At 74.6% G+C, this 57,671-nt stretch carries 43 protein-coding genes (1 of these 43 running past the window's edge); 17 read left to right on the top strand and 26 right to left on the bottom strand.

The annotated features are described in order from the left end of the window. From ilvN to BL253_RS10035, 5 genes are all read left to right on the top strand, one after another. Nucleotides 1–120 carry the final stretch of an acetolactate synthase small subunit gene (ilvN, locus tag BL253_RS10055; RefSeq protein WP_076815754.1) on the top strand. The gene continues 405 nt to the left of window position 1, outside the view, so the window shows 120 of its 525 coding nt (coding positions 406–525); its start codon lies beyond the left edge, outside the window; its stop codon occupies nt 118–120. Between the two features lie 138 nt (nt 121–258). Further along, entirely contained in the window at nt 259–1,251 is a 993-nt protein-coding gene (gene ilvC / locus BL253_RS10050) for a ketol-acid reductoisomerase (protein ID WP_076815752.1), read from the top strand. 486 nt (nt 1,252–1,737) lie between these two features. Further along, the gene (serA, locus tag BL253_RS10045; RefSeq protein ID WP_076815750.1) at nt 1,738–3,330 is read left to right on the top strand and encodes a phosphoglycerate dehydrogenase; all 1,593 of its coding nucleotides are present in this window, start codon (nt 1,738–1,740) and stop codon (nt 3,328–3,330) included. Nucleotides 3,331–3,627: 297 nt separating this feature from the next. Further along, a complete protein-coding gene (locus BL253_RS10040; protein WP_241834679.1) occupies nt 3,628–4,458 on the top strand; it encodes a septum formation family protein in 831 nt (276 codons plus the stop codon). Nucleotides 4,459–4,894: 436 nt separating this feature from the next. Continuing rightward, nucleotides 4,895–6,772, top strand: a complete 1,878-nt coding sequence (locus BL253_RS10035) for a penicillin-binding transpeptidase domain-containing protein (protein WP_076815748.1) — start codon at nt 4,895–4,897, stop codon at nt 6,770–6,772. A gap of 144 nt (nt 6,773–6,916) precedes the next feature. Here the strand turns inward: BL253_RS10035 and BL253_RS10030 are convergent, their stop codons facing one another. The 5 genes from BL253_RS10030 to gatC form a co-directional block, all read right to left on the bottom strand. Beyond that, entirely contained in the window at nt 6,917–7,774 is an 858-nt protein-coding gene (locus BL253_RS10030) for a metallophosphoesterase family protein (RefSeq protein WP_076815746.1), read from the bottom strand. 345 nt (nt 7,775–8,119) lie between these two features. Next, nucleotides 8,120–9,637, bottom strand: coding sequence for an Asp-tRNA(Asn)/Glu-tRNA(Gln) amidotransferase subunit GatB (gatB, locus tag BL253_RS10025; protein WP_076815744.1), 1,518 nt, complete (start codon nt 9,635–9,637; stop codon nt 8,120–8,122). Next, complete coding sequence (locus BL253_RS10020; RefSeq protein ID WP_076815742.1) at nt 9,634–9,966, bottom strand: hypothetical protein; 333 nt, start codon at nt 9,964–9,966, stop codon at nt 9,634–9,636. The genes gatB and BL253_RS10020 overlap by 4 nt, the downstream gene beginning before the upstream one ends. 28 nt (nt 9,967–9,994) lie before the next feature. After that, nucleotides 9,995–11,494: an Asp-tRNA(Asn)/Glu-tRNA(Gln) amidotransferase subunit GatA gene (gene gatA, locus BL253_RS10015; protein WP_076815740.1), complete on the bottom strand. Its 1,500-nt coding sequence runs from the start codon at nt 11,492–11,494 to the stop codon at nt 9,995–9,997. Nucleotides 11,495–11,818: 324 nt separating this feature from the next. Further along, on the bottom strand, nt 11,819–12,115 hold the full coding sequence (gatC, locus tag BL253_RS10010) for an Asp-tRNA(Asn)/Glu-tRNA(Gln) amidotransferase subunit GatC (RefSeq protein WP_076815738.1): 297 nt from the start codon (nt 12,113–12,115) through the stop codon (nt 11,819–11,821). A gap of 531 nt (nt 12,116–12,646) precedes the next feature. On the opposite strand from gatC, the gene BL253_RS10005 reads away from it, so the two are divergent. The 3 genes from BL253_RS10005 (at nt 12,647) to BL253_RS09995 (ending at nt 15,980) form a co-directional block, all read left to right on the top strand. After that, nucleotides 12,647–13,345 (top strand): ACT domain-containing protein, encoded by a 699-nt coding sequence (locus BL253_RS10005; protein ID WP_076815736.1) that lies wholly within the window; start codon nt 12,647–12,649, stop codon nt 13,343–13,345. Between the two features lie 122 nt (nt 13,346–13,467). Next, nucleotides 13,468–15,039: a flavin-containing monooxygenase gene (locus BL253_RS10000; RefSeq protein WP_241834678.1), complete on the top strand. Its 1,572-nt coding sequence runs from the start codon at nt 13,468–13,470 to the stop codon at nt 15,037–15,039. An 83-nt stretch (nt 15,040–15,122) separates the two neighbouring features. Then, nucleotides 15,123–15,980 carry an SDR family NAD(P)-dependent oxidoreductase gene (locus BL253_RS09995; protein ID WP_076815734.1) on the top strand — a complete coding sequence of 286 codons (858 nt, stop codon included), beginning with the start codon at nt 15,123–15,125 and terminating at the stop codon, nt 15,978–15,980. A gap of 163 nt (nt 15,981–16,143) precedes the next feature. On the opposite strand, the gene BL253_RS09990 is transcribed toward BL253_RS09995, so the two are convergent. From BL253_RS09990 to mftF, 7 genes are all read right to left on the bottom strand, one after another. After that, on the bottom strand, nt 16,144–16,572 hold the full coding sequence (locus BL253_RS09990) for a PIN-like domain-containing protein (RefSeq protein ID WP_076815733.1): 429 nt from the start codon (nt 16,570–16,572) through the stop codon (nt 16,144–16,146). 2 nt (nt 16,573–16,574) lie between these two features. Continuing rightward, the gene (locus tag BL253_RS09985; RefSeq protein WP_241834677.1) at nt 16,575–17,279 is read right to left on the bottom strand and encodes a DUF433 domain-containing protein; all 705 of its coding nucleotides are present in this window, start codon (nt 17,277–17,279) and stop codon (nt 16,575–16,577) included. A 277-nt stretch (nt 17,280–17,556) separates the two neighbouring features. Then, nucleotides 17,557–19,866, bottom strand: coding sequence for an NAD-dependent DNA ligase LigA (gene ligA, locus BL253_RS09980; RefSeq protein ID WP_076815731.1), 2,310 nt, complete (start codon nt 19,864–19,866; stop codon nt 17,557–17,559). Next, nucleotides 19,863–21,134, bottom strand: coding sequence for a uroporphyrinogen decarboxylase/cobalamine-independent methonine synthase family protein (locus tag BL253_RS09975; RefSeq protein ID WP_076815729.1), 1,272 nt, complete (start codon nt 21,132–21,134; stop codon nt 19,863–19,865). Before BL253_RS09975 ends, ligA begins: the two co-directional genes overlap by 4 nt. 10 nt (nt 21,135–21,144) lie before the next feature. After that, nucleotides 21,145–22,221 (bottom strand): tRNA 2-thiouridine(34) synthase MnmA, encoded by a 1,077-nt coding sequence (mnmA, locus tag BL253_RS09970; protein WP_076815727.1) that lies wholly within the window; start codon nt 22,219–22,221, stop codon nt 21,145–21,147. 209 nt (nt 22,222–22,430) lie between these two features. Next, nucleotides 22,431–23,645: a cysteine desulfurase family protein gene (locus BL253_RS09965; RefSeq protein WP_076815725.1), complete on the bottom strand. Its 1,215-nt coding sequence runs from the start codon at nt 23,643–23,645 to the stop codon at nt 22,431–22,433. 11 nt (nt 23,646–23,656) lie between these two features. Further along, complete coding sequence (mftF, locus tag BL253_RS09960) at nt 23,657–25,267, bottom strand: mycofactocin biosynthesis glycosyltransferase MftF (RefSeq protein ID WP_198946235.1); 1,611 nt, start codon at nt 25,265–25,267, stop codon at nt 23,657–23,659. 232 nt (nt 25,268–25,499) lie between these two features. Here mftF and mftA point away from each other — a divergent pair, with 232 nt between their 5' ends. The 4 genes from mftA (at nt 25,500) to cobF (ending at nt 28,049) form a co-directional block, all read left to right on the top strand. Beyond that, the gene (mftA, locus tag BL253_RS09955; protein ID WP_076815723.1) at nt 25,500–25,628 is read left to right on the top strand and encodes a mycofactocin precursor MftA; all 129 of its coding nucleotides are present in this window, start codon (nt 25,500–25,502) and stop codon (nt 25,626–25,628) included. An 11-nt stretch (nt 25,629–25,639) separates the two neighbouring features. Then, nucleotides 25,640–25,990 (top strand): mycofactocin biosynthesis chaperone MftB, encoded by a 351-nt coding sequence (mftB, locus tag BL253_RS09950; RefSeq protein WP_198946232.1) that lies wholly within the window; start codon nt 25,640–25,642, stop codon nt 25,988–25,990. A gap of 65 nt (nt 25,991–26,055) precedes the next feature. Continuing rightward, nucleotides 26,056–27,264, top strand: coding sequence for a mycofactocin radical SAM maturase (mftC, locus tag BL253_RS09945; RefSeq protein ID WP_081438206.1), 1,209 nt, complete (start codon nt 26,056–26,058; stop codon nt 27,262–27,264). A gap of 17 nt (nt 27,265–27,281) precedes the next feature. Further along, a complete protein-coding gene (gene cobF / locus BL253_RS09940) occupies nt 27,282–28,049 on the top strand; it encodes a precorrin-6A synthase (deacetylating) (protein ID WP_241834676.1) in 768 nt (255 codons plus the stop codon). Here cobF and cobJ read toward each other — a convergent pair. The 9 genes from cobJ to BL253_RS09895 all read right to left on the bottom strand — a co-directional run bounded on the left by cobJ (nt 27,991) and on the right by BL253_RS09895 (nt 42,743). Further along, entirely contained in the window at nt 27,991–29,658 is a 1,668-nt protein-coding gene (cobJ, locus tag BL253_RS09935; protein ID WP_081438188.1) for a precorrin-3B C(17)-methyltransferase, read from the bottom strand. The two genes, cobF and cobJ, sit on opposite strands and share 59 nt — an antisense overlap. Next, nucleotides 29,655–30,302, bottom strand: a complete 648-nt coding sequence (locus BL253_RS09930) for a precorrin-8X methylmutase (protein WP_076815719.1) — start codon at nt 30,300–30,302, stop codon at nt 29,655–29,657. Before BL253_RS09930 ends, cobJ begins: the two co-directional genes overlap by 4 nt. After that, entirely contained in the window at nt 30,302–31,771 is a 1,470-nt protein-coding gene (locus tag BL253_RS09925; RefSeq protein WP_076815717.1) for a nitrite reductase, read from the bottom strand. Before BL253_RS09925 ends, BL253_RS09930 begins: the two co-directional genes overlap by 1 nt. Then, nucleotides 31,768–35,622 (bottom strand): cobaltochelatase subunit CobN, encoded by a 3,855-nt coding sequence (locus BL253_RS09920; protein ID WP_076815715.1) that lies wholly within the window; start codon nt 35,620–35,622, stop codon nt 31,768–31,770. Before BL253_RS09920 ends, BL253_RS09925 begins: the two co-directional genes overlap by 4 nt. Continuing rightward, nucleotides 35,619–37,181 (bottom strand): cobyric acid synthase, encoded by a 1,563-nt coding sequence (locus BL253_RS09915; RefSeq protein WP_076815713.1) that lies wholly within the window; start codon nt 37,179–37,181, stop codon nt 35,619–35,621. Before BL253_RS09915 ends, BL253_RS09920 begins: the two co-directional genes overlap by 4 nt. Then, the gene (locus BL253_RS09910) at nt 37,178–38,272 is read right to left on the bottom strand and encodes a cobalamin biosynthesis protein (protein ID WP_241834675.1); all 1,095 of its coding nucleotides are present in this window, start codon (nt 38,270–38,272) and stop codon (nt 37,178–37,180) included. Before BL253_RS09910 ends, BL253_RS09915 begins: the two co-directional genes overlap by 4 nt. Further along, nucleotides 38,259–39,794: a cobyrinic acid a,c-diamide synthase CobB gene (locus tag BL253_RS09905; RefSeq protein ID WP_076815711.1), complete on the bottom strand. Its 1,536-nt coding sequence runs from the start codon at nt 39,792–39,794 to the stop codon at nt 38,259–38,261. The genes BL253_RS09910 and BL253_RS09905 overlap by 14 nt, the downstream gene beginning before the upstream one ends. Before the next feature lie 76 nt (nt 39,795–39,870). Then, nucleotides 39,871–40,485, bottom strand: a complete 615-nt coding sequence (gene cobO / locus BL253_RS09900; RefSeq protein WP_076815709.1) for a cob(I)yrinic acid a,c-diamide adenosyltransferase — start codon at nt 40,483–40,485, stop codon at nt 39,871–39,873. Beyond that, entirely contained in the window at nt 40,485–42,743 is a 2,259-nt protein-coding gene (locus tag BL253_RS09895; RefSeq protein WP_076815707.1) for a VWA domain-containing protein, read from the bottom strand. Before BL253_RS09895 ends, cobO begins: the two co-directional genes overlap by 1 nt. A gap of 294 nt (nt 42,744–43,037) precedes the next feature. Here BL253_RS09895 and cbiE point away from each other — a divergent pair, with 294 nt between their 5' ends. Genes cbiE through BL253_RS09880 form a run of 3 tightly spaced genes read left to right on the top strand, consistent with a single transcriptional unit; the run spans nt 43,038 to nt 46,077 of the window. Continuing rightward, on the top strand, nt 43,038–44,498 hold the full coding sequence (cbiE, locus tag BL253_RS09890) for a precorrin-6y C5,15-methyltransferase (decarboxylating) subunit CbiE (RefSeq protein WP_081438186.1): 1,461 nt from the start codon (nt 43,038–43,040) through the stop codon (nt 44,496–44,498). Next, nucleotides 44,495–45,247, top strand: coding sequence for a precorrin-4 C(11)-methyltransferase (cobM, locus tag BL253_RS09885; RefSeq protein WP_076815705.1), 753 nt, complete (start codon nt 44,495–44,497; stop codon nt 45,245–45,247). Before cbiE ends, cobM begins: the two co-directional genes overlap by 4 nt. After that, nucleotides 45,235–46,077 carry a cobalt-precorrin-6A reductase gene (locus BL253_RS09880; RefSeq protein ID WP_076815704.1) on the top strand — a complete coding sequence of 281 codons (843 nt, stop codon included), beginning with the start codon at nt 45,235–45,237 and terminating at the stop codon, nt 46,075–46,077. Before cobM ends, BL253_RS09880 begins: the two co-directional genes overlap by 13 nt. 151 nt (nt 46,078–46,228) lie before the next feature. Here BL253_RS09880 and BL253_RS09875 read toward each other — a convergent pair whose 3' ends face one another. Both BL253_RS09875 and BL253_RS09870 read right to left on the bottom strand, forming a co-directional pair. Continuing rightward, nucleotides 46,229–48,661, bottom strand: a complete 2,433-nt coding sequence (locus tag BL253_RS09875; protein ID WP_081438185.1) for an ABC transporter permease — start codon at nt 48,659–48,661, stop codon at nt 46,229–46,231. Beyond that, entirely contained in the window at nt 48,658–49,557 is a 900-nt protein-coding gene (locus BL253_RS09870) for an ABC transporter ATP-binding protein (RefSeq protein WP_081438184.1), read from the bottom strand. The genes BL253_RS09875 and BL253_RS09870 overlap by 4 nt, the downstream gene beginning before the upstream one ends. 339 nt (nt 49,558–49,896) lie before the next feature. On the opposite strand from BL253_RS09870, the gene BL253_RS09865 reads away from it, so the two are divergent. Next, nucleotides 49,897–51,720, top strand: coding sequence for a sensor histidine kinase (locus BL253_RS09865; protein ID WP_274535197.1), 1,824 nt, complete (start codon nt 49,897–49,899; stop codon nt 51,718–51,720). Nucleotides 51,721–51,905: 185 nt separating this feature from the next. After that, nucleotides 51,906–52,598, top strand: coding sequence for a response regulator (locus BL253_RS09860; RefSeq protein ID WP_076815962.1), 693 nt, complete (start codon nt 51,906–51,908; stop codon nt 52,596–52,598). A gap of 12 nt (nt 52,599–52,610) precedes the next feature. Here the strand turns inward: BL253_RS09860 and BL253_RS09855 are convergent, their stop codons facing one another. From BL253_RS09855 to BL253_RS09845, 3 genes are all read right to left on the bottom strand, one after another. Beyond that, a complete protein-coding gene (locus tag BL253_RS09855) occupies nt 52,611–53,117 on the bottom strand; it encodes a MarR family winged helix-turn-helix transcriptional regulator (protein WP_076815700.1) in 507 nt (168 codons plus the stop codon). 288 nt (nt 53,118–53,405) lie between these two features. After that, the gene (gene icmF / locus BL253_RS09850) at nt 53,406–56,690 is read right to left on the bottom strand and encodes a fused isobutyryl-CoA mutase/GTPase IcmF (protein WP_076815698.1); all 3,285 of its coding nucleotides are present in this window, start codon (nt 56,688–56,690) and stop codon (nt 53,406–53,408) included. 172 nt (nt 56,691–56,862) lie between these two features. Further along, the gene (locus BL253_RS09845; RefSeq protein ID WP_076815696.1) at nt 56,863–57,189 is read right to left on the bottom strand and encodes a tRNA-binding protein; all 327 of its coding nucleotides are present in this window, start codon (nt 57,187–57,189) and stop codon (nt 56,863–56,865) included. Nucleotides 57,190–57,671: the final 482 nt, after the last annotated feature.

The following is a 57,671-nucleotide window of genomic DNA, read 5'->3' as shown; positions in this document are numbered from 1 at the left end:
GTCCGGGTCCTGGAGCCCTTCGGGATCAAGGAGCTGGTCCAGTCCGGGATGGTCGCGCTCGGTCGAGGCTCCCGCTCGATCACCGACCGCAGCCTGCGCGCCCTGGAGAGAACCGCCTAGGCGACGCCTCCCTACCCACCAGGGCCGGGTCTGCGATCATGCCGGTCGCAGACGTCCAGCGCTGGAAGCACCGAACCCGTGCGCGTATACGGCAGTCGCACTGGTATCACGAACACGCAACGAGGAGATTCGCCCACGATGGTCGAGATCTACTACGACGAAGACGCCAACCTGGAGGACCTCGCCGACCGTAAGGTCGCGATCATCGGGTACGGCAGCCAGGGCCACGCGCACGCGCTGAACCTGCGGGACTCGGGCATCGACGTCCGCGTCGGCCTGCCGGAGACCAGCAAGAGCCGCGCGAAGGCCGAGGAGGAGGGCCTGCGGGTCGTCACCCCGTTCGAGGCCGCCGCCGAGGCGGACATCATCATGATCCTCGCGCCCGACACGGCGCACCGCAAGATCTACGCCGAGTCGATCCTGCCCAACCTCAAGGCGGGCGACGCGCTGGCCTTCGGCCACGGCTTCAACATCCGCTACAACCTGATCACCCCGCCCGAGGGCGTGGACGTCTTCATGATCGCCCCCAAGGGCCCCGGTCACCTGGTCCGCCGGGTGTTCCAGGAGGGCAAGGGCGTGCCCTGCCTCGTCGCGGTCGAGACCGACGCGACCGGCAAGGCCCTGGCGACCGCGCTCGCCTACGCCAAGGGCATCGGCGGCACCCGCGCCGGCACGCTGCGCACCACCTTCACCGAGGAGACCGAGACCGACCTCTTCGGCGAGCAGGCGGTGCTCTGCGGCGGCGCGTCCGCGCTGGTCCAGGCCGGGTTCGAGACCCTCGTCGAGGCCGGCTACCAGCCGGAGATCGCGTACTTCGAGTGCCTGCACGAGCTCAAGCTCATCGTCGACCTCATGTACGAGGGCGGCATCTCGCAGATGCGCTACTCGATCTCCGACACCGCCGAGTACGGCGATGTCACCCGCGGGCCGCGGGTGGTCACCCCCGCGGTCAAGGGCGAGATGCGCAAGATCCTCGACGAGATCCAGGACGGCACCTTCGCGCGCGAGTGGGTCGCCGAGGACGACGCGGGCCGCCAGAACTTCACCAAGCTCGTCGAGGAGGGCAAGACCCACCAGATCGAGAAGGTCGGCTCCAAGCTCCGCTCGATGATGTCCTGGATCACCAAGTGAGGTCTGGCGGGCGGAATCGGCGCTCCGCGCCTCCCCGCCGCCAGCCCATCGGGCGCTGAGCGCCCTCCCAGCTGGTCCCGGATATATGTTATGTACTTGGCCTGATCCACCTGGTGATGGCCCGACGAGGTGGCGGTTGGCGCCTGCGCCAATGCGCCGTCACCAGTCTCTGGCTGGGTCGCGCGAACCGGCACCGGACCGTCGTCGGGTACCGCCAGGATGATCGGCCACGTAGCGCCGCCCATGGGTCGTTTGGTGACAGCTGGTTGGCTGCCACCAAACGGCCCATGTCCGTTAGGGCGGGTGTGGCGCGGATCACCCGATAGGCTCTAGGCCGCCGGGGGCGCATGCCGAGGTCGCCGGGACGGCGGCCGCTGGCGTGTGCTCGCGATGGCCGCCGTGCGCTCTGTCACCGCGGGCCTCCAGCGACGCGGAAGAACATGATCGCGCCGCCTTCGGCTCGGTGCTCTCGATGAGGAGATCCCAGTGCCCGTCGTACTCGTGGCCGAGGAGCTTTCGCCGGCCGGTCTGGAAGTGCTGTCCGGGGACTTCGAGGTCCGCCATGTGGACGGCGCCGACCGGTCCGTGCTGCTGCCCGCGCTCGCCGACGTGGACGCGGTGATCATCCGGTCGGCCACGAGGATCGACGCCGAGGCGCTGGCCGCCGCGCCCAGGCTCAAGGTCGTCGCCCGCGCCGGCATCGGCCTCGACAACGTCGACATCCCGGCCGCGACGACCCGGGGCGTCATGGTCGTCAACGCGCCGCTGTCGAACATCGTCAGCGCCGCCGAGCACGCCATCGCGCTGCTGCTCGCCGTCGCCCGCCGGGTACCGGCAGCCGACAAGTCGCTGCAGAACGGCGAGTGGAAGCGTTCGAAGTACACCGGCGTGGAGCTGACCGAGAAGATCGCCGGCATCGTCGGCCTGGGCCGGATCGGCCAGCTGGTCGCGCAGCGGCTCGCGGCGTTCGGCATGCAGCTGGTCGCCTACGACCCCTACCTCGCGCCGGCCAGGGCCGCGCAGATGGGTGCTCGCCTCGTCGACCTCGACGAGCTGTTGCGGATCAGCGACGTGATCACGATTCACCTGCCAAAGACCCCGGAGACCCTCGGGCTCATCGGCGCGGACGAGCTGGCGAGGACCAAGCGGGGCGTGATCGTCATCAACGCGGCCCGGGGCGGGCTGGTCGACGAGCGGGCGCTCGCCGAGGCGGTGCGGTCGAAACAGGTCGGTGGCGTCGGCGTCGACGTCTTCCTCAAGGAGCCCACCACCTCCTCGCCGCTGTTCGGGCTGGAGAACGTCGTCGTCACCCCGCATCTCGGCGCCTCGACGAACGAGGCGCAGGAGAAGGCGGGCCTCGCGGTCGCGCGCTCGGTGAGCCTTGCCCTGCGGGGCGAGTTCGTGCCGGACGCGGTCAACGTCCAGGCCGGTGGCGTGGTGGCCGAGGGCGTCCGGCCCGGTCTGCCGCTGGCGGAGAAGCTCGGGCAGGTGTTCACCGGCATCGCCGGGGGCCTGCCGGAGAACCTGACCGTCGAGGTCCGCGGCGAGATCACGGAGCTCGATGTCTCCGTGCTGCAGCTGGCCGCTCTCAAGGGCGTGTTCGCCGACGTCGTCGAGGAGCAGGTCACGTACGTGAACGCCCCGCTGCTCGCCAAGGAGCGCCATCTCGAGGTCGGGCTCGAGACGCACCGCGAGAGCCCCGATTACCGCAACCTGGTGACGCTGCGGGGCGCGCTGTCGGACGGCACGGTGGTCTCGGTCTCGGGGACGCTCGTGGGCACCCGGCAGGTCGAGAAGATCACCGCGATCGACGCGTTCGAGGTGGATCTGCGGCCCGAGGCGCACCTGGCGTTCTTCCAGTACGAGGACCGGCCGGGCATCGTCGGGGCCGTCGGCGAGCTGCTGGGAGACGCGGGTATCAACATCGCGAACGCCCAGGTCAGCCGCCTGGAGGCGGGCGGGCAGGCGCTGATGTCACTGTCCCTGGACGACGCCGTCCCGGCCGACATCCTGCAGGAGATCGCCAGGATCATCGGCGCTCCGTACGCTCGGGCCGTCAGCGTCACCGTCGGCCACTAGGCAGGCACCACCTCCCGCCTCCTTCCCGGCGCCTTCCCGCCGCTCCCGCCGCTTCCCCGAACATACGGAGGCTGACAGGCACCGACGGCTGGTCGCATGTCGCGGGACGCGCGGAAGCGGCCTGCGACGGAACTGCACCGAACGTCGTCACCGCGCTACGAGGCGTCGACTTTCGTGCCCGATGAGCCCAAATCACGCATGCCGGCGACCGGCGACCATGGGGCATTCGTTGTGGTCTGTACGGTCGTTGAGAGAAAGACCATCGAGATGGGCCGGCGCGGGTTTACCGTTGCTCYCATGGCGTTGCCGGAGCGGGAGCCCGCGGAGCACCGGGATCCCTTCGAGAACCTGCATCTGGATGATGGTTTCGTCCGGGCTGCCCGGTTCATCGAGCCGTCCGCGGCCGAGCGCGGCCGGGCGGCTGACCGGCGGGATCCCGGGCGCTGTCAGGTCGTGCCGGCGAGCCGCCGTCTGCCGGCGGGCATGCACCGGATGGTCTGGGCGCCACGGCCGGGGTTCCGCCGCCGCCGGGCCACGCGCGTCGTCGCCTTCCTCGCCGTGCTCGCCGGCGTGATCAGCATCGTCGTCGCGCTGCGGCACAGCAACAGCCGGGCGGGCACCACCGCGGCCTCGGCCTCGCCCCCGGGCACCGCTCGCGCGAACCCCACCGCGTCGGCGCCGCTCGCGCCGCACACCGCCGGCGGGGTGCTCGCCCCACCGGCCCTGTTGGCGTCGTTGCGGGTCGGCGACTGCGTGAACTGGGACCCGGCCAGCACGGCGGGTGCCGAGAGCGCCAAGGTCGTTCCCTGCGGCCAGACACACCGCGTCGAAGTCATCAAGCTGGTCAACCTGAGGGGCCTACCCGGCGTATGGCCGGGTCTGGACGACCTGGACGGCCTGGTGCAGTCCAGCTGCGGCGACGCGTTCAACGACTACGTGAGTCACGTGTCGCCGGGKCGTTCCCCTGTCTCCGGTCGCGCGCAGCCTKGCGCCTCCCCTGTCTCCGGCGCGCTGGCGCCCAGTTCCGACGCCTGGGACAAGGGCGAGAAGACGCTGGCCTGTACCGCGCAGCTCCCCGGGCTGACGTCGCTGATCGACCAGCTCGGTGCCGTCGCCACACCGGCCTGACACCCACACCCACGGCCACGGGCCGACGACGCCAGCCAGCCGTCTCGGCTGGCTGGGCTGACTAGCCGGCTATCTGGCTATCTGGCTGACATCACCCTAAGTAGCCATCTCTCGTGTCCGCTCGGATACCTCGCGACAATGCGCGACGGGAGATCCACACCGTCGATCCGACCGCGGCGCGTCGCCCCTCGTCATCGCGACGGTGCTGAGCAAGCCCCTACCAGCGACTCACCACGAGCGGCCGGAGAGCCGCAGCGAGCAGCCGGTACGGCATCCCTCACCATCAGCCCGGCACGACAGGCGCAGGATGGCTACGCAGCGTAAGGTACGGCCGTCGGAACCCCAGTGACAGCACCTGGGGAATTGTCGCAGACACGGACGGTCGCATAGATCGGGGGGTGGCGCCGTGCCACTGACTCCAGGCGGTTTCACGGCCATGCCAGGCCGGCGTCGCCGCGGGTCGCGGCGCGGGGTCGCCCTCGCGGCGGCCCTCGTCGTTCTGCTCGGCGCCGGAGCCGGCGGCGGCTACCTCTGGAAGGTCCAACGGGACGACGCGGCCGCGGACCGGGCCGTTCGGGACGCCGCCCTGGCCTACCTCGCCGCGTGGCGCTCGATCGACAAGTCCGCCCCCCCGCCCGTGACGCCCAACGTCGGAGGCGGCGGCGTGCCGGGCCGCGACACGCCGGCTCCGCCGAGCCCGCCCGGCCAGCCCGCCACCTCGTCGGTGGCGCCCGCCTCGCTGGTCCTGCCCGCCGCGGCCGCCCCGGGGGCGAACCCACCCGAGGAGGACGCCACCCGCGGCGGCCAGGGCCCTGGCGCCGGCCAGGCGGCGATCACCGCCGTGACCGTCCCGGGCGACGTCGACGTCCCGACGCTCATCGCGGCGATGGCCGACATGCGCGACCGGCTGCGGCTGACCGACGCGGCGTTCACCCTCGGGGACGCTCACCGCGCCGGCACCACCGCGACCGTCCCCTACACGGCTGCCCTGCGCCTCGCCGGCGAGGCCGCTCCCTGGCCGTACTCCGGCAAGCTGTCGCTGGCGAAGACCGCCGCCGGGTGGAAGGTCCAGGCGCTGCTCGGCTCCGTGCACCCGCAGCTCGCGCCGGGCCTGCACTTCGACCGGACCGGGTCGACGGCCCGCCGCGGCGAGCTCCTCGACCGCGCCGGCCAGCCGCTGGCGACAGATCCGGAGCTCGCCGGCAACCTACTCGGCCAGGTGTCCCCGCCGACCGGCCTGCAGCGCGCCTACGACGACCGGCTCGCGGCGAGCGGCGGCCAGGTCGTGCTGCGTGACGCGCGGGGCGCCGTCGCGGCGACGCCCTACAGCTGGACGATGGCCAACGGCGACAAGATCCGCACCACCGTCGACCTCGGGGTGCAGCGGGCGGCGGAACAGGCGCTGGCCACGTCGCGTTGGCCGGCCGGCGCGCTGGTCGCGATCGACGTCCGCACCGGCGGCATCCTGGCCGCGGCCAACCATCCCCTCAACGGCTACGGGCGGGCGCTGCGCGGCACCTACCCGCCCGGCTCCACCTTCAAGATCGTGACGGCGACCGCGGCGCTGATGAACGGCCGCGACCGGAACACCATGCTGGACTGCTCCGAGACGGCCTCGGCGGGAGGGCGCAACTTCTCCAACGCCGAGAACGAGAAGCTCGGGCCAGAGACGCTGCGCGACGCGTTCGCGCGCAGCTGCAACACCGCCTTCATCAACCTGGCTGGCTCGCTGCCACCGGAAGCGCTCGCCCAGGCGGCCCGGCTGTACGGCTTCGACGGAACCCCGCCGCTGCCGATCGCGAGCGTCGGCGGCATCTTCCCCACGCCGAAGGACGCCGCGGAGACGGCGTCCGCGTCGATCGGCCAGGGCCGGGTGGCGGCCTCCCCGATGCAGATGGCCAGCGTCGCCGCGGCCGTGGCCAGCGGCACCTGGCGCGCGCCGTTCGTCGTCGGTGGCCCCACCCGGACGAACCAGCTTCCGCCGAAGATCCTGCCGGATCTGCGCGCGTTCATGCGGGGAGTGGTCACCGACGGGACCGCGGCGGGCGTGCCGTTCCCCGGCGAGGTCTTCGGCAAGACCGGCACCGCCGAGTACACCGACGGCAACCCGCCGCCGACCCACGCCTGGTTCGTCGGCTACCGCGGCCCGGTCGCCTTCGCGGTCCTCATCGAGAACGGCGGCTTCGGCGCCGAGTCCGCCGCCCCCGTCGCCGCCGCCTTCCTGAGTGCCCTCGACGGCAACCTCCCCGCCCCGGCCACCACCTCGAGCACGAGCCCGGCGCCCGCGGACGCCGCCGCGGCGCCGCGGGGCTGACCGGGACGCGCGCTACCCAGCCAGGCCCTCCAGCCGTCGCCATGCCGTCGCCGGGCCGTCGCCGGGCCGTCGCCGGGCCGTCGCCGGGCCGTCGCCGGGCCGTCGCCGTTCGGAGGCTCGCCGGCGTGAGACCGGCCGGTCCCGTCAGCGGGCGGGGCCGGCCGGGAGGATCTGGCGGAGCGGGGGGCGCTGGTAGTGGGCGGGGCGCCGGGCCCACTCGCGCGGGTAGCCGAGCGAGACCTCCTCGAAGGGGACGCCGTCGTAGACCGTGCTGCGGGGAATGTGCAGATGGCCGTAGACGACGGCGGCGGCGCGGAAGCGCACGTGCCAGTCGGCGGTCAGCTCGGTTCCGCACCACTGGGCGAACTCCGGGTAGCGCAGTACCCTGGTTGGCTCCCGGACCAGCGGGAAGTGGTTGACCAGCACCGTCGGCGGCCCGTCCGCCGGGAGTTCGGCGAGCCGCTTCTCGGTCTGYGCGACGCGGGCCCGGCACCAGTCGTCGAGGGTCGGGAACGGGTCCGGATGCAGCAGGAACTCGTCGGAGCAGACGACACCGGTGGAATGGGCGTAGGCGAGCGCCTCGGCCTTCGTCGACGTGCCCTCGGGGCGGAACGTGTAGTCGTAGAGCAGAAACATCGGCGCGATGACCGCCGGCCCGCCGGGGCCGTCCCAGACCGGGTACGGGTCCTCGGGGGTGAGCACACCCAGCTCTCGGCAGATGTCGACGAGGTGCCAGTAGCGGGCGACGCCGCGCAGCTGGACCGGGTCACGCTTGGGCGTCCACAGCTCGTGGTTGCCCGGCACCCAGACCACCTGGGCGAACCTGCTCGCGAGCAGCGCCAGCGCCCAGCGGATCTCGTCCACGAAGTCGGCGACGTCACCGACGACGAGCAGCCAGTCCTCGTCTCCGGCGGGTCGCATCGCCTCGACGATGGCCCGATTGTCCGGGTATCGGATGTGTAGATCGCTCGTGGCGTAGAGCGTCCGGGTCGAGGCGGCCATTTGAGTTCATGCTCCCATATGTGGCACGCTCCGACGCCCCACGATGATCGAGATCACCTCTGTCGGAGCGGCTGGGCGGCGCCCCGCGCTGGCGACAGCCCGCGGTCACGGACCGCGCTCAGTCGCACACGGCTGTACGCGCCGCCGAAACCCCAACGACACCACTCCCAGGGTGCCCGCCCCACCATCGCCGGCGCCCCGCTCCGCCCCCCTCCCCCAGAAGCCAAACCGTGGCACCTCACCAACCCTATGAACTCACCCATCCGACACACTCGCGCCTAGGCTCGGGGAAGTGTGTCGGATGGGTGAGTCCATGGACTTGCCCATCCGACACGATCCAGCCGATCAGGCGCCGCCCAGGCGTTCCAGGAGGAGGGATCGGACCGTCGCGGCGTCGGCCTTGCCCTTCATCGCCTTCATGATGGCGCCGACCAGCGGGCCGACGGCGTTGAGCTTGCCGGCGCGGACCTTGTCGGCGATGTCGGGGGCGGCGGCGATCGCCGTGTCGACGGCGGCGGACAGCGCCGAGTCGTCGGTGACGACCGCGAGACCACGGGCGGCGACGACCTGGTCCGGGTCGCCCTCGCCGGCGAGCACCCCGTCGATCACCTTGCGGGCCAGGGCGTCGGTGAGGCTGCCCTCGGTGATCAGCTCGATGATCCGGGCCACCTGCACCGGCTGGATCGCGAGCTCCGCGGGGGTGACGTTGGAGTCGGCGGCGCGTCGGGCCAGCTCGTTGAGCCACCACTTGCGGGCGGCCGGGGCCGACGCGCCGGCGGCGATCGTCTGCTCGACGAGGTCGAGCGCGCCGGCGTTGCGCAGGTCCACCAGGTCACGGTCGGAGAAGCCGTGCTCGGCGATCAGCCGGGCGCGCCGCTGCGACGGCAGCTCCGGCAGAGACGCGCGGACCGCCTCGACGTACTCCCGGGACAGGGCCAGCGGGGTGAGGTCGGGCTCGGGGAAGTACCGGTAGTCGGTCGCCTCCTCCTTCGAGCGGCCGGACGACGTGCGGCCGGCGGCCTCATCGAAGTGGCGGGTCTCCTGGATGATCCGCTCGCCGGCGTCGAGCCGCCCGGCCTGCCGGACGATCTCGGAGCGGATGGCGCGCTCGACGGAACGCAGAGAGTTGAGGTTCTTCGTCTCACTGCGGGTCCCGAACGGCTTCTCCGCCTCCCCCGGGCCGACCCGGAGGCGCAGCGACACGTTCGCGTCGCAGCGCAGCGAGCCCTGCTCCATCCGGACGTCGGAGACGGCGAGCGCGCGGCACAGCTCGCGCAGCTCCTCGACGTAGGCGCGCGCCACCTCGGGCGTGCGGATGTCCGGCTCCGTGACGATCTCGACGAGCGGGATGCCGGCCCGGTTGTAGTCGACCAGCGAGTGGGTCGCCCCGTGGATGCGCCCGGTCGCGCCGCCGACGTGCAGCGACTTGCCGGTGTCCTCCTCCAGGTGAACCCGGGTGATGCCGACCCGGTGCACCTCGCCGTCGACCTCCACCGCCAGCCACCCGTCCRTGCACAGCGGCTCGTCGTACTGGCTGATCTGGAAGTTCTTCGGCATGTCCGGGTAGAAGTAGTTCTTCCTGGCGAACCGGCACCAGGTGGCGATCTGGCAGTTCAGCGCCAGCCCGATCATCACGGCGAACCGGATCGCCGCCTCGTTGACGACCGGCAGCGCGCCGGGTAGGCCGAGGCAGACCGGGCAGACCTGGCTGTTCGGCGGCGCGCCGAACCCGGTCGCGCAGCCGCAGAACATCTTCGACGCGGTGCCGAGCTCGACGTGCGTCTCCAGGCCGATCACCGGCTCGTAGCGGGCGAACGCGTCCTCGTAGGACGGGGCGGCAATGACGGCGGCCGGGGTGCTCACCTGGACTCCTCGACGTCTGATGTGTCGGTCTTGACGGCCGTGTCGGGGTCGGCAGCGGCGGCGGTGGGCTGGCCCGGCTCGACGTCCTCGCCCTCGCCTGGACCCGGGCCCGGCATGAAGCCGGAACCGGCGCCCGACCCCGGGCGCCGCGAACGGGTGTCACGGAAATGGACGCGGGTGAGGAAGATCGCGGCGAGCAGCCCGACCGTTCCCCACACCAGCAGGATCGGGCTCTTCGCGAGCCCACCGAGAACGAGCACGATGACGGTGAGGACCCACACCGCGATCAGCAGCGTCCGGTCCTGCCGCGTGCTGCGCAGCTTGACCATGGCGGTTGTCCTTCCGGGTGGTACGGCCCTAGAGGGCGGGGGCGGCGTCCAGGAGGGGGTGGCCGCGGCGGGCGTCGAGGGCGGCTTCCAGCGTGCCACCGACCTGGTAGAGGCGGTCGTCGGCGAAGGCCGGGGCCATGATCTGGAAACCGACCGGCAGCCCCTCGGACAGGCCGGCCGGCACGCTCATCGCCGGGACGCCCGCGAGGTTCGCCGGAATCGTGCAGAGGTCGTTGAGGTACATCGCGATCGGGTCGTCGGCCTTGGCGCCGATCGGGAACGCGACCGTCGGCGTGGTCGGCGACACCAGGACGTCCACCCGCTCGAAGGCCGCGGCGAAGTCACGGCTGATCAGCGTGCGCACCTTCTGCGCCTGGCCGTAGTAGGCGTCGTAGTACCCGCTCGACAGGGCGTAGGTGCCGAGGATGACCCGGCGCTTGACCTCGGGACCGAAGCCGGCCTCGCGGGTACGGCTCATGACCTCCTCGGCGCCGGCCTCGCCGTCGTCCCCGGCCCGCAGGCCGAAGCGCATCGCGTCGAACCGGGCCAGGTTGGACGAGCACTCGCTGGGCGCGATCAGGTAGTAGGCCGGCAACGCGTAGTCGAAGTGCGGGCAGCTCACCTCGACGATCTCGGCGCCCAGCTGGGCGAGCAGCGCGACCGCCTCGTCGAAGCGGGCCTGCACCCCCGGCTCGTAGCCCTCGCCGGACAGCTCGCGCACGACGCCGATCCGCATGCCGAGTACCTCGCGGCGGGCCGCGGCCTCGACGACCGGCGGGATCGGCACGTCGACGCTGGTCGAGTCCATCGGGTCGTGCCCGGCGATCGCGGCGTGCAGCAGGGCCGCGTCGGTGACGGTGCGGGCGAGCGGGCCGGCCTGGTCGAGCGAGCTGGAGAACGCCACCAGGCCGTAACGGCTCACCCCGCCGTAGGTCGGCTTCACCCCGACGAGACCGGTCACGGCGGCCGGCTGGCGGATCGAGCCGCCCGTGTCGGTGCCGATCGCGAGTGGCGCCTCGAACGCGGCGACGGCGGCCGACGAGCCGCCGGAGCTGCCGCCCGGGATGCGGGCGAGGTCCCACGGGTTGCGGGTCGGGCCGTAGGCGGAGTTCTCGGTGGACGAGCCCATCGCGAACTCGTCCATGTTCGCCTTGCCGAGGATCACGACGTCGGCGGCGCGCAGCCGTGCCGTCACGGTCGCGTCGTACGGCGGGTACCAGCCCTGGAGGATCCTGCTGCCGCACGTCGTCGGCATTCCCTTGGCGGTGAGCACGTCCTTGAGCGCGAGCGGGACGCCCGCGAGCGGGCCGAGCCGCTCGCCGGCGGCACGGCGGGCGTCGATCCCGGCCGCGGTGGTGAGCGCGCCCTCGGCGTCGACGTGCAGGAAGGCGTGGACGGCGTCGTCGACCTTGGCGACCCGGTCGAGCGCCGCCTGGGTGGCCTCGACGGCGGACAGCTCGCCGGCCGCGATCGCGGCCGCGGTCTCGGCGGCGGTGAACCGGACGACGTCGGCGGGGGCGTCGGTCATGGGTGCTGTCGGTCCTTCACATGTCTACGAGCCCAACGGCCCGCGAAAATGATCTTTCTTCGCGGGCCCGGAGGCTGCTGTCCTGAAGTCTGGTGGCATCGGCTGTGCTGGCATCAGGCTGTGCGGCCCGCCGCGGGGCGCGCCTCGCGGTTCATGGCCGCCTCCGCCCGACGGCCGGCGCCATGGGCGGCTGGCCGGCGCGATACTCGGCGGTCGGCGACGACGCCTGGTGGTCGGCGATGGGAAGTGGCCCTCTCGGGGACCCGTTCCCGTTCACCGCGAGCGGCCATGGTCGGCGTGGCGCCCGAGGCCGGGGCGGAAGGCTCACTCGTCCGGGTCGAGGATGCGGGGTACCCGGAAACGGTCGTCCTCGGCGGCGGGAGCGGCGGCCAGCGCCTCGTCGACCGAAAGCGACGGGCGGGTCACGTCGGCCCGGAAGACGTTGGTCAGCGGCACGGCGTGGCTGGTCGGTGGGATGTCGGCCGCGGCGACCTCGGTCACCCGGGCGACCGCGGCCAGGATCTGGTCCAGCTGAGGGGCCAGCGCGTCGAGCTCGGCGTCGGACAGCGACATCCGCGACAGGCGGGCGAGGTGCGCGACCTCGTCCCGGGTGATGGCCATGGCGGTAGGCCCCCTCATCGGCGGCGGGCGCGAGCCCACCGATTATCAGCTGCGGCGGGCGCGGTGCCCACCGATTTCCTCACCGTCCGCGGTCGCCGGACCTGGCCCCGGTTGGCCCGCGCGGCGGCGGCGAGCCCGGTCTGGCGGCCGACGCGGCGCGGCGCGCCGGGCCTGGTCTGCCCTGGGTAACCGGTCGAGCCCGGCCACGACCAGCCACGACCGGCGATCCGGACCATCCCGGCCTCGATGGCCGCGACGGGCTCGATCGGCGACGACCAGCGACGCCACGGCGTGTCCGCGTGTCGGTGTGATGTCATCGTACGGGTCGGCGGGCGGCCCCCGGCGCAGCCCGTCCGCTGGCGTGGGACCGACCGGGTGTCGGACGTCCTCCCCGGCCAGGGTGACCACCGCGACACCGCGACCCGCCCTCCGCTACGCGCTGATACCGGGCCGGCCGAGCCACGGCACGGGACACGGAGGAAAACCCCCTGATGTCACCGGAGTGTCACGCCGGTCGGGAATGCTCACGTCATGTCGTACCTTCTTCGCCTGCTGCTGCCCGACCGACCCGGTGCGCTGGGGGCCGTCGCGACAGCGCTCGGGCGGGTCGGGATCGACATCGCCAGCCTCGCGGTCGTCGAGCGGTCTCCGGACGGCGCGGTGGACGACCTGCTGGTGCTGCTGCCGCCGGGCGGCCTCGCGGACAGCGTGCTGACGGCCGCCCAGTCGGTGCCGGGCGTCCGGGTGGAGTCGCTGCGCCCCTACCTCGCCGGCGGAGGCGGGGTCAGCGACGACCTGGACCTCGTGGACGCGCTCACCGACCGTCCCCAGGACGCCCCCGCCGTACTGGCCGAGCTGGCCGCGGGCGTCTTCCACGCCGACTGGGCGATGTTGCTCGAGCTGGTGGCTCCGGGCGACATGCGTATCAGGGAGGCCTCCGTCGGCGCCCCCAAGCTCGGCGTCGACGACTACGCCAGCCCGCCGCGCGCGACCCGGCCGGTGCCCTGGCTGCCGCTCGCCGAGGCGCGTGAGATCGATCCGGCCGAGGGCGGCCTCCCGGACCGCTGGGCCGACCGCGGCATGGAGCTGGCCGCCGCCCCGGTCGGCTGCCCCGAACTGGTCATCCTCATCGGCCGCCCCGGCGGCCCGAAGTTCCGTTCCTCCGAGATAGCCCGCCTGGCCCACCTCGCCGGCATCACCGCGTCCCTGTCCCGCCGCTCCACGCACTAGCGGATCATTTCGTCTCGGTCGCCCTCGGCCCGCTGATCTCCGGTGCGGCCGCGCGCTGGCCTCAGGGGCGCGGGCGATGCACCGTAGCGAATGTCGCAGTCGTGCCCTGAGGGGGAGCCACCATGCCGAACCCAGCCGAGACGGAGAACTTGGACGTCGTGATCATCGGGGCCGGCGTGTCAGGCATCGGAGCCGGTCACTATCTGCGGACCATGCACCCCGCCAAGCGCTTCGCGATCCTGGAGGCCCGCGCTTCCCTGGGGGGAACGTGGGACCTCTTTCGTTATCCCGGCATCCGCTCCGACTCGGACCTGCACACCTTCGGCTACGAGTTCAAGCCGTGGCTGGACGAGGAGTCGATCGCCGACGCGCCGCGCATCCTCGACTACCTGCGCGAGGCGGCGGACGAGAACGGCCTCGGGCCCCGCATCCGGTATCACCACCGCGTCGTGCGGGCCGCGTGGTCCTCACAGGCGGCTCGCTGGACCGTGCGGGCCGAGCGCCGCACCGCCCCGGACGGGCCGGCCGAGCTCGTGTCGTTCCGCGCCCGCTGGATCTTCGCCGCCACCGGGTACTACCGGTACGACGAGGGCCACACCCCGGTCTTCGAGTGCCGGGAGCGGTTCGCGGGTGAGATCGTCCACCCGCAGGCCTGGCCCGAGGACCTCGACTACGCGGACCGGCGCGTCGTGGTGATCGGGAGCGGTGCCACGGCGGTCACACTGGTGCCGGCGCTGCTCCAGGGCGACGGCGCGGCCGCGCACGTGACCATGCTCCAGCGCACGCCCACGTACATCCTGCCCGTGCCCCGCGTGGACAGGACCGCGATCCGTCTCCGCAAGATCTTCGGAGAGAGGCGTGGCCACGCGCTCACCCGGCGCAAGAACATCGCCCGGCAGCACCTGCTCTGGACCTTGTCCCAGAAGTACCCGGCCATCGCGCGGCGCCTGATCCGTTATCTCAACCGCAGGGCGCTGCCACCGGGCTTCGACCTCGACACGCATCTCAACCCGCCGTACAACCCCTGGGACCAGCGGCTGTGCGTGGCGCCCAACCGCGACCTCTTCCGGGCGCTCGCGGCCGGGAAGGCCACGATGGTGACGGACCAGATCGTGTCGTTCACCGAGACKGGCATTCTCCTGCGGTCGGGCGAGGAACTGCCCGCGGACATCATCGTGACCGCGACAGGTCTCAACATCCAGGTCCTCGKCGGCGCCCAGCTCGAGGTCGACGGAAAACCGATCTCGTTCCGCGAGACGGTCGTATACCGAGGGCTGATGCTCAGCGGCGTCCCCAACCTCGCGCTCGCCGTCGGCTACACGAACTCGTCGTGGACCCTGAAGATCGGCCTGCTGTGCGAGTACTTCTGCCGGCTGCTCACCCACATGGACGAGCACGGCTTCGACACCGCCCGCGCCGTCGCGGACCCCGAGATGACCACCCGCCCACTGCTGGACTTCGGCGCGGGATACGTGCTACGCGCGCTCGACAGCTTGCCGCGCCAGGGACCGCGCGCTCCGTGGGTGATGTCCAGCAGCTACCACGACGACAGGAAGCTGATCCGCCGCGGGCCGCTCGCCGACGAGCAGCTCCAGTTCACGCGCGCCGCCGCGGACACCACGGCCGACAGCCCCGCGCGGAGCACAGGGGCTGGCGGCCCCGCGAAGGGCGGACCGGCCGCCAGCTCCGCGTAGGGCAGCCAGGCTGTCAGCGCCAGCGCCAGCGCCAGCGTTGAAGAGAACGACACCGCCACCAACCTCCGCCAGGGAGCCGGCACATGCCCCCCGTGTCCACCACATCCACGCTCCGCGGCAAGGTCGCCGTCGTCACCGGCGCCGGCTCRGGAATCGGCCGGTCCCTCGCGCTCGCCATCGCGCGGCGGGGCGGCCGGCTCTCGGTGTGCGACGTCAACGAGGACGGGCTCGCGGAAACCGTGGAGGCGGCACGCGCGCTGCGGGCCGACGTCCACTCACACCCTGTCGACGTCGCCGACCGCGGGGCGGTCGCCGGGTACGCCAAGGAGGTCCACGCCCATTTCGGGGTCGTCCACCAGCTGTACAACAACGCCGGAATCGCCGGTGGCGCCGGTTTTCTCGACACCGAACACGAGCTGTTCGAAAGGGTRCTCGCCGTCAACCTCTCCGGGGTCGTCTCCTGYACCAGGGAGTTCCTGCCGCGCCTCATCGAGTCGGGCGACGGCCACCTCGTCAACATCTCCAGCCTGAACGGGATTGTGGCTCAGCAGTTCCTTGGTGCCTACTGCACGTCCAAGTTCGCGGTCCGCGGCTTCACCGAGTCGGTCCGCGCCGAGATGCTGAGCCTTGGGCATCCCGTACGGGTCACCGTGGTGCACCCCGGCGGCGTCGCCACCAACATCGCGCGCTCGGCGGCCGCGCCGGCGTCGTTCACCGCCGAACAACTCGAGCTCTTCCACGGGCGTCAGCGCCTCTACGAGCGGAAGCTGCTCAGGATGCCGCCGGACATGGCCGCGGAGGTCATCATCCACGGCGTCGAGCGCGGCCGGAAACGCATCCTGGTCGGTTCCGACGCGCGCGCCCTGGACCGCCTCGTCCGGCTCCTGCCCTCCGTCTACCCCAGTCTGCTCGTCCGCGCCGAACGCCTCCTCGCCCGCTGAGCCGCACGTCCGCGTAGCGCCTAGCTCGTTTCTACGCCAGCCACGGCACGGATTCTGGACGCGAGTTCTGGAGATGAGTCAGGCGTAGCGCGTCACCAGTGACGCGCTACGCCTGACTCATCGTTGGACCCGCCGATGCGGGCGGCGGGCCACTCGCGCCCTGTCAGGCCCGATCGGATGGCGAGGTGGGGAGCTTGAGTTCCCGGAGGCCAGCGGTGGTAAGAGAGTAGACCCACGGACCGGGCCGGCCGTCGAGCAGCTCGATTCCTTCCCAATGTTGAACAACCATGCGCAGCATTTCCCAACGAGTCATGCCGCCGGMTTTGGTGAGGAATATACCTTTTACGCCGTGAGCCAGGAAGAGGCGTTTCTCCGCCGGCCGGTGACGGATCCGGACGTCCCGGGTAAGCAGCGCCAGTCCCGTGCCACCCACATACGGCAGCCACATGGTGTCCAGCGCGCCCTTTTCGACCGGGCAGCGCAGGTGACCAGGGCGCAGGACGTCGGCCCGTACGGCGGCGAGCGCCCTACCCAGCGGAAGGGTGTTCTCGTCGACGAAGAAGCGCGGTCGCAGGGCGCCAGCGTCGTCCATGGTCAGGCCGCGGCCTCCTGGTCCCGAAGGCGGCTCTCATAGCGGACCGCCGCTTCGACGTCGCCACCAGCAAGCTCGTAGGCCTCGGCGATCTCGGCGATCGACTCGCCAGCGGACCACAGCTCGTACAGATTGGCCGTCCGGGTGTTCCGAACGACGGGGGAGCCAAAGCCACGCAGCGGATCGAGTACGACCTGCGGAGCAGACGGGTCCGGGCGAAGRCGCACGGCCTCATCGTCGTCGTCGGCACCAAGACCGGGTGCGAACTCGACCTTCTCGAAGAAGTCCTGTGCCTTCTGCGCGAGCACCAGCTGRCCGTCCCGCACCCGGCGAACCATGGCCAGGCCGCTGTCGAGACCGATCTCCTCCTGGACCTCGAGCACGACGTCGCGCTGGAACACATACGGCCGGGCGTGCGCGAGTGGGTAGGGCACGCCGAGTCGCTCCCGGAGGCGCTRCACGACCACGCGCATCTTCTGGAGAGAAACTCCGCGAACGCGGTACTCCCTCAGATAGCCGGCCTCGACGAACTCCCCCCAGGTAAGCAACTCGTTGCCCGTTCGCTCGTACCGGATCACCGGTTCGTAGTGGGTCTGCCCGCGGGTATAGCCATCGACCCACGCGCGCAGCCGYGGGGGCTTCACCGACAGCAGACGCGCCGCCTCCCCCAGCGAGTAGATCTCCCGATCCAGCACAGTGACAGCCACGCCAACATCATGGCCTCCCCTGACCGGCAATCGACGCCGACCAGCCCTTCCCAATTCGGSCATCTGTTCACGCTCCACGACTGGTTCGGCCACCCGAGGACCCTGCCCACTCAGGCACTGTCTGGTCAGACAGTATCAGTGCAAGATGGGGCAGGGCAGGGCGCTCTCATCGGATCGACGCATCAGTGGCGGCGAATCTCTACCACCGCCGTCAAGACCAGAGCCTGACGGTCTCCCGGCAATGTGATCGCATCAAAGCCGTGGCGGAGGAAGCTCGTTAGGAACTGGCTTCTGCTGGTTGTTCCGTGGTCACGGAGGCTTCAGCGGTTTCGGGGGCCTCCTCCGCCTTGGATGCCTCCCCGGTCTCGGGGGCTTCGGCGGTAGTTGAGGGGTCGCCGATGGTGGCCAGGGCCTGGGCGGCTTCGGGGCCGTTGTCGAGGAGGGCGGCGAAGCCGGTGGCGTCGAGGATGGGGACCTTCAGCGAGAGGGCCTTGTCGTACTTGGAGCCGGCGTTCTCGCCGGCGACGACGAAGCTGGTCTTCTTGCTGACCGAGCCGCTCACCTTGCCGCCGAGGTTCTGGATCGCCTCGGTCGCGGAGTCGCGCGTCCAGCCGTCCATGCTCCCGGTGATGACGACCGTGACGCCGGCGAGCGGGCGCGGGCCCTCGTCGGCACCCTCGTCGGCGAGGGTCACACCGCCGGCGCGCAGCCGCTCCAGCAGGTCGACATGGCGCGGGTCGGCGAACCAGTCGACGACCGCGGCGGCGATCGTCGGGCCGACCCCGTCGACGACGGACAGCTCCTCCAGCGTGGCCGCCCGGATCGCGTCGATCGAGCGCAGCTCGCGGGCGAGCGCCTGGGCGGCGGCGGGGCCGACGTGGCGGATCGACAGGCCGACCAGCAGCCGCCACAGCGGCCGGTGACGGGCCGCCTCGACGCCCCGCAGGATCTGCTCGACCTTCTTGCCCGGCACCGCCCGGCGCAGCGCCGCCTTGCCGTCAGGCCCCTTGACCGGCTTGTTGTTCTCGTCGCGGACGGTCTCGAACCGCTCGAACAGCGGAATGCCGACGAACGAGCGCTCGTCGAGGTGGAAGACGCCGGCGATGTCGTCGATCCGGCCGGCGTCCAGCAGCGCCACCGCGCTCTCGTCGCCGAGGCCGTCGATGTCGAGCGCGCCGCGGGAGGCGATGTGGATGACCGCCTCCCGGCGCTGGGCAGGGCAGGCGACCGTGTTCGGGCAGCGGGTGTCGGCCTCGCCCTCGGGGCGGACCAGCTCGGTGCCGCACTCGGGGCAGTGCGTCGGGAAGACGAACTCGCGCTCGGTGCCGTCCCGCAGGTCGACGACCGGGCCGAGGACCTCGGGGATGACGTCGCCCGCCTTGCGCAGAACGATCATGTCGCCGATGAGGACGCCCTTGGCCTTCACCTGGTCGGCGTTGTGCAGGGTGGCGAGGCCGACGGTGGAGCCGGCGACCACGACGGGCTCCAGGACGGCGAACGGCGTGACCCGGCCGGTGCGGCCGACGTTGACCTCGATCGACTTCAGCCGGGTCGTCACCTCCTCCGGCGGGTACTTGTAGGCGATCGCCCAGCGCGGCGCCTTCGACGTGGCCCCGAGCCGGCCCTGGAGCGTGAAGGCGTCGACCTTGACGACGACGCCGTCGATCTCGTGCTCGACGTCGTGGCGGTGCTCGCCCCACTCGCGGATGTAACCGAGCACCTCGTCGATCGAGCCGAGGACGCGGTAGCGCGGCGAGACGGGCAGGCCCAGCTGGGCGAACGCCTCGTAGGCCGCCGACTGCGAGGGCACGTCGAAGCCGCGGTGGGCGCCGATGCCGTGCACGTACATCGCGAGCCCACGCGTCGCGGTCACCCGCGGGTCCTTCTGCCGCAGCGAGCCGGCGGCGGTGTTGCGCGGGTTGGCATATGCCGCCTTTCCGGCGGCGACGACCGACTCGTTGAACGCCTTGAAGGCGGCGACCGGGAAGAACACCTCACCGCGGACCTCGAGCAGCTCCGGCACCTTCGCCCCACGCAGCCGCGCCGGCACGCTCGCGAGTGTGCGGATGTTGGCGGTGATGTCCTCCCCCACCCGCCCGTCGCCGCGAGTCGCGGCGCGCACCAGCACGCCGTCCTCGTAGACGAGGTCGACCGCCAGCCCGTCGATCTTCAGCTCGCACAGCCAGGCGTCGACCGGCGCCTCCCGGGTGGCCCGCGCCGCCCAGGCCTGGAACTCGTCCTCGTCGAACGCGTTGTCGAGCGACAGCAGCCGCTCCAGGTGCGTCACCGGCTCGAACAGGTCGGACGGGGTCTCGGTGACCTTCTGGGTCGGCGAGTCCGGGGTGCGCAGCGACGGGTGGCGCTCCTCCAGCGCGACGAGCTCGCGGTAGAGCACGTCGTACTCGGCGTCCGCGACGGTCGGCCGCGCGAGCACGTAGTACTGGTAGGCGTACTCGTCCAGCTGCCGAGTCAGCTCGGCGGCCCGCGCCCTGGCCTCGGCCGGGATCTCGGCCGCGCCCTCCTGGACCCCGCCCGCGGCGACCTCGTCCTCCTCGGCGCCGGTCGGCGGCGCCTCGGCCGCGCTCATTCCGGCGACTCCACCAGCACCCGGGCCGCCGCCCGGCAGTGCCGCATCGCCAGGCGGGCGTATCGCTCGCTGGCACCGGCGAGTCCACACGTGGGGGTCACCGCGACCACCTCCGCGAGCTGTTCGGGACGGAATCCGAGCCGGCGCCACAACGTCCGGACCGGGTCAACCGTACGACCCGGGTCCGACAGTTCCGGCCCGCGCCGATCCGCCCCGCCGTCGCCGCCGCCGTCCCCCTGGCCGCCGTCCCCGTCGTCGAGCAGCCCGAGCCGCCCGGCCGCGCCGCGCGCCGCGTTCGGCGCGGACGCCCTGGCTCCCGACGCGGCCGCCGCGGCGACCGCCCGCCGACGCGGCCCGCTGTCAGCCGCCGCGTCCGCGGTGACCCCGGCGGACGGGGACGGCGGCGGTGACGCGCCCGGCTGGTCCGTCGACGGCACGACCCCCATCATCAGGCGCAGCCCGGCCTCCACCGCCTCGCCGATGGCCTCGTCCGCCCGCTGGGACAGCAGCGTCGCGTCCAGGCCGACGAACTGGGCACCGGCCCTGCGCAGCAGCTCCAACGGCACGTCCGGCGCGCAGCAGTGCACCCCGGCCCCGACCACCCCGCCCACCCCGCTCGCGGCCGCCAGCACCAGGGCGATCCGCTCGGCGGCCGGGCCCTCGTCGACGGCGCGCACCACGGAGAACCCACTCGGCGTGCGCACCCGGCCGGCGATCACCGCCGGCAGCGACGGCTCGTCGAGCTGCACGAGCAGCCTGGCGCCCGGCACCCGCCGGGCGATGGTGCCGAGCATCTCGGCGAGCCCGGCGGCCAGCGCCTCGGCCAGGTCACGGGTCGCGCCCGCGTCGGACAGCGCCTTGTGCCCGCGGGTCAGCTCGACGCCGGCCGCGAGCGTCCACGGCCCCGCGACGGCGATCTTGAGTGGGCCGGCGTATCCCTGCGCCGCCTCCTCGAGCGCGTCCAGGTCGTGCTCGACCAGGCCACGCGCCCGGCGGTAGTCCATGCCCACCCGGGGCACCAGCCGCCAGCCGGACGGCTGCAGGTCCACCGGCAGGTCCAGCGCGATCACGGCGGCCCGGCCCAGCATGTCCCCGCCCGGACCACGGCCCGGCAGCTCGACCAGATGCGGCAGGTCCGGCAGCTCGTCGAACACCAGTCTCGCGGCCGCCAGCGGATCGATGCCCGGCAGCGACCCGACACCCGTCGCCGCCCCTGCCGGCCACAGCGCCACCTCGGGCGCCCCGGCCGTCCCGCCATCAGTCGTCATGAGATCCAAGTTATGTCTCGGGTTCGCTCCCGGTGCGCAGGATGTGGCCGCCGCCGAGGACGCGGTCGTCGTCGTAGAGGATGACGGCCTGGCCGGCGGCGGTGCCGCGGACCGGCTCGCGCAGGTGGACGAGCAGCTCGCCGTCACGGGCCGTGACGACGGCTGGCACGGCGTCGCCGTGCGCGCGGACCTGGGCGGCGCAGTCGACGTCGACGCCGTCCTCGTGTGGCCAGACGGCGGCGTCGGCGGTGAGGCGCCAGACGTCGAGTGCCTCAGCCGGGCCGACGGTCACCGTCGAGGTCACCGGGGAGATGTCCAGCACGTAGCGGGGGCGGCCGTCGGGCGCGGGGCGGCCGAGGCGCAGGCCGCGGCGCTGGCCGACGGTGAACGCGAACGCGCCGTCGTGCTCACCGAGCGTCTCACCGGTGGCGGCGTCGACGATCGGGCCGGGGCGGGAACCGAGCCGGTCCCGCAGCCAGGCACCGGTGTCACCGGACGGTACGAAACAGATGTCGTGGCTGTCCGGCTTGTCCGCGACGCCGAGCCCGCGGGCGGCGGCCTCGGCCCGCACCAGGTCCTTGGTGGTGTCCCCCAGTGGGAACATCGCCCGGCGCAGCTGCTCGGGGCGCAGGGTGCCGAGTACGTAGGACTGGTCCTTGGCCGGGTCGACCGAGCGGCGCAGYACACCGTCGGCGGACAGCCGGGCGTGGTGGCCGGTCACGACGGCCTCGAAGTCGAGTGCCAGCGCGCGGCGCAGGACGGCGGAGAACTTGATCCGCTCGTTGCACCGCACGCATGGGTTCGGGGTGGCGCCGGCGGCGTAGGCCGCGACGAAGTCCTCGATGACGTCGGTCTCGAACCGGTCGGCGAGGTCCCACACGTAGAACGGGATGCCGAGCACGTCGGCGGCGCGGCGGGCGTCGCGGGCGTCCTCGACCGTGCAGCAGCCGCGGGCGCCGGAGCGCTGCGCGTCCGGGGAGCGCGACAGCGCCAGGTGGACCCCGGTGACGTCATGGCCGGCGTCGACGGCGCGGGCCGCGGCCACCGCCGAGTCCACCCCGCCCGACATCGCGGCGAGCACCCGCATTCACGCCACCTCCCCGGTGTCTCCGTCTCCTGGACCGGCGGTGTCCGTCGATCGCGTCGCCTTCCAGCATGCCTGACGCGGCAACCGGAATTCGGCCTGAGTCACAGCCGCGAACCTTCTCCTGTCTGGCCCGCCGRCTTCTTCCCGGTGAGCCAGGCGAGGGGTCCCCGCCGATCCGCCCCTGCCCCAAATCAGCCGGACGTACGTCATCAGGTCAGGTCGTCGCTGGCGGATCGGTGGGGAAGCAGGAGCTCGCCCGCTCGGCTGGCGCGTTCGTGGACCGGGGCGATCGCCTCGGCGACCGCGGCGACGTCGGCCTCGGTCGAGGTGTGCCCGAACGAGAACCGCAGCGACCCGCGGGCGGTCTCCTCGCCCGTGCCCATCGCCAGCAGGACGTGCGACGGGCGGGCCACCCCGGAGGTGCAGGCGGAGCCGGTCGAGCACTCGATGCCGCGGGCGTCGAGCAGCATGAGCAGCGAGTCCCCCTCACAGCCGGGGAAGCTCAGGTGCGCGTTGCCGGGCAGTCGGCTCGGGCCGGGCGCCGCGCCGTTGAGCACCGCCGTGGGGACCCTGGCCAGCACCTGGCGGACGAGCCCGTCGCGCAGCGCGGCGAGCCGCCGCGCCTCGGCCGGCAGGTCACGGACGGCGGCCGAGGCGGCGGCGGCGAAGGCCGCGGCGCCGGCGGTGTCGAGCGTGCCGGAACGCACGTCGCGCTCCTGCCCACCCCCGTGGGTGAGCGCGGTCACGGTCAGGCCCCGGCGCAGCACCAGGGCGCCGATCCCGACCGGGCCGCCGATCTTGTGGGCGGTCACCGTCATCGCGTCCACGCCGGACTCGGCGAACGAGACCGGCACCTGCCCGAACGCCTGCACCGCGTCGGTATGGAAGGGAATGCCATGGACATGGCAGGCCGCCGCTAGCTCCGCGACCGGCTGCACCGTTCCGACCTCGTTGTTCGCCCACATCACCGATACCAGGGCGACGTCGTCCGGGCCGTCGGGCCCGTCGGCGAGCGCCGCCGCGAGCGTCTCGGGCCTGACCAGCCCGGTCTCGTCGACCGGCAGCAGCTCGACGGTCGCGTCCTGCGTCTGGCCGAGCCAGTGCGCCGGGTCGAGCACGGCGTGGTGCTCGACCGCGCTCACCAGGACCCGGCGCCGGCGCGGGTCATCCGCCCGGCGCGCCCAGTACAGGCCCTTCAGCGCGAGGTTGTCGCTTTCCGTCCCGCCGCCGGTGAAGACCAGCTCGGATGGCCGGCACCCGAGCTGGGTGGCCAGGGACTCACGCGACTCCTCGACGACCCGGCGCGCCCGGCGGCCGCCGGCGTGCAGGGACGACGGGTTGCCGGCGAGGGCGTGCGCCGCCGTCCACGCGGCGAGCGCCTCCGGTCGCATCGGCGTCGTCGCCGCGTGGTCGAGGTAGTTCACAACTCAACAGGTTAGCCGCGAGCGCCCGGCCTCCCACCCCGTCGGCCACCCGCCGGGAGACGGCCGGCCGGCAGGAGCGGACGCGCGGTCCACGCCCGCGCGCAGCCCCACCAGACGCCCAGGCTGTAGGCGGCGTCGTCGGCGAACCGGAGCAGCGTGTAGGGCAGGACGCCTACGTCGGGCCGGGTGACCCACCAGTCCCTGGCCGCGGGGACGGCGACGGACACGGCGACCACCAGCCGTCCCGGCCGGCTCCAGGCCAGCGCCGGCCACCAGCCGCGCCGGATGTTGTCGGCGGCCGCCTCCAGGGCGTACCGACGCCCGGCGATCACCATCACCCAGGCGAGCCGGTTCGGCCGCGGCGCCGCGGCCAGGCGCCGCGCGAGCCGGACGGCCGTGACCGCGCCCCGGCCCACCGTGACCGCCGCGACCGCGCCGGACACCTCACGGCGGTGTGGGACCCGTCGGCGAGGCGGCGGCGCGCCGACGGACGAGAGGGCCCGCTTCGCCGGATTTCCCGGGCGCGCCAAGGGCCGGCCCCCGGCTGGTGACGACGCCGGTGCCGCCGCGATCGCCAGCGCGGCGGCGGCCACGGCGGCGGCCTGGCCGGCGGGCCGCAGCGGGCCGGGGTGACGGGCGGCCAGCGGTCCGGCCGACGAGCCGTAGCCGAACCGCTGCCGCGCCCAGCCGGCCCAGTCCGCGCGCGGCCGGTGGTGCACGACAGCCGCCGGCTCATAGCGGACCGACCAGCCGGCGCCCACGATCCGCCAGATGAGGTCGACGTCCTCGCCGTAGCGCATCGCCGGGTCGAACGCGGCCAGCTCGCGGCGGATCAGCAACGCCGCCGACGGCGCGTACGAGACCCGCGAGCCGGGCCGGACACCGGCCGGGCGGGGCCCGAGGTCCAGCGGCGAGCGGGCGCTCTCGTAGCGCGCCAGCAGCCCGGCCCGGGCACCGGGCGGCACCGGCGACGCGACCCGCGGCGCGACCGCCCCCACGGCGGGGTCGGCGAGGTGCCCGAGCAGCAGGCCGAACCAGTCGGGGTTCGGCGGGAGCACATCCGCGTCGCAGAACAGGACGAGCGGCGTCGTCGCGGCCGCCGCGCCGGCCAGCCGGGCGGCGGCCGGGCCGAGCGGCCGCTCGTGGCGCAGCACCTTCGCGCCGGCCGCGGCGGCCGTCTCGCCGGTGCCGTCCGTCGAGCCGTCGTCGACGACGATCACCTCGGCGCAACGGCCGGCCAGTGCCGCGATCAGTCGTCCCAGCCCGCGGGCGTGGTCCCGGACCGGGATGACGGCCGTCACGTCGACCGCGCGCCCCGGAGACGGTGCCGGCGGGACCGGGTGGGCCAGGCCGGCCTCGACGAGCCGCCGGGCGAGCGCGCCCGCGCCCGGCCCGGCCTCCCCCACCGGCCGGCCGGCCAGCAGAGCTTCCCAAACGCCGCCACCAGCAGCGGACAACGTCACAAAGCGCAGGGGTGAACCACCTAACAACACCTTTCCGCGCGACAGAACGGTGGTTTCCGGGTCACACTGCACATGGAAGCCCGCTGGCAGCGGCGGAACGGGGGACAACGCGGGCAACGGGCTCGACACTGACGGAGGCGGCGCGGGCAAGGGCGCCATCGCGGGCGCCGAGGTCGACGCCGAGCCACCGTGCGGTCCGAGTACCGCCGCGTCCCCTCGACGGRCTGCCGTCCTGGCCTCCCGGCCTGGGCCGGTCACCCGGAGGCCACCGCCGAGCACGTCAGCGCCGTCGACCAGCCGAGCACGGATCCGCGCGCGCAGCGCCACGGTCACGTCCCGCACCACGTCAGTACCCGTTCCAGGCAGCACTCGACTCACAGGAGGAAACGGTATGGACTCGTCGGCCCCGACGACGGACATCGCGCCCGCGACCACCGAGGCCAGCGCCCCGGCCGAGCCGATCGTGGAGGACCTCCTCGTCGAGGACGTCTCCATCGACGGCATGTGCGGCGTCTACTAGACCTGCCGCGCATGACCGCCATGACGCCCGTGGGCGCGCCGGAAGGCGCGCCCACGTCCGCCGCCCCGACCCCGGCGCACGCGCTCGCCCGGCCGTCGGGGGCGTCCTTCGACCCGGCGCGGCCGTACCGGCTGCATCCGAAGGTCGCCCTGCGCCCGGAGCGCTTCGGCGCGCTGGCCTACTCGTACGACACCCGCCGGCTGTCGCTGCTCAGGGACGTCGACCTGGTCACCGTCGTCCGGGCGCTCGCCGACGCGCCGTCGGCGGGCGACGCGCTGGCCGCCGTGCCGGCCCCCAAGCGCGCCGCCGTCGAACGCGCGCTGGCCCGGCTCGTCGAGACCGGCTTCGTCCAGCAGCGCTGACCGTTCGGTTCCTCCGCTTCCCTTCCGCTCCACGTCCGCCCAGCTCCAGCCCGACGGAGGCCGCAGTGAGCATCACCGACCTGGCCCGGCCGAGCGCCGGTGCGCCCGCAGGCGTCACCACCGCCCTCGCGCCCCCGGCTCCGGCGCTCGCCCCGGCGCCGGCCAGCTCGTCGCTGCAGCAGGAGCTGCTGCGAGGGCTTGAGGCGCCGATCTGCCTGACCTGGGAGTGGACGTACGCCTGCAACCTGCAGTGCGTGCACTGCCTGTCGTCGTCCGGGCGGCGCGACCCGCGCGAGCTCGACACGGCCCAGATGCGCTCGGTCGTCGACCAGCTGGCCGAGCTGCAGGTCTTCTACGTCAACGTCGGCGGCGGCGAGCCGATGACCAGGCCCGACTTCTTCGAGGTGCTGGAGTACTCGGTCGACCATGGCGTCGGGGTGAAGTTCTCGACCAACGGCGGCATGATCGACGCGGAGAAGGCCCGCCGGCTCTCGGCGCTGGACTACGTCGACGTCCAGATCTCCCTCGACGGCGCCGACGCGATGACCAACGACCCGGTCCGTGGCCTCGGTTCGTACGACCGGGCCCGCACGGCCATGGGGCACCTGGCCGACGCCGGCTTCGGCGCCTTCAAGCTGTCGGTGGTCGTCACCCGGCACAACGTCGCCCAGCTGGACTCGTTCGCCGCGCTGGCCGCGGACCACGGCGCCGAGCTGCGGGTCACCCGGCTGCGCCCGTCCGGGCGCGGCCAGGACTCGTGGGCGCGGCTGCATCCGACCGCGGCACAGCAGCGCGACCTGCACGGCTGGCTCATCGCCCGGCCCGAGGTGCTCACCGGGGACTCGTTCTTCCACCTCGCGGCCTACGGCCAGGCCCTGCCGGGGCTGAACCTGTGCGGCGCCGGCCGGGTGGTCTGCCTGATCGACCCGGTGGGCGACGTCTACGCCTGCCCGTTCGCGCTGCACGAGCACTTCCGCGCCGGCAGCGTGCTCGACGAGGGCGGGTTCGCGCGGGTGTGGCGGTCCTCCGACCTGTTCACCGAGCTGCGTGAGCCGGACAACCCGGGCGCGTGCACCTCGTGCGGCCACTACGACGCCTGCCAGGGCGGCTGCATGGCGGCCAAGTTCTTCACCGGCCTGCCGATGGACGGCCCCGACCCGGAATGCGTGCTCGGCCACGGCGAGACGGCGCTGGCCGCCGTCAACCCGAACAGCCTCCCGATCATCGACAACGACCACAGCAAGCGCCGCCGCCTACCCCTCGCCGTCCTTTAGCCGTGTCGCGGCGGGTCGTGCTGCTGATCGGGATGGGGGTTGGCGACCCGGAGTCGCTCACGCACGCGGCCAGTCGCGCGCTGGCGAGCGCCGACGTCCTGTTCACCGTCGACAAGGGCGAGGCGAAGGCCGACCTGAACGCGCTGCGTGCCCAGGTCTGCGCCGTGTACGCCGGGCCCGGCCTGCGGGTGGTCGAGGTCGAGGAGCCGGAGCGGGACCGGGCACCCGCCGACTACCGGGCCGAGGTGCGCCGCTGGCACGCGGCGCGCGCGGCGGTGTGGGCCGACGCCCTGCTGACGGAGCTCGACGAGGGCGGCCGGGGCGCGTTCCTGGTATGGGGCGACCCGGCCCTCTACGACAGCTCGCTGCGCATCCTCGACGACATCCGGGAACGCGGACTGGTCGACGTCGACGTCGAGGTTGTTCCCGGTATCTCCAGCGTGCAGGCGCTGACCGCCCGGCACCGGATCCCCCTGAACACCGTCGGCGGTTCAGTCCACATCACCACCGGCCGCCGGCTGGCCGCGGAGGTGGCCGGCCACGACTCCGTCGTCGTCATGCTCGACGGCGCCGCGGCGTGGCGGACCCTCGACGCGGACGACTGGGACATCTACTGGGGCGCCTACCTCGGCGCCGCCGACGAGATCGCCCTCGCCGGCCCGCTCGCCGAGCTGAGCGCCCAGATCGCGGCCGTCAAGCAGGAGGCCCGCGCCCGCAAGGGCTGGATCATGGACGTCTACCTGCTGCGTCGCCGCCCAGCTCCCCGTCGTGATGGCGCGGGGTGAACACGGTGCCGGCCTCGCGGTCCCAGCAGGTCCTGGACGAGCCGACGATCAGCAGGGTGCGCATGTTGACGTGGTCCGCGCACAGGTCGGCGAGCCGGACCACCTCGACCCGCTCGCCGGGTCCGCCTACCGCCCGTCCCACGACGACGGGGGTGTCGGGCCCGCGGTGCTCCAGCAGGCAGGCGCGGACCTCGTCGATGTGGTCCCGCCGGGTCTTCGAGCCGGTGTTGTAGAGCGCGAGCACCATGTCGGCCGCCGCGGCGGCACGCAGGCGACGCAGGACCAGCGACCAGGGCTTCAGCTGGTCGGACAGGGAAACGACGCAGTAGTCGTGGCCGAGTGGCGCGCCCACCCGGGCGGCGACGGCGTTCGCCGCCGTGACCCCGGGCAGCACGCGGACCGGCACGTCCCCGTAGCCGGCCTCGGCGCGCGCCTCCAGCACCGCCGACGCCATCGCGAACACCCCCGGGTCGCCGGAGGAGACGACGGCGACGCCGCGGCCGCGCCGGGCCAGGTCGAGCGCGAAGACGGCCCGCTCCGCCTCCACCCGGTTGTCCGTAAGGTGCCTGCGCTGGCCTGGCCGGGCGGGGACGCGCCGGACGTAGGTCCGGTACCCGACGACGTCGTCGGCCGCCGCCAGCGCGGCCGCGGCCTCCGGCGTGAGCCAGTCGTCGCCACCCGGCCCGAGCCCGACGACCGTGACGGAGCCGGTCCCGGCAACGGCGGCACCGGCACACTCGGCGTCGCCGGCCGCGGCCAGGGTCACGGCCGGGGACGTGACCAGGTCGGCGGTGGCCAGGCTCAGGGCCGGTGCCGGTGCCGGGGCCGGTGGCGCGGCCGGGCCGGGCACCAGCACCATCGACATGTACGGGACGTCCTCGTCCGCGGCCAGGTCGCGCAGCGCGGTGACTCGCTCGCCCTCGCGGCTGGCCTGACTGACGAGCAGGGCGCCGTCCAGCCGCCCCGCGCCGACGAGCGCCCGGCGCACCCCGTCGAGGTCGCCCCGCACCTTCATCAGGGCGAGCCCGTCCGCCTCGCCGGCCAGCGCGCGGAGCCGGTCGGGCGGTGTCGCCGCCGGGAGCACCGCGAGCGTCTGCTCCCCGGTGACCAGGGCGACGCCCGCGGCGGCGGCGGTCGCGGACACGGACGTCACGCCCGGAATGATCACGCAGCGGAACCTCGGGGTGAGCCGGCGCTGCATGTGGGTGAACGAGCTGTACAGCGTCGGGTCGCCCTCGGCGAGCAGCACCACGTCCCGGCCAGCGGCCAGATGGGCGGCCAGCCGCGCCGCGGACCGCTCGTAGAACTCGCCGATCGCCCCCTGGTAGCCCCCCGGGTGGTCCGTCCCACCACGGGTGACGGGGTAGACGAGCTCCTCCTCGACGGCGCCCGCGGGAATGTACGGGGCCGCGCTGGCCCGGGCGAGCGACCGACCGGGCCTGCCCGCGTGGTACGCGACGACCTCGGCCCCGCCGATCAGCCGGGCGGCCTTCACCGTCACGAGCTCCGGGTCTCCCGGTCCGACGCCGACGCCGTACAGCGTTCCGGCGGATGGCCCGCTCCTCGCGTCGGCTGGCTCCGGAGCGAATGGGACCGGTCGGGTGGTCAAAGTGCCTCCGAAGCGATCGCGTTGACGGCGGCGACCGTCATCGCGCTGCCGCCGCGGCGGCCGTGTACGACGAGGTAGGGCAGGTCGAACGGGTTGTCGGCGAGGGCGCGCTTGGACTCGGCGGCGCCCACGAATCCGACCGGCAGGCCGAGGACGGCGGCAGGCCGGGGCGCGCCGGCGCCGAGCAGCTCGAGCAGATGGAACAGCGCGGTCGGGGCGTTCCCGACGGCGACGACGGCGCCGGCGAGCCGGTCGCCCCACAGCTCCAGGGCCGCCGCGGACCTGGTGGTGCCAAGCCGGGCGGCGAGCTCCGGGACGCCCTCGTCGCCGAGCGCGCAGACGATCTCGTTGTCGGCGGGCAGCCGGCGCCGGGTGATCCCGCTGGCCACCATCCGCGCGTCGCACAGCACCGGCGCCCCGGCGCGCAGCGCGGCGCGGGCGACGCCGACCAGGCCGGGGCTGGCCTCGACGTCCGCGGGCAGGTCGACCATGCCGCAGGCGTGGATCATCCGGACGACGACGTGCTCCAGGTCGGCGGGGAAGGCCGCGAGGTCCGCCTCGGCGCGGATCGTCGCGAACGACTGCCGGTAGATCGCCGCCCCGTCGTGCTCGTAGTCGTAACGCGGGCTGGTGCCGGTCACCATCAGGACTCCTTCGGTTCGGCGCCCGCGGCGCGGACCAGATAGCCGGCCGGGCCGGCGACGATCTCCACGTGCGGCCCGGGCGGCCGCCCGCAGCGGCGCCCACAGCCACTCCAGTGCGCCCGGGCACCCGTAGGGGCCGGCGGCATGTCGCGGGCCCGGATGCCCCCGGCCGGCACACCGCCCACCGACGCGCCGTCGGCCGGCGCACCATCGGCCGGCACACCGCCCACCGACGCGCCGTCGGCTGGCGCACCGCCCACCGGCGCACCATCGGCCGGCGCACCGTCGATCAGGGCGACCGGGGCGACAAGGCCGGCGGCGACCGCGCGTGCGGCGTCGGCACGCACATCCGCGAGCGCGCTCGCGCAGCCGGGACGACCAGCGCAGGCGGTGACCCGCGTCCAGATCGACGCCGGGTCGGTGACCAGGCCCGTCCGTCGCGCGCGGGCGGCGAAGGACGGCGGGTCCTTCAGGCAGGGTACGACGACCGAGCGCCACGGAGTGATCCGTAGCGGCGGCTCACCACGGGGGCTGGCCTGGGCTTGGCCGGTTCCCGGGCGGGTGGCCGTCACGACGGTCGCGAGCAGGTCGGCCGCCGGACGGGTCAACCGGCCGAGAGGGACGTGAACGGCGGCGGCGTGCCCTCCGTCAGGGCGCCGCCAGACCCCCACCGGGTGCGCGGCCGGGCGGGGGGCCGGGCGGGGCGCGGCGGGCCGGCCGGCGCGCAGCCCGGCGGCGAGCTCCGCGCCGCCGTCGGGAAGGTCGCGGACCCGCCAGAAGGAGCCGTCACCCCTGGTACCCGCGGCGTCTCGGGTGCCGGCGGCGCGCAGGAAGGCGCGCGCCACGGCCAGCAGCTCGCCGACCACGCCCGAGTCATCGACCGCCACGCCGGCCGGGCCGACCCACCAGTGCCCCTCCGGAGCGGGCGCGGCCCAGGCGTCCGGCGCCAGGGCCGCGATGTCGCCGGTCCCGTCGTCCAGGCCGAACAGGAAGCGGCCGGACAGCTCGGCGAGCTCCGGGTCGGCGCACAGCGCCTCGTCGAGCCCGCGCACCAGGTCTTCCAGCCGCGCGCCCGCCGTCGGGACACCGTCGCCACCCGCCGGCGGCGTACCGGCGGACGAGCCGGCGCCAGCGCCAACACCAGCGCCGGTCAGGCCCGCGAAGGGCGAGGCGACGATGTTGCGGACCCGTTCGTGCGTGGCCGACGGCAGCAGGCCGAGCTCGGCGACCTGGTCGGCGAGCTCGGCTCTCCGGCTCGTCGGCACGCCGCGCAGCTGCAGGTTCCCCCGTGACGTGAGCTCGACGGCGCCGTGCTCACCGAACGACTCGGCGAGCGCGGCGAGGGCCGCGAGCACCCCGCCGCCGACGAGGCCTCCCGGCAGCCGGATCCGGGCCAGCCCGCCGTCGGCCGCCTCGTGCAGGACGAGGGCGCCGGGACAGCGGTCCGCCCGGGGCCGCCCGGGGCTCACGGCGCGCGCCCTTCGAGGTCGCCCTCCGCGCGCAGGTAGACGTCGCGCAGCGCGTCCAGGGTCGCCTGCTCGGGCGCCTCCCACATCCCGCGGTCGACGGCCTCGAGAAGCCGCTCGGCGATGCCGTGCAGCGCCCACGGGTTCGAGTCCGCCAGGAACTTCTGGTTCTCCTCGTCCAGGACGTACGCCTGGGTGACGGCCTCGTACATCCAGTCGGCCACCACGCCCGCGGTCGCGTCGTAGCCGAAGAGGTAGTCGACGGTCGCGGCCAGCTCGAAGGCGCCCTTGTAGCCATGCCGGCGCATCGAGGCGATCCAGCGGGGGTTGACCACCCGGGCTCGGACCACCCGGGCCATCTCCTCACCGAGCGTGCGGGTGCGCACCGCGTCGGGCCGGGTCGAGTCGCCGATGTAGGCCCGGGGCCCGCGCCCGGTCAGCGCCCGCACCGTCGCGATCATGCCGCCGTGGTACTGGAAGTAGTCGTCGGAGTCGGCGATGTCGTGCTCGAGGCTGTCGGTGTTCTTCACCGCCACGCTGATGCGCCGGTACGCCGCCTCCATGTCGTCGCGGGCCGGCCGCCCCGCGAGGCCGCGGCCGTAGGCGAACCCGCCCCAGGCCGCGTACACCTCGGCCAGGTCGCCGTCGTCGTGCCAGGTACCGGCGTCGATCAGCGGGAGCAGCCCGGCGCCGTACGCGCCCGGCTTCGAGCCGAAGACGCGGGTGGTGGCCCGGCGCCGGTCCCCGTGGCTGGCCGTGTCGTGGTCGGCGTGCGCCCGGACGTAGTTGTGCTCGGGGTCCTCGTCGAGGTCGGCGACGAGCCGGACCGCGTCGTCGAGCAGGTCGACGACGTGCGGGAACGCGTCGCGGAAGAACCCGGAGATCCGGACGGTGACGTCGATGCGGGGCCGGCCGAGCTCGGCGAGCGGCATCGGTTCCAGGCCGCGCACCCGCCGGGAGGCCTCGTCCCACAGCGGGGCGACGCCGAGCAGGGCGAGGATCTCCGCGATGTCGTCGCCGGACGTCCGCATCGCCGACGTGCCCCAGGCGGACAGGCCGACCGAGCGCGGGTACTCGCCCGTGTCGGCGAGGTGGCGGGCCAGCAGCGAGTCGGCCATCGCCCGCCCGGTCTCCCAGGCCAGCGGGCTGGGGACCGCGCGCGGGTCGACGGCGTAGAAGTTGCGCCCGGTCGGCAGCACGTTGACCAGGCCGCGCAGCGGCGAGCCGCTCGGGCCGGCGGGAACGTAGCCGCCGGCGAGCGCGTGCAGGGTCCGGTCGATCTCGTCGGTGGTGCGGGCGAGCCTCGGCACGACCTCGGTGGCGGCGAAGGTCAGCACCGCGGCCACGGCGTCCCGGTCGACGCCGCTCCCGATCTCGGTCCCGCTCCCGATCTCGGTCCCGCTCCCGGCCTCACCCCCGCCCGCGGGCGGGTCGAGGACCTCGGCGACCACCTCCGCGACGGCCGTCGGTTCCCAGCCGCGGTCCTCCAGGCCCGCGACGAGGGCCCGGGCGACGGCCTCGACCGTGTCGGTGCGCGCCGTCCCCTCCGTCTCGCCGAGCCCGAGTGCCTGGCGCAGGCCCGGCAGCGCGACGGCGCCGCCCCACAGCTGGCGGGCGCGCAGCATCGACAGCACCAGGTTGATCCGCGCCTCGCCGGTCGGCGCCAGGCCGAGGACGTGCAGGCCGTCGCGGATCTGCGCGTCCTTGATCTCGCAGAGCCAGCCGTCGACGTGCAGGATGAACTCGTCGAACTCGGCGTCGTGCGGCCGGTCCGCGAGGCCGAGGTCGTGGTCGAGCTTCGCCGCCTCGATGAGCGTCCAGATCTGCGCGCGGATCGCGGGGAGCTTCGCCGGGTCCATCGCGGCGATCTGCGCGTGCTCGTCGAGGAGCCGCTCGAGGCGGGCGATGTCGCCGTAGCTGTCGGCCCTGGCCATGGGCGGCACCAGGTGGTCGACGATGGTGGCGTGCGCCCGCCGCTTCGCCTGGGTGCCCTCGCCCGGGTCGTTGACGAGGAACGGGTAGACCAGCGGGAGGTCGCCGAGCGCGGCGTCGGGCGCGCAGCCGGCGGACAGCGCCGCCGCCTTGCCGGGCAGCCATTCGAGGTTGCCGTGCTTGCCGACGTGCACGACGGCGTGCGCGCCGAACCCGAACCCGGATCCGGATCCGGATCCGGATCCGGATCCGGATCCGAGCGCCGCGCCGGGCGTGCCCGGGCCGTGGCGCAGCCAGTGGTAGGCCGCCAGGTAGTGGTGGCTCGGCGGCAGGTCGGGGTCGTGGTAGATGGCGATCGGGTTCTGCCCGAACCCGCGCGGCGGCTGGATGAGGATCACCACGTTACCGGCGGCGACGGTGGCGAGCACGATCTCGCCATCCGGGTCCGACGACCGGTCGACGAAGAGGTCCCCTGGCGCCGGGCCCCAGTGCTCCTCGACGGCGGCGCGCAGCTCGGTCGGCAGCGTCGCGAACCAGGAGCGGTAGACGGCGGCGGGGACCCGGACGGGGCTTCCGGCCAGCTGCTCGGCCGTCAGCCAGTCCTCGTCCTGGCCACCGGCGGCGATCAGGCCGTGGATGAGCGCGTCCCCGTCATCGGCGGCGAGGCCGGGCAGGGCGTCGGGGCCGTCGGCCGGTCCGACGTCGTAGCCGGCGTCCCGCATCGCCCTCAGCAGCGCGAGCACGCTGGCAGGGGTGTCGAGGCCGACCGCGTTGCCGATCCTGGCGTGCTTGGTCGGGTACGCCGACAGCACCAGCGCGATCCGCTTGTCCGCGTTCGGGACGTGGCGCAGCCGGGCGTGGCGGACCGCGAGGCCGGCGACCCGGGCGGCCCGCTCCCGGTCGGGCACGTAGTGGGTCAGGCCGTCGGCGTCGATCTCCTTGAACGAGAACGGGACGGTGATGATCCGCCCGTCGAACTCGGGGATGGCGACCTGGGTCGCGGTGTCCAGCGGCGAGAGGCCGTCGTCGCTCGCCGCCCACTGGGCCCGCGACGACGTCACGGCCAGCGCCTGCAGGATCGGCACGTCCAGGTCGGCCAGCGCGCCGATGTCCCAGTCCTCGTCGCGCCCGCCCGCCCCGACCTCGGCGGGGCTCGCGGCGGACCCGGCTCCGCCCGCGGCCAGCACCGTCGTCACCAGCGTGTCCGCCCGGCCGAGCTCGGCGAGCAGCCCGGAGTCCGCGGTGCGCAGCGACGCGCAGAAGACCGGCAGCGCCCGGCCGCCGGCCGCCTCGACCGCGTCGGCGAGCGCGTCCACGAACGCGGTGTTGCCGGCCAGCTCATGCGCCCGGTAGTACAGGATCGCGACGGTCGGGCGCCGCTCGCCGCCCTCGCCCGACGCCCCTTCGTCGCCCGATACCCCTTCGTCGCCCGATACCCGTTCGTCGCTCGGTGCCCCTTCGTCGCCTGGCGCGGCGGCGCCGGCCGCGCCCGAGGCGGGCCTGGGCCGGACGCCCCACGGCGGGGTCGGCACCGGCGGGTCGAACCCGAGGCCGGTCAGCAGCAGCGCGTCGGACAGGAAGCGGGCCAGCTGGCGCAGGTTGTCCACTCCCCCGTGGGCGAGGTAGGCGTGTGCCTGCGCCGCCACCCCGGCGGGCACCGAGGACAGCTCCATCAGCTCGGCGTCGGGGACGAGCTCCCCGCTGAGCACCACCACCGGCAGGCCGCTGGCGAGCACGGCGTCGACCCCATCCGGCCAGGTCCGCCGGCCGCCGAGCAGCCGCAGGACGACGACGTCGGCGCCGTCGAGCAGCCGTGGCAGGTCGGCGACGTCGAGGCGCGCCGGGTTGGCCAGCCGGTAGTCCTCCCCGGTGGCGCGGGCGCACGACAGGTCGGTGTCGGACGTCGACAGCAGGACGATCACAGCTGGCTCCCCTGTTCTGGCAGAGATCCACGCGAGCGGTCGGCTCCTGGCGCGGACATGGCGCTCGGCGGGGCGCCGGGCGGGACGAAGGGCAGGCCGGCTGGCGGCCCGCCGGCCAGCAGCCCGAGCACCGCGTCGGTGTCGAGGTGGCCGGCGACGAGGTCGCCGAGGACGTCGAGGCGCCGCTGCCGGACGGCCGCGAAGGACACCTCGCCGCGCGGCCGCCACGGCGAGCCGGCGGACGCCGCGACGTCGGCGAGGAACGCCCGGCGGAAGCCGTCGTTCTCCAGCGCGCCGTGCCAGGTGGTGCCCCAGACGGCGCCGGCCTGGCAGCCGTCGAGGAACGGCTCGCCGCCGTGCGCGGTCGCCACCCCGTGGTGGATCTCGTAGCCGCGCACGGGCTGGCCATAGGCGACGCCGCTCGGGCGGCCAAGGGTCTTGTCGGCCGCGAAGCGGACGGTGACCGGCAGCAGCCCGAGGCCGTCGACGCGGCCCGCGCCGCTCTCCACGTCGTCCACGATCGTCGCGGCGAGCATCTGGTAGCCGCCGCAGACGCCGAGCACGGGGCGCCCGGCGGCCGCGCGGCGGGCGAGCGCCCCGTCCAGCCCGCGCCGGCGCAGCCAGCCCAGGTCGGCCACCGTCGACCGGGTGCCCGGAAGCACGACGAGATCGGCCGCGTCGAGGTCCTCGGGCCGGTCGGCGTAGCGCACCGCGACGCCGGGTTCGGCCGCGAGCGCGTCGAGATCGGTGAAGTTGCTCAGGAACGGCAGCCGCACGGCGGCCACCCGCAGCGATCCGTCGGGGTCGCCCCTGGTCTCGCCGGGCGCGGGCAGGCCCAGCGAGTCCTCCACGTCGAGCCCGAGCCCGTCGCGCCACGGCAGCACGCCGAGCGTGGGCCGGCCGGTGAGCGCCCGCAGCATGTCCAGCCCCGGCTCGAGCAGCGCGCGCTCGCCGCGGAACTTGTTGACGACGAACCCGGCGACCAGCTCCTGGTCGGCCGGCTCCAGCAGCGCGAGCGTGCCGTACATCGCGGCGAACACCCCGCCGCGGTCGATGTCGCCGACGACGATCGTCGGCAGGCCGGCGGCGCGGGCCAGGCCCATGTTCGCGATGTCGGTCGCCCGCAGGTTGATCTCGGCCGGGCTGCCGGCGCCCTCGCAGACGACGACGTCGAACCGGGAGCGCAGGTCGGCGAGGCTCGCGAGCACCTCACCGAACAGCCGCCCCTTCAGCGCGCGGTAGTCGAGCGCGCCCGCCTCGGCGACCGGCCGGCCGCGCAGCACCACCTGGCTGCGGTGCCCGGCGCCCGGCTTGAGCAGCACCGGGTTCATCGCCCCCTCCGGCTCCACGCCGGCTGCGGCCGCCTGCATCACCTGGGCACGGCCGATCTCCGCGCCGTCGGCGGTCACCCACGAGTTCAGCGACATGTTCTGCGCCTTGAACGGGGCCACCCGCACGCCCTGACGGGCGAGCCACCGGCAGATCCCGGCCGTCAGCACCGACTTGCCCGCGTCCGAGGTGGTACCGGCGACGAGCAGCGCGCCGCGCACCCCGGTCATGGGGCGCTCCGGCGCGGCGGCCCGCTCGGGCGCCGCGGCCCGCTCCGGCGCCGGCGTGTGCGGACAAGGGCCGCGGCGGCCATGGCGCTCACGGCGACGCCGGCCGCCGTCACCGCCGCCAGCAGATCACCCGAGCGGGCGACGTCGCCGCCGCGCGGCGGCGGGCCGTCACCCAGCCGGCCGCGGGTCTCCGGCTCGCCCTCGTAGACGTTGGTCCCGCCGAGAGTGGTCCCGAGCGCGCCGGCGAACGCCGCCTCGCACTGGCCGGCGTTCGGGCTCGGGTGGTTGTCACCGTCGCGGCGCCAGACCCGCCACGACTCGCGCGGCGACCCGCCGACGACCGGGGCCGTCAACGCGGTGAGCACGGCGCACAGCCTCGCGGGCGCCAGGTTCGCGAGGTCGTCGAGCCGGGCGGCGGCCCAGCCGAAGCGCAGGTAACGCTCGGAGCGGTACCCGACCATCGCGTCGAGGGTGTTGACGGCCCGGTAGCCGACGACGCCGGGCAGGCCGAGCACGGCTCCCCACACCAGTGGGCCGAGCACGGCGTCCGCGGTGTTCTCCGCCACCGACTCGATCGCGGCCCTGGCGAGTTCCGGTTCGTCGAGTCCGCTCGGGTCGCGCCCGCACAGGTGCCCGAGCCGCTCCCGGCCGCCGGCCAGGTCCCCGGCCGTCAGCAGCCGGCTCATGACCCTGGCCTCGGCGCGCAGCGACGTCCCGCCGAGCGCGGCCCACAGCGCCGCGGCCAGCGCCACCGGCCGCGCCGGCCGGGGCAGGAGGTGGTCCACCGCGGCGGCGGCGAGCACCGGCCCGCCGACGGCGACCGCGACGAACGCCACGCCGGCCGGGCGGGAGTCCGCGTAGAGCAGGCGTTCGGCCGCGCGCGCGGCGCGGCCGTAGCCGGCGACCGGATGGAACCGGGCCGGGTCGGCGAGGACCGCGTCCGCGAGCGCGCCGGCGACGAGCGCCGCCGCGGTGGCGGTGGCGGCTGGCCCGGTCGCGCCCGATGAACCGCGTACGCCGCGCCAACCCCCGGCCAGGACACCGACCCGGTCACTGGCGTGGCGACTGGTCGGCGGTTCAGCCGGCGGCACGGTTGGACCCGTTCGCCTGGGCCGCGCGCGCCGCGGCGACGAGGCGGGCGGCCGTGCCGGGAAGCCCCGCCCAGTGGGTATGCAGATAGGAGGCATGGACGCCGCCGCGGACGAAGCCCTCCGCGACCTCGTCGCCGGCCGCGCCGCGCCATGTCCACGCGGGGGCCGATCCCCGCGGCGCGCCGTCCATCCCGCCAGCCGGCGGGACGGCGACCGTGCGGTGGAACTCGTGGCCGCGCGCGACCGTGCCGCGCGCGGCGAGCGCCGAGTCGGTGGCCGCGACGGCCTCCCGGTAGCCGAGCGTGAGGCGCGGTGCCATGGCCGCCGTCACCTCGGCCAGCACCCCGCACATCGGCTCGCCGTCCAGCGCGCGGCTCAGGTAGAGCAGCCCGGCGCACTCGGCGACGACCGGAGCGCCGGTGGCCGCGAACGCGCGGACCTGGGCCCGCAGCGCGGCGTTGGCGGCGAGCGCGCCGGCGTGCACCTGCGGGAACCCGCCGCCGATGACCAGCGCCGACGTGCCGTCAGGCAGCGCCTCGTCGGCCGTCGGGTCGAAGCGCGCGACCTCTGCGCCGGCGGCGGCGAGCAGCTCGGGCGTCTCCGCGTAGCCGAACGTGAACGCCGGCCCGCCGGCCACGGCGACAACCGGCCGCGGCCCGCGCCCGCGCCCGGACGCGGGCGCGGGCGGCGTCGGCGCCGTCGGCGCGAGGCCGCCGGAGGTCTCCGCGGCGCCCGAGATCCCGGCGGCCTCGGCTGTTCCGGGCACCCCGAAGGCTCCGGCGGCGTCGGCCCGGGGGTCCCAGGGCTCGGCCGTCAGGTCAGGAGCGGTCGCGGCGAGCGCGAGCAGCGCGTCGAGGTCGAGGCTGGCGCCGATCGCGTCGGCGAGCTCGGCGACGGCGGCGCGGGCGGGCGCCGCGCGCTCGGCGGCCGGGACCAGGCCGAGGTGGCGCGACGGTGTGACCAGGCTGTCGCGCCGGCCGAGGACGCCGAGCACCGGCATGCCGATCTCGGCCATCGCGGCGCGCAGGATCTCGGCGTGCCGCTCGGTGCCGACCTGGTTGAACACGACGCCGCCGATCCGCACCGCCGGGTCGAACGAGCGGAAGCCGTGGACGGTCGCGGCGACCGACCGGCCGGCCGACCGCGCGTCGACGACCAGGACGACGGGCGCCGCCAGCAGCGTCGCGACGTGCGCCGTCGAGCCGAACCCGGCGCGGGTCGCGTGCCCGTCGAACAGGCCCATGACCCCCTCGATGACGGCGACGTCGGCGCGCCGGGGTGTCAGCGCGCCGTGCAGGAACAGCGGCGTGATCCGCCGCTCGCCGACCAGCCACGGGTCGAGGTTGCGCCCCGTGCGGCCGGCAGCCAGGGCGTGGTAGCCCGGGTCGATGTAGTCCGGGCCGACCTTGTGGGGCGAGACGGCCAGCCCGCGTGCCCGCAGCGCGGCGAGCAGGCCCGTGGCGATGGAGGTCTTGCCCGCTCCGCTGGCCGGCGCGGCGAGGACGATCCGCGGGATCCTCACCGCCGGGCCGGCGCCATGGCCGGGGCGGCGGCGCTTGTTGAGGTCGCCTCGCTGGTTGGGGACGCCGGAGTGGTGATCACCATTCGATCCCCCGCTGGCCCTTCTGCCCGGCGTCCATCGGGTGCTTGATCTTGGTCATCTCGACCACCAGGTCGGCCGCCTCGACCAGCCGCRGGTGCGCCCGGCGGCCGGTGATGACGACRTGCTGGAAGCCGGGGCGCGCGGCGAGCGTGGCCACGACGTCCTCGACGTCCACCCATCCCCAGTCGATCGCGTACGTGAACTCGTCGAGCACCAGCAGGCCGTAGGTCTGAGCGGCGAGGTCGGCCTTGATCCGCTCCCAGCCCTCGGCGGCGGCCGCGGCGTGGTCGTCCAGCGGGCCGCGCTGCGTCCACGACCAGCCGGAGCCCATCTTGAACCAGTCCACCGGCGCGCCCTCGCCGGTCTGTTCGTGCAGCCGGCCCAGCGCCCGCAGCGCGTTCTCCTCGCCGACCTTCCACTTGGCGCTCTTGACGAACTGGAACACGCCGATCGGCCAGCCCTGGTTCCAGCCGCGCAGCGCCAGCCCGAAGGCAGCCGTCGACTTCCCCTTCATGTCGCCGGTGTGGACGATCACCAGCGGCCGGTTGCGCCGCGCCCGGGTCGTGAGCCCGTCGTCGGGAACACTCGTGACCTTTCCCTGCGGGGCCATCAGGCGGCGTCCCGCAACGCGCGGACGGTGGCGGCGAGACCGGCACCCGCGCCGGCGGCGTCCGGGCCCGCGGCGGCGGGCCGGCTTCGCCTCCCGCCGGGGGTGTCCGCCCCAGCGGCGTGCGGCGCGGCGCCGGGCGCGGTGAGGTCGGCGAGCGTCAGCAGCGGGGCACCGAGCCCGGCGGCGAGCACCCCGGCGAGCCCCAGGCGGACCCGGCCCGTCTCGCAGTCGACGACGACCGCGGCGACCCCGGCGCGGGCGAGCAGCTCGGCGGCCGGGCCGGGCGCGGGCCCGGCGGTGTGCCGGCCGTCGGTCAGCACGACGAGCAGCGCCCGGCGGCTCGGGTCGCGCAGCCGTTCCCTGGCGAGGGTGCGGTGCGCGAGCAGCAGGCCCTCGGCCAGCGGCGTGCGCCCGCCGGCCGGCAGCTCCGCCAGCCTCGCCGCCGCGACGTCCACCGACGACGTCGGCGGGAGCGCCAGCTGCGCGGCCTCGCCGCGGAACGTCACCAGGCCGATCTTGTCGCGGCGCTGGTAGGCGTCGAGCAGGAGCGACAGCACGGCCGCCTTGACCGTGGCCATCCGCGCCCGCGCCGCCATCGAGCCGGAGGCGTCGACGGCGAACAGCACCAGGTTGCCCTCGCGGCCCTCCCGCCTGGCCTGGCGCAGGTCGGCGGGGCTGAGCCTCAGGCCAGGGCCGCTGCGCCCGCGCGCCCGCTGGTGCGGCGCCGCCGCCAGCAGCGTCGCCACGAGGTGCGGGTCGCGCAGCCGGCCGGCCGGAACCTGGGCACCCACCATCGCGCCCGCGCCGGTGACCGCGCGCGATCGCCTGCCGGGGACACCCCGGCCGACGCCGGGCACCTCGAGCCGGCGGGCGCGGAACGTGGCCGACGGCGCGACGACGCTCTCCGGCGCCGCGGCGCCCGCGCCCACCGGCGGCGTCGGGGCCGCCTGGTCGGCGCGGGGGCGTCCGGCGGCGCCGTTGCCTGTGGACGCATCGTCAGGCGCGGGCGCACCGCTCCCCGGGCCGCCCCCACCGGGGCCCGGGTCAGGCTCGCCGTCCGGGCCGGCCTGACCATCAGGCCCGACCGGCGCGCCCGGGTCCGCGGCCGCGGCCGCGGCGAGGTCCGCTTCGCCGGAGGTCGCGTCGTCCCGGCCGCCGCCGTCAGGGTCGCTCACGTCAGGTTCGCCGTCGGCCGGGTCGCCGTCGTCGAGGTGCTGACGAGCCGCGTCCAGCGCGGCGTCGAGCTGGCCCGGGTCCAGGCCGGGGGCGTCGAAGGGGTTGCGGCGGCGGCGGTGCGGCAGCGCGAGCGCGACGGCCGCCCGGACGTCGGCCTCGGTGACCTCGGCGCGGCCCTCCCAGGCGGCGTGCGCGAGCGCGGCCCGGGCGGTGACCAGGTCCGCGCGCAGCCCGTCCACCTCGAACGCGGCGCAGACCGCCGCGATCCGAGTCAGCTCCCGGTCGGGCAGCCGGACGGCCGGCAGCGCCGCGCGGGCGGCCGCGATCCGCGCCGACAGCTCCCGCTCCACAGTCGCGTAGCCGGCCGCGAACGTCTCGGGGGCGGCGTCGAAGGCCAGCCGGCGGCGGACCACCTCGGCCCGCGCCGCCGTCTCCCGCGGCGCCGCGACCTGCACGGTCAGCCCGAACCGGTCGAGCAGCTGCGGGCGCAGCTCGCCCTCCTCGGGGTTCATCGTGCCGACGAGCACGAACCTGGCGTCGTGCCGCACCGACACGCCGTCACGCTCGACGTGCGCGACGCCGAGCGCGGCCGCGTCGAGCAGCAGGTCGACGAGATGGTCGTGCAGCAGGTTGACCTCGTCGACGTAGAGCACGCCGCGGTGCGCGGCGGCGAGCAGCCCCGGCTCGAACGAGACGACGCCCGCGGTCAACGCCCGCTCGATGTCGAGCGAGCCCACCAGCCGGTCCTCGGTCGTGCCCACCGGCAGCTCGCACAGCCGGGTCGGCCGGGTGACGGCGCGCGCTGACGCGTGCGGGCCGTCCGACGCGTGCGGGCCGTCCGACGCGTGCGGGCCGTCCGGGCAGTCGGCCGCGGGGCGCCGCGGGTCGCAGGCGAACCGGCAGCCGGCCACCACCGCCACCGGCGGCAGCACCGCCGCGAGGGCGCGCACCGCCGTCGACTTGGCCGTGCCCTTCTCACCCCGGACGAGCACGCCGCCGATCTCGGGAGAGATCGCGTTGAGGACCAGGGCGAGCCGGAGGTCGTCCATGCCGACGATCGCGCTGAAGGGGAACAGGGACACGCAGCACCTCGCACCGGCAGGTGTCCGCGCCTGCCACCCGTACGGGCCCGGGAACTGTTGCCCACGGGCGGCGGCCGAGGTGTTCTGGCTCACCGCGGCGCACCGGCCGCGGCTCACAGTGGCGGGACCGCCTCGGCCTTGGCGCCTCGCGCCGCACCGGAGTTCCCCTCGTGTCGCCTGGCAGGCATGGTGTCATGGGAGGGCTGCCCGGGGATAGTGACGACCAACACCCCATAGGCCCGCGTGCCGCCATCAACGCGACGGTGCGACCTGGTGACATGCACAATCGCCCCTGTGCCAGCCAGCCCCCCGCCCGCCGCCCGGCCCGCGGCGCCCGCGCCCGCGGCGTCCGGACCCGTCACATCCGGGTACGCGGCATCAACGCACGCGGCGTCCACGCACGCCGCCGGGGCCGCCGGACCCGCCGGGCCCGCCCGCGCCGTCGGCTTCGGCGTGACCGTGGTCGGGATCGGCGAGGACGGCTGGGACGGGCTCGGCCAGCCGGCGAGGGAGGCGCTCGCCGCGGCGGACGTCGTGCTCGGCGGCCCCCGCCAGCTCGCGCTCGTCGCCGGGCGGGTACGCGCCAGCGAGGCCTGGCCACGCGACCTGGCCGCCGCGGCCGCGGCCCTGCCCGAGACCCACCCCGGACGCAGGGTCGCCGTGCTGGCCAGCGGCGACCCGATGCACTACGGCGTCGGGTGGACGCTCGTGCGGGCGCTCGGCGCCGATCAGGTGCGGGTGCTGCCCGCGCCCTCGTCGATCTCGCTGGCCTGCGCGCGGCTCGGCTGGCCGGTCGAGGAGGCCGCCGTCGTCAGCGCGGTCGGCCGCCCGTACGCGGCTGTCGGCCCCGAGCTGCGCCCCGGCGCCCGGGTGCTGGTCCTCACCGGCGACGAGGACGGCGCCGCCCAGGTCGGCCGCCTCGTCGCCGAACGCGGCCTCGACGCCGAGCTCACCGTGCTGGAGCGGCTCGGCGGCCCGCACGAACGGGTCAGCGCCCACCCCGTCGGCGGCCATCCCGCCAGCGGCTACCCGGCCAGCGCCGTGCCGCCGCCGCACGACCGGCTCACGATCGTCGCGGTCCGCTGCGGGCCGGGCCTCGCGGCCGACGCGCGGGCGATGACCGGCCGGGTACCGGGGCTGCCCGATGACGCGTTCGCCACCGACGGCGTGCTCACCAAGCAGGAGGTCCGCGCGGTCACCCTGGCCGCGCTCGCGCCGGCACCCGGCGAGCTGCTCTGGGACGTCGGCGCCGGCAGCGGCGGCATCACGACCGAGTGGCTGCGCGCCGACCGCCGGTGCCGGGCGGTGGCCATCGAGCCGCGGGCCGACCGCGCCGCCCATCTCCGCGCGAACGCCGAGCGCCTCGCTGGTGCCGTCGAGCGGACCGCGGCCGGCACCTCCGCTGCGGCCGCCGGCATCCGCGCCACCGCGCCGGGCACGTTGCGCGTCGTCGAGGGCCGCGCGCCGGGCGCGCTCGCCGGCCTGCCGACGCCGGACGCCGTGTTCGTCGGCGGCGGTGCCAGCGCCCCCGGCGTGATCGAGGCCTGTCTCGCCGCCCTGCCGCCCGGGGGCCGCCTCGTCGTCAACGCGGTCACGATCGAGACGGAGGGGCTGCTCGCCGGCTGGCACCGCCGCGCCGGCGGCCGGCTGCGCCGGATCGCGATCTCCCATGCCGAGCCGGTCGGCTCGTTCACGGCCTTCCGGCCCGCCCTCCCGGTCACCCAGTGGGTCCACATCAACGGAGCGACGCGATGACCATCCACTTCATCGGCGCGGGACCCGGCGCCGCCGACCTGATCACGCTGCGCGCCCGGAACCTGATCGCGGCGTCCCCCGTCTGCCTGTACGCGGGCAGCCTGGTCGATCCGGCGGTGCTCGCGCACTGCCCTCCGGATGCCCGGCTCGTCGACACCGCGCGGCTCACCCTCGACGAGATCGTCGGCCACCTCGTCGACGCGCACGCGGCCGGTCTGGACGCCGCCCGGCTGTGCAGCGGCGACCCGTCGGTCTTCAGCGCCGTCGCCGAGCAGATGCGTCGCCTCGACGCCGCCGGGGTCCCCTACGACGTATGCCCCGGGGTGTCGGCCTACGCGGCCGCCGCCGCCGAGCTGCGCCGCGAGCTGACCGTGCCCGGCGTCGCGCAGAGCGTCGTGCTGACCCGCACCAGCGAGAACGCCTCCGCCATGCCCGCCGGCGAGACGCTCGCCGCCCTCGGCGCCGCCCGGGCGACCATGGTGATCCACCTGTCCGTGCAGCGGATCGAGGCGGTGGTCGCGGACCTGCTGCCGGTGTACGGCGCCGACACCCCCGTGGCCGTGGTCGCGTGGGCGTCCCGGCCGGACCAGGTCGTGCTGCGCGGGCGCCTGGACGACATCGCCGCGGCCGTGCGAGCCGCCGGGGTCCACCGGGCCGCCGTCATCATCGTCGGCGACGCGCTGGCGGCGGGCGGCTTCCGCGACAGCCATCTGTACTCGGTGGAGCGGGACCGCTCGTGCGTGTCCTGATCCTCGGCGGCACCCGCGAGGCGCGGGACCTGGCCGCCGCCCTCGTCGGCGAACCGGGCCACACGGTCACGACGTCGCTGGCGGGGCGGGTGCGAGACCCGGCGCTGCCCGCCGGGGAGACCGTGATCGGCGGTTTCGGCGGGGTCGCCGGCCTGCGGGCCTTCCTGCGCGCCCGCGAGATCGACGTCGTCGTCGACGCGACCCACCCGTTCGCCGCGACGATGTCCGTGCACGCCGTCGCCGCGTGCGCTGCCGACGGCGCCGGCGGGGAGCGCTCGGCCGAGGGCGCCGCCGTGCCGCTGCTCCGGCTGGCCCGGCCGGGCTGGACCCGCCGTCCCGGCGACGACTGGCACCGCGTGCCCGATCTCGCGGCGGCCGGGGAGCGGGCCAGGGCGCTGTGCCCGCCCGGCTCCGCCGTCCTCGTCACCACCGGACGCCGCCAGCTCGCGCCCTTCGCGGCCGACCCCGACCGCCACTACGTGATCAGGGCTGTCGATCCCCCCACCGACCTCCTGCCGCCCCGGCACACCGTCCTGCTGGACCGCGGCCCCTACACGGTCGACGGCGAGACCCGGCTGCTGCGCGACCACCGGATCCGGGTGCTCGTCACGAAGGACAGCGGCGGCGGCCTCACGGCGGCGAAGCTGGACGCAGCCCGAGCACTCGGCCTGCCAGTGGTCATGGTCGACCGGCCCCCCGTGACCGGCCCGGTCCCACCCACCTGGCCCGACGTGGCCGGCATCCTCGAGGCGCTGCGCGGGCTCGCCCCCGGCCCTCGCGCCGACCGCCCCGACGACCAGGCGCCCGGCGCCCCCGTCTGTTCGACCTGACACCCGCCCCTTCAGGCAGGCGCCCGTCGGCCTGCGCGTCGGCTCGTCGGCGCGGGTGGAATCGGGGTCGACCTGCCAGTCCGGACCCCGATTCCACCCGCCACCAGGCCGCACCCCGCCGGGCGCCCCTGGGCGCCCGACCGGGTGACGGCTACTCCGTGCGCAGGGCGGTGGCGGTGCGGGTTCCGGCGGCCCAGGTGGCGGGGAGCATCGCGCCGGCCGCCGCTATGACCAGACCGCCGACGGCGAGCGCGGCCAGTGCCGGCGAGCCGTACACGTCGATGTAGGCGGCCGGCATGCCGGTCGTGATGGCGTCGCCCATCAGCGGCACGACCGCGTGGTGCAGCCCGATCCCGAGCGGCACGCCCACCAGGCCGGCGACGGCGCCGATCCCGGCGACCGACGTCACCACCATCACGATGGTCTGCCGCGGCGTCATGCCGAGCGCCTTGAAGACGCCGAGGTCGTGGACGCGTTCCCGGGTGTCGAGCACCACCGTGTTGAGCACGCCGAGCACGGCCACGACGACGATCATCAGGGTGAGCGTCGTGATCAGCGAGATCATCGCCACGATCACGGTCGACTCGTCGCCCTCGTTCGCCTCCGCGTCCGCGCCCAGCGGCGCCAGGGCGTCCTCGGCCGCCTGGAGGTAGCTCGTCAGGTCCGTCCCGGGCGCCAGGTCGACGCCGAACTCCTCCGGCGCCAGGTCCAGACGAAGTCCGGACAGGGACGACGACATCGTCAGCAGGTTCGCGTCGTCGTTCCCGTCGAAGACCTCGCCGACGACCAGCACGGTCGCGGCGCGCCCGGCGTCGGTGACGGTGATCTGGTCGCCGACCCGGGCGCCGGCCGCCCGGAGCAGCCGGGTGTCGGCGACGGCCTCACCGGGCGCCGCGAGCCAGCGCCCGGTGATGAGCCGCCGGGCCGCCACCGCGGGGTCGCCAGTCAGCGCGCTGACGTCGGCCGCGCCGACCATGCCGCGCACGCCGAGCCTCGTCTGGGCGAGGCCGTAGTAGCTGGCGGTCCCCGGCTGGGCCGCGACGGCCGCGGCGACGGCCGCCGGATCCACGGTGACGGTCTCCGGGCCCGCCGGCCCGCCGCCGGGCCCGGGCGCCTCGCCGGGTGCGGCCTCGCGCTGGCCGCCGCCGGGCTCACCGCCGGCATGCCCCAGGTGGACGGCGACGGCCGCGGGCGACTCGCCGCCGTTCTCCTTCTGGATCATGGTGAGCGTCGTGCCCAGCCCGACGGCGAACGTGACGCCGAGCGCGCCCAGGCCGACGGCGGCGGCCAGCACCGCCGCCCGCGCGGGCCGGGCGAACGGGTTCGCGAGCCCCAGGCTGACCGGGCGGGGCAGCGGCAGCCGGCCGGCCAGACGCCGGGCGAGCCGGCCCCGGCCGGCCCGCGGGGCACGGCCGAGGCTGATCGCCTCGACCGTGCGCATCCGCCCGGCGCGCCTCGCCGAGGCGACGGCGGCGCCGGCGACCAGGGCGAGCGCGCCGGCCGTGACCGCCGCGTCGACCCACAGGGGGATCGTCGGGTCCGGCCCGCCGTACGCGTCGGCCTGGTCCGCGAGGACCGGTACGGCGAGCAGGTTGCCGAGCAGCACGCCGAGCCCGACGCCGACCGCGGCCGGCGCCAGCGTCTGGGCGGCGTAGGCCGTCACGACCTGCCCGGGCGTGAACCCCAGCGACTTGAGCACGCCGATCCGCCAGCGCGCGGCGCCGACGGCGCCGCTGACCACGATCGAGATGATCAACGTCGACATCGCCAGCCCGAGCACCCCGAAGGCCGCGACGAACGGGACATAGGCCGCGCTCACGGCGTTGGCGTCCCGCCGCAGGTCCAGGTAGGACCGCGTGGCGGTGACCGCGCCGTCCGGCAGCGCGTCCTCGACGGCGTCCTGCCCGGCGTGGACGGCGGCGGCGGTGCCGGCCTCGTCGAGCCGGTAGAGCATCTCGTAGCCGGCCTGCCCGCCGGCCGCGGTCAGCGCGGACAGCTGCGCCGAGGTCACCCAGGCGTCGGCGGTGCGGCTGGTCGACCGGGCGATGCCCACCACCGTCAGCTCAGGGCTGCCCGGCAGGTCTCGGACCACCAGCCGGGTGCCGGTCGGCACGCGGAAGTCGAGGCTGGCGGCCAGGACGATCTCGCCGGGGCGGTCGACCCAGGAGCCGTCGACCAGGCTGACCCGGTCGACCGGCCCGGCGCGGTCGTCGCGGCCGACGACGGCCAGCGGCGGCAGGTCCGGTCCCGCGGCGCCAGGCGCGTCGGCGAGGTCGGCGTGCACCGTCGTCATCGGGAACGGGCCGGCGGTGGCCGCGACGCCCGCGAGCCGCGTGGTGGCCGCCAGCTGGGCGGCCGTCGCCTTCGCCGCGTCCACCTCGGCGGTCAGGTGCGCGCCGTGCTGCTGGGAGAAGGCACGGTCGAACGGGGCACTGGACCCGACCAGCAGCCCGGTGGCGAGCAGCGACGCGGTGACGGCCGTCAGGACGGTGGCGACGAGGACCGCCGTCTGGGCCCGGCGCCGGCCGAGGCCGCCGAGCACCACCTTGCGCGTCGCGGCCGCCCGGCCGCTCCCGAGCCTCACCGGGCCACCGCCCCGTCCCCCGCCGCGGCGGTTCCTCCGGTGATGCCGGCGTGTCCGGTGAGCGCGGTAGGACCGGTGAACGGTGTGTCTCCCGTCGGTGTCAGCCCTCGGGACACCAGCACGTCGCGGGCGACCGCGCCGTCGACCAGCTCGACCGTCCTGGTGGCGCACGCCCGCGCCAGGGCGATGTCGTGGGTGACCAGCACGATCGTCAGGCCCTCTCGGCCCAGGTCGACGAGGAGCTGCTGGACGTCTCGGGCCGCCCCGCGGTCGAGGGCACCGGTCGGCTCGTCGGCCAGCAGCACCGCCGGGCTGTTCATCAGGGCGCGGGCGACGGCGACCCGCTGGCGCTCCCCGCCGGACAGCCGGCCCGGGTAGGCCGCGGCGTGCCGGGCGATGCCCAGGTAGCCCAGCAGGTCGGCGGCCCGCTGGCGGGCCCTGGCGCGGTCCAGCCCGGCGAGCTGGGCCGGCAGCAGGATGTTGTCGAGGACGGTCAGGTCGTCGAGCAGGTTGAAGAACTGGAAGACCATGCCGACGCCGGCCCGCCGGTAGCGGGCCGACGCGGTCTCGCTCATCTGGTCGATGCGCTCGCCGCCCACGGTCACGCTGCCCGCCGTCGGCCGGTCCAGCCCGGCGATCAGGTTGAGCAGGGTCGACTTGCCGCTGCCCGACGGGCCGACGATCGCCACCGCCTCACCGGCCCGCACCGTCAGTGAGACATCCACCAGCGCCGGCGCCCCGGTGCCGTAGGCCTTGGTCAGCCCGCGCGCCTCGATGACGGGATCGCCCGCGGCGGTCCAGGTGCCGGCGCCGGCCTGCTGTGCCCTCTCGGGACGGCCCTGGGCCGGCGCCGCGCCGGGCGGCCCGGCTGGGGTCGGGCTGCTGGGTGTGGTCACGTCCGTCGTCCTCCATGGTTTCGGTGGGTGATCTCGACGGACGGGACGCTAGGCGCGGGCCGGGCCGGCGCGCGTCGCCCGCGATGGCGACGCCGGCTCGCCCAGCCGGCCGATCCGGGCCGCGCGTCATCCATGCGATGTACGCGACCGATGTACGCGGCGCCCGGCGCTCCCGCCCGGGACGGACGCCGACCGGGTGCCGACTTGCCACACTGGGACGGTGTTCCTTCTGGCCGACCGCGGGCCGGCGTCCTCCGCGTCCAGACACGGGCCGGCCTCCTCCCTGGCCGCGCGCGGGCCGGCGTCCGCTCGGACGGATGCGGGCCGGTGATCTCGGCGATGACGACCACGGACCCGCCCGGACTCCGGCGGCGTGCCGCCGGAGTCCGGTGGCGGTGGCCGGGCCTCGGGCCCTGGCGGGGGGCCGGCGGCCTGCCGGCGCGGCTGTCGCCGTGGGCGTGGATGGCGGACGGGATCCTCGCGTTCGTGCTGGTCGCGGCGACGCTGGTCGCCGCGCGCAACGGTGGCAGCCTGGTGGTCCCGCGGTTGCCGTCGGCCCAGTCGGCGGCGGCCGTGGCGCGGGCTGACGGGCTGGTCCCCCCGGCCCGGCCCGATCGGCCGGCCCCGCCGGACCCCGTCCGTTCCGGCGGCCAGGTGACCGCGCGCCCCGGAGCCGCCGCGGATCCCACCGGTCCGGCCTACGCGCCCACCGGTCCGGCCTACGCGCCCGTGGGCCCGGCCTACGCGCCCGCCGGGCCCACGGACGTACCTGCCGGCCCCACGGACCTGCCCGACGACCCGGCGGACGCACCCGACGCCGCCGACGGCGATCCCTTTCAGCGGCCGTGGCTGTTCGATCTCCAGCCTGAGGCGGTTCCGTACTGGCAGCTGATCGCCGCGGTGCTGGTCGCGCTGCCGCTGGTCGCGCGCCGCTGGCGACCGCTCGCCGCCTACTGGGCGGTGCTGGCGGCCACTGTCGCGTTCCACCGGGGCGTCACCGTCGAGGACGCGATCCCGTTCACGTTCGTCGCACTGCTGGTCGCGGCCTACAGCGCCGCCGTCTACAGCCCGCACCGGGCGCTGGCGGTGGCGAGCGTCCTGGTCGGTGCCGCGCAGGTAGTCGCGTTCCCGAAGGACAACATCCCCGACTTCCGGCCGGTCTACCTGCCCTTCATCGTGCTGGTCCTCATCGGGCTCGCGGCCAATGCGATCCACCTGCGTCAGCAACGGGCTAGCGTCGTCGCCGCGGAGCAGGAGGCCGCCAGCCGGCGGGCGGTCGAGCAGGAACGGGCCCGCATCGCGCGGGAGCTACACGATGTGGTCACCCACAGCGTCAGCGTGATGATCATCCAGGCCGGCGCGGCCCGCAAGGTCCTGGACGCGGCGCCGGACCAGGCTCGGGAGGCGATGCTCGCCGTCGAGAGCAGCGGCCGGGCGGCCATGACCGAGCTGCGCCACGTGATGGGCCTCCTCACCATGGCGGACGCCGAGACACCGGCCACCGCCGGACCGAGCCTGCCCGGCGGCGGCGAGGATGGTGAGGACAGAGATGGCAATGGCTCCGAGGCGGCCGGGGTGGCCGCCACGCCGGCCGGTGCCGGCCGAGCCGCCGCCGACGGCGCGGCGGGCGGCTCTGGGTGGCATGCGCCCGTCGGGGCGGCGGCGGACGGCACCACGGGTCCGACGGACGACGACCTCGCGCCCCAACCCGGCCTCGGCCAGCTGGCGACGCTGGTCGGCAGGGTCAGGGCGGCGGGGGTGAACGTCGAGCTGGTCACGACGGGGACACCGGTGGAGGCAGGGACACCGGTGGAGCTGCCGCCCGGCGTCGACCTGGCCGCGTTCCGGGTGGTGCAGGAGGCACTGACCAACGCCGTCAGGCACGCCTCCGGCGCCCGCGTCAGGATCGTCGTCGACCGCCGGCCCGCCGAGCTGCGCCTCGAGGTGACCGACAACGGCGGGCGGCCGACCGCGGTCGCCGGATCCGGCGGCGGCGCCGGTCTGGTCGGCCTGCGGGAGCGGCTCGCCGTCTACGGCGGCTCGCTGTGGGCTGGCCGGCTCCCGCTCGGCGGGTTCGGCGTCCGCGCCCAGATCCCGCTCGAGGCCGGGCCAGCCGGCCCGCTGGACGCCGCGCCCGGCTCGCTGAAAAGTACGTCCTCGTGAGCCCGAACGTTCCCACGGACGAGAGCGCCGGCAGCCCGGACAGCCCGGGTGGGCCAGGCAGCCCGGGTGGGCCAGGCAGCCCGGGTGGGCCAGGCGGGCTACGCGGCGCGGGCCCGCGGTCGGCCGTGGACGTGGCCGGCCCCGCCGCGGCGTCGAGGCCGGACGGCGGATCGCCCAGGCCGCGGGTGGTGATCGCCGATGACCAGGCGCTGGTAAGGGCGGGCTTCCGGATGATCCTGACGGCCGACGGGATCGAGGTGGTCGCCGAGGCGGCCGACGGGGTGCGCGCCGTCGAGGCGGTCCGCCGGACCAGGCCCGACGTCGTGCTCATGGACATCCGGATGCCCGAGATGGACGGCCTGGAGGCGGCACGGCGGATCCTGGCGGGCGCGGACGCGTCGCCGCGCGTGATCATGTTGACGACGTTCGACCTCGACCGGTACGTCTACGCGGCGCTGGCCGCCGGCGCGAGCGGCTTCCTCCTCAAGGACGTGACGCCCGAGCAGCTCGTCGCGGCGGTCCGGCTGGTGCGCGCCGGCGACGCGCTGCTCGCCCCGACGATCACCCGCCGCCTCGTCGAGCGGTTCGCCGCCCCCGGCCGGCAGGCCGGCGCGATCCACCGCGACCTGGCCACGCTCACCCCGCGGGAGCTGGAGGTCCTGCGCCTGCTCGCGACCGGCCAGAGCAACGCCGAGCTCGCCGTCGCCTTCCAGCTGAGCGAGGCGACGGTGAAGACCCACGTCGCCCGCATCCTGGCCAAGCTGCGCCTGCGCGACCGCGCGCAGGCCGTCGTCGTCGCCTACGAGACCGGTCTCGTCACCCCGGGCACCCCAGGCGCCGCGGGCTCGGCCGCCCGCCCCGCCGCGGGCGACTTCTAGGCACCTGGGTGCCTAGAAGTCGCCCGCGGCCTGGCGCATCTCGTTGAGCAGGCCGACGAGGGTGTCGATGCCGCCGTCGGGCAGTCCGGGCTCCGCGAAGACGGTGTCGTTGAGCTTCTCGGTGGCTGCGAGCGCGGTCGCCCGGCCCTCCTCGGTGATCTCGGCGAGGATCGCGCGCCGGTCGGTCGGGTGTGGGGTGCGGCGCACGTGGCCGCGTGTCTCGAGCCGGTCGACGGCGCTGGTGACGCTCGTCGGGTGGACCTGCAGGCGGACGCCGATCCGGTTGAGCGGGAGCGAGCCGCTGCGGCTGAACAGCAGCAGCATCAGCACCTCGTAGCGGGCGAACGTCAGCTCGAACGGCCGCAGCACCTCGTCGACGCGGGCCAGCACGATCTGCTGGGCACGCATCAGTGAGGTGACGGCGGCCATCCCGTCGGCGGCCTGCGCCCATCCGTGCGCGGACCACTGCCGTCGCGCCTCGGCGATCGGGTCGAACGGGAGGGGCTTGCGCGGCGGCACGATACTGCGCTCCGGCGGGTGCTGGCGTCGACGGGGGCCACCGTCGACGCGGGTCTCGGCCTGTGGTCACGGTGGGTGGTGCTCATTGCATCCCACGTCCGGACGTCAAGGCAAAACGGCGCCGCCGCGCGCGGCGCGGCTGACGCCACACCCTACCCACCGGTACCACCGTACCTACCCATCGGTATCACCCGTCGCGCCCGCCAGCCCCGGTCGCCGGCAGCCCCGGTCGCCGGCAGCCCCGGTCGCCGGCAGCCCCGGGGGTCGGCCTGCGCGACCGCTCGGCGCCTAGACGTTGCGGCGGTACTGGCCACCGACCTCGAAGAACCCCTCGGTGATCTGGCCGAGCGAGCACACCCGGACGGCGTCCATCAGCGCCGCGAAGGTGTTGCCGCCGRCGGCCGCGACATCGCGAAGCCGGCGCAGCGTCTCCTGGGCCTCGTCGCGGTGCCGGTTGTGGAAGTCCGCCACCCGGTCGAGCTGGGACTTCTTCTCGCCTTCCGTGGCCCGGGCGAGTTCCAGGGAGGTGGCGGTGTCGTCCGAACCTTCCGGGGCAAGGAAGGTGTTGACTCCGACGATGGGGAGCGAGCCGTCGTGCTTCCGGTGCTCGTAGAGCATCGACTCGTCCTGGATGCGCCCGCGCTGGTAGCCGGTCTCCATCGCGCCGAGCACGCCGCCGCGCTCGGAGATCCGCTCGAACTCCGCGAGGACCGCCTCCTCGACGAGGTCGGTGAGCTCCTCGATGATGTAGGACCCCTGCAACGGGTTCTCGTTGCCGGCCAGGCCCCACTCCTTGTCAATGATCATCTGGATGGCCAGCGCGCGGCGGACGGACTGCTCGGTCGGCGTCGTCACGGCCTCGTCATACGCGTTGGTGTGCAGGCTGTTGCAGTTGTCGTAGATCGCGCACAGAGCCTGCAGCGTCGTCCGGATGTCGTTGAAGTTCATCTCCTGCGCGTRCAGGGATCGGCCGGAGGTCTGGACGTGGTACTTCAGCTTCTGCGAGCGCTCGCTGGCCCCGTACTTCTCGCGCATCGCGACAGCCCAGATCCGCCGGGCAACCCGGCCGATCACGTTGTACTCGGCGTCCATGCCGTTGGAGAAGAAGAACGACAGGTTCGGCGCGAAGTCGTCGATCTTCATGCCTCGGGCGAGGTACGTCTCGACGTAGGTGAAGCCGTTGGCGAGCGTGAACGCGAGCTGGCTGATCGGGTTCGCCCCGGCTTCGGCGATGTGGTAGCCGGAGATCGAGACCGAGTAGAAGTTGCGGACCGCGTTCTGGATGAACCATTCCTGCACGTCCGCCATGCAGCGCAGCGCGAACTCGGTGGAGAAGATGCAGGTGTTCTGGCCCTGGTCCTCCTTGAGGATGTCGGCCTGCACGGTCCCCCGCACGGTTGACAGCGCCCTGGCCCGGATCACCGCGGCCTCGTCGGCCGACGGCTCTCGACCGTTCTCGTCCGCGAACCGCGCCAGTTGCTGGTCGATCGCGGCGTTCAGGAACATCGCAAGGATGGCGGGCGCCGGACCATTGATCGTCATTGAAACGCTCGTCGTAGGCGCACAGAGATCGAAGCCGTCGTAGAGCGCCTTCATGTCGTCAAGGGTCGCGATCGACACGCCCGAGGTGCCGACCTTGCCATAGATGTCCGGACGCGTCTCCGGATCCCGGCCATAGAGCGTGACCGAGTCGAAGGCGGTCGACAGCCGGGTCGCGGCCGCGCCCTCCGACAGGAAGTGGAACCGACGGTTGGTCCGGAACGCGTCGCCCTCGCCGGCGAACATGCGGGCCGGCGCCTCACCGGCCCGCTTGAACGGGAAGACGCCGGCAGTGAACGGGAACAGCCCCGGCAGGTTCTCTCGGCGCAGGAACCTCACCAGGCGGCCATCATCGTCGATCTTCGGGACCGCCACGCGGGAGATCTTGGTACCTGACAGCGTCGTCCGGGTCAGCGGCGTCCGGATCTCGTTGTCCCGCACCCGGTAGACCATCTCGTCGCCGGCGCGCTCGGCGACAAGCGTCGGCCACGACTCGATCAGCTTGCGGGTCTCTGGATCGAGCCTGGCATCGGCCTCGTCACGCAGGGCGGCAACGGCGGCCGCCGCCGAGTTGGGCGCGTCGGTCGGGGCGCTGGAACGAGCCTCGGCGCCTTCGAGCGCCTCCAGCGTGCTGGAGATGTGCTGCCGCAGCCGAGCCGTCTCGGCCTGCCGCTCGGTCCTGGCGTGGTAGTCGCGGACGCTCTCGGCCACCTCGGCTAGGTAGCGGACCCGCGCCGGCGGAACGACGGTCGTCAGGCCGCTGGAGGCGCGCACGGTGACGGCGGGCAGCCTTCCCGGCCCAAGGGCCAAGCCGTGCCCGCCAAGCAGTCTCTTCAGTTCCTGGTAGAGCGCAGTGACGCCATCGTCRTTGAATCGCGCCGCCGAGGTGCCGTAGACCGGCATCTCGTCCCATGAAGTGCCAAAAGCCTCGCGGTTGCGGACCAGCTGGCGAGCCACGTCGCGGCGCGCGTCCTCGGCGCCCCGCCGTTCGAACTTGTTGATGGCGACGACGTCCGCGAAGTCCAGCATGTCGATCTTCTCGAGCTGGGACGCGGCTCCGTACTCCGGCGTCATCACATAGAGAGAGACATCGCAATACGGCACAATCGCCGCGTCTCCCTGTCCGATGCCCGGAGTCTCGACGATGACCAGGTCAAAGCCGGCGGCCTTGGTCGCGGCGATGATCTCGGACAGATGTCCGGGGACCTCCGCGCCGGCGGTCCTGGTGGCCAGCGAACGGAAGTAGACCGGGCCGCCGGGAGCGGTGTCGCCGAGGGAGTTCATCCGGATCCGGTCGCCGAGCAACGCACCGCCCCCGCGGCGACGGCTCGGGTCGACGGCGATCACCGCGATCCGCAGCTTGTCCTCCTGATCGAGGCGAAGCCTGCGGATCAGTTCGTCGGTGAGCGACGACTTGCCGGAGCCACCGGTGCCGGTGATGCCGAGCACGGGGACTGTTCGACCGGCGGCGRCCGACCGCACAGCCTCCGCGAACTCGGGGGAACGGCCGGCCTCCAGGACGGAGATAGTCCGGGCCAGCGCCGTCTCATCGCCCGCGAGCAACGCGTCGAGAGAGGAGTGCTCGGCCGCGAGGTCCCGATCGCTCTCCTGCAGAGTGACGTTGATCATCGCCGGAAGGCCGAGTCGCTGCCCGTCCGTCGGCGAGAAGATCCTGGCGACACCGCGAGCGTGCAACAGCTCGATCTCTTCCGGGACGATGACCCCGCCGCCGCCGCCGTAGACCCGGATGTGGCCGGCGCCCCGCTCGCGGAGCCGCTCGACGAGGTAACTGAAGTACTCGACGTGTCCACCCTGGTAGGAGGACACGTAGACGGCGTTGACGTCCTCCTGGACCGCGGCCGTTACTACCTGTTCGACGCCGCGGTCGTGGCCAAGGTGGATCACCTCAGCACCCTGCGCCTGGAGCAGGCGCCGCATGATGTTGATCGCGGCGTCGTGCCCGTCGAACAGCGAGCCGGCGGTGACAGCCCGGAACGGGTAGACCGGCGTATGGAGGGCTGAGGTTGCGCTCATCGCATGCACTCCTGAGAGACGGCCCATGCAGGCCGGGTGGCGACGTAGCTTGGCCTACCGATAGTAGGACGTCCATCTATCGGGTGCCAGCGGACCAACGATCGTCTTACCGACTGTGACGCAGTCGATCCCGCCTCGAAGCCGGCAGGCGCAGCTTCCCGCGACCGTGAGTTCAGGCGATCCGGATGCCGACCGGAGTGCCGTCAGGCACCTCAAGCAGCGTCACAGCGCCACCCGCGTCCACGGCGCCGAGTACCAGGCACTCGCTACGTACCGGCCCGATCTGCCTGACACCGAGGTTGACCGCGACGACCACCAGGCGGCCCAGTAGCTCCGCACGCGGATAGTTCGTCACCTGAGCGCTGGTCGTGAGCACACCGATCGTGGTGCCCAGCTCGATCGACAGCCGCCAGGCGGGCCGCCGCGCCGTCGGGAAGTCCAGCACCTCGACGATCCGGCCGACTCGCATGTCGATCCGCGCGAACTCAGCGGGAGTCACGTCGGGAAGCCTCGCGGGGCTCCCCTCAGCCTCTACTCGCCCAAAGCCATACCGAAGACTCCCTTCCACACTCGATCCACCCGTTCCGCGGAACGCGGAGATCCACCCGTTCCGCGGAACGCGGAGATCCACCCGTTCCGCGGAACGCGGAGATCCACCCGTTCCGCGGAACGCGGAGATCCACCCGTTCCGCGGAACGCCGTTGGGCGCGGGGCGCCCTCGGCTGGTGGCCGGTGTTGGCGGGGTGGGCCGCGGATCGGGTCGCGTCGGGGGTGGCCAGGCGGGAGCGTTGGTTGGTGTGACGGGCCTGGTCGGGAGGTGTGCGTGACCGGGGCCGTCGCATCGCTGGCGGTGTGGCTGTTCGGGGCTGTTTCGGGGTGTGGCGCAGGGGCCGGGGCATGCGGAAGGCCCGTCGTCCGCACCCAGGAACATGTTCTGGGGGACGACGGGCCTTCCGTCTTACGAGTTGTTCGGCGGTGACC

Source organism: Pseudofrankia asymbiotica, assembly GCF_001983105.1.
Classification (GTDB): domain Bacteria; phylum Actinomycetota; class Actinomycetes; order Frankiales; family Frankiaceae; genus Pseudofrankia; species Pseudofrankia asymbiotica.
Note: the sequence above shows the minus strand (reverse complement) of the source record. Positions and strands in the feature narration are given on the sequence as shown.

Coding starts and splice junctions, on each gene's coding strand:
- ilvC (WP_076815752.1), top strand. CDS start 259: ATGGTCGAGATCTACTACGACGAAGACGCCAACCTGGAGGACCTCGCC.
- BL253_RS10035 (WP_076815748.1), top strand. CDS start 4,895: ATGCCAGGCCGGCGTCGCCGCGGGTCGCGGCGCGGGGTCGCCCTCGCG.
- BL253_RS10020 (WP_076815742.1), bottom strand. CDS start 9,966: ATGGTCAAGCTGCGCAGCACGCGGCAGGACCGGACGCTGCTGATCGCG.
- gatA (WP_076815740.1), bottom strand. CDS start 11,494: ATGACCGACGCCCCCGCCGACGTCGTCCGGTTCACCGCCGCCGAGACC.
- gatC (WP_076815738.1), bottom strand. CDS start 12,115: ATGGCCATCACCCGGGACGAGGTCGCGCACCTCGCCCGCCTGTCGCGG.
- BL253_RS10005 (WP_076815736.1), top strand. CDS start 12,647: ATGTCGTACCTTCTTCGCCTGCTGCTGCCCGACCGACCCGGTGCGCTG.
- ligA (WP_076815731.1), bottom strand. CDS start 19,866: ATGAGCGCGGCCGAGGCGCCGCCGACCGGCGCCGAGGAGGACGAGGTC.
- BL253_RS09975 (WP_076815729.1), bottom strand. CDS start 21,134: ATGACGACTGATGGCGGGACGGCCGGGGCGCCCGAGGTGGCGCTGTGG.
- mftF (WP_198946235.1), bottom strand. CDS start 25,267: ATGGCGCCCTTGCCCGCGCCGCCTCCGTCAGTGTCGAGCCCGTTGCCC.
- mftA (WP_076815723.1), top strand. CDS start 25,500: ATGGACTCGTCGGCCCCGACGACGGACATCGCGCCCGCGACCACCGAG.
- mftB (WP_198946232.1), top strand. CDS start 25,640: ATGACCGCCATGACGCCCGTGGGCGCGCCGGAAGGCGCGCCCACGTCC.
- BL253_RS09930 (WP_076815719.1), bottom strand. CDS start 30,302: ATGGTGACCGGCACCAGCCCGCGTTACGACTACGAGCACGACGGGGCG.
- BL253_RS09915 (WP_076815713.1), bottom strand. CDS start 37,181: ATGACCGGGGTGCGCGGCGCGCTGCTCGTCGCCGGTACCACCTCGGAC.
- cobM (WP_076815705.1), top strand. CDS start 44,495: ATGACCATCCACTTCATCGGCGCGGGACCCGGCGCCGCCGACCTGATC.
- BL253_RS09865 (WP_274535197.1), top strand. CDS start 49,897: ATGACGACCACGGACCCGCCCGGACTCCGGCGGCGTGCCGCCGGAGTC.